The organism is Mesorhizobium sp. 1M-11 (genome assembly GCF_001303895.1).
Classification (GTDB): domain Bacteria; phylum Pseudomonadota; class Alphaproteobacteria; order Rhizobiales; family Rhizobiaceae; genus Mesorhizobium.
The window spans coordinates 54,278-110,528 of the sequence record NZ_LJSD01000043.1; the positions used below are offsets into that span (position 1 = coordinate 54,278).

Annotated in this window: 56 protein-coding genes and 1 tRNA gene (2 of these 57 cut by a window edge); 33 read left to right on the top strand and 24 right to left on the bottom strand. The window is 61.3% G+C overall.

The window, feature by feature from the left end; all coding sequences use genetic code 11:
- The 3 genes from AO692_RS18525 to AO692_RS18535 form a co-directional block, all read left to right on the top strand.
- Positions 1-1,159, top strand: partial view of an outer membrane protein transport protein gene (locus AO692_RS18525; RefSeq protein ID WP_054311531.1) — the 3' portion only. The gene continues 53 nt to the left of window position 1, outside the view; 1,159 of the gene's 1,212 nt are visible here — the last part of the coding sequence; its start codon lies beyond the left edge, outside the window; it ends in the stop codon at positions 1,157-1,159.
- A 309-nt stretch (positions 1,160-1,468) separates the two neighbouring features.
- Complete coding sequence (locus AO692_RS32840; RefSeq protein WP_152979880.1) at positions 1,469-1,699, top strand: hypothetical protein; 231 nt, start codon at positions 1,469-1,471, stop codon at positions 1,697-1,699.
- The gene (locus AO692_RS18535; protein ID WP_054311533.1) at positions 1,686-2,519 is read left to right on the top strand and encodes a tetratricopeptide repeat protein; all 834 of its coding nucleotides are present in this window, start codon (positions 1,686-1,688) and stop codon (positions 2,517-2,519) included. Before AO692_RS32840 ends, AO692_RS18535 begins: the two co-directional genes overlap by 14 nt.
- A 57-nt stretch (positions 2,520-2,576) precedes the next feature.
- Here the strand turns inward: AO692_RS18535 and xth are convergent, their stop codons facing one another.
- Together xth and AO692_RS18545 are read right to left on the bottom strand one after the other, a co-directional pair.
- Positions 2,577-3,371: an exodeoxyribonuclease III gene (gene xth, locus AO692_RS18540; RefSeq protein ID WP_054311534.1), complete on the bottom strand. Its 795-nt coding sequence runs from the start codon at positions 3,369-3,371 to the stop codon at positions 2,577-2,579.
- A gap of 168 nt (positions 3,372-3,539) precedes the next feature.
- Positions 3,540-4,514, bottom strand: coding sequence for a helix-turn-helix domain-containing protein (locus AO692_RS18545; RefSeq protein ID WP_054311535.1), 975 nt, complete (start codon positions 4,512-4,514; stop codon positions 3,540-3,542).
- 123 nt (positions 4,515-4,637) lie between these two features.
- Between AO692_RS18545 and AO692_RS18550 the strand changes: the two genes are divergently transcribed.
- The gene (locus AO692_RS18550) at positions 4,638-5,258 is read left to right on the top strand and encodes a cysteine hydrolase (RefSeq protein ID WP_054311536.1); all 621 of its coding nucleotides are present in this window, start codon (positions 4,638-4,640) and stop codon (positions 5,256-5,258) included.
- 75 nt (positions 5,259-5,333) lie between these two features.
- On the opposite strand, the gene AO692_RS18555 is transcribed toward AO692_RS18550, so the two are convergent.
- Positions 5,334-7,037 (bottom strand): amidohydrolase, encoded by a 1,704-nt coding sequence (locus AO692_RS18555; RefSeq protein ID WP_054311537.1) that lies wholly within the window; start codon positions 7,035-7,037, stop codon positions 5,334-5,336.
- Between the two features lie 216 nt (positions 7,038-7,253).
- On the opposite strand from AO692_RS18555, the gene AO692_RS18560 reads away from it, so the two are divergent.
- Positions 7,254-8,144 (top strand): LuxR C-terminal-related transcriptional regulator, encoded by an 891-nt coding sequence (locus AO692_RS18560; protein ID WP_054311538.1) that lies wholly within the window; start codon positions 7,254-7,256, stop codon positions 8,142-8,144.
- A 38-nt stretch (positions 8,145-8,182) separates the two neighbouring features.
- Here the strand turns inward: AO692_RS18560 and AO692_RS18565 are convergent, their stop codons facing one another.
- The 3 genes from AO692_RS18565 to erpA form a co-directional block, all read right to left on the bottom strand.
- Complete coding sequence (locus tag AO692_RS18565; RefSeq protein WP_054311539.1) at positions 8,183-9,082, bottom strand: EamA family transporter; 900 nt, start codon at positions 9,080-9,082, stop codon at positions 8,183-8,185.
- A 230-nt stretch (positions 9,083-9,312) separates the two neighbouring features.
- Positions 9,313-9,696, bottom strand: coding sequence for a VOC family protein (locus tag AO692_RS18570; protein WP_054311540.1), 384 nt, complete (start codon positions 9,694-9,696; stop codon positions 9,313-9,315).
- A 1-nt stretch (position 9,697) separates the two neighbouring features.
- On the bottom strand, positions 9,698-10,045 hold the full coding sequence (gene erpA / locus AO692_RS18575; RefSeq protein ID WP_054311541.1) for an iron-sulfur cluster insertion protein ErpA: 348 nt from the start codon (positions 10,043-10,045) through the stop codon (positions 9,698-9,700).
- Between the two features lie 73 nt (positions 10,046-10,118).
- Here erpA and AO692_RS18580 point away from each other — a divergent pair, with 73 nt between their 5' ends.
- The 3 genes from AO692_RS18580 to AO692_RS18590 all read left to right on the top strand — a co-directional run bounded on the left by AO692_RS18580 (position 10,119) and on the right by AO692_RS18590 (position 16,321).
- A complete protein-coding gene (locus tag AO692_RS18580; protein WP_054311542.1) occupies positions 10,119-11,333 on the top strand; it encodes a deoxyguanosinetriphosphate triphosphohydrolase in 1,215 nt (404 codons plus the stop codon).
- Between the two features lie 62 nt (positions 11,334-11,395).
- Complete coding sequence (gene argS, locus AO692_RS18585; RefSeq protein ID WP_054311543.1) at positions 11,396-13,153, top strand: arginine--tRNA ligase; 1,758 nt, start codon at positions 11,396-11,398, stop codon at positions 13,151-13,153.
- A 102-nt stretch (positions 13,154-13,255) separates the two neighbouring features.
- Positions 13,256-16,321, top strand: a complete 3,066-nt coding sequence (locus AO692_RS18590) for an SPOR domain-containing protein (protein WP_054311544.1) — start codon at positions 13,256-13,258, stop codon at positions 16,319-16,321.
- Between the two features lie 124 nt (positions 16,322-16,445).
- Here the strand turns inward: AO692_RS18590 and AO692_RS18595 are convergent, their stop codons facing one another.
- Positions 16,446-17,087, bottom strand: coding sequence for a CGNR zinc finger domain-containing protein (locus AO692_RS18595; protein ID WP_054311545.1), 642 nt, complete (start codon positions 17,085-17,087; stop codon positions 16,446-16,448).
- 19 nt (positions 17,088-17,106) lie between these two features.
- Between AO692_RS18595 and AO692_RS33710 the strand changes: the two genes are divergently transcribed.
- Entirely contained in the window at positions 17,107-17,610 is a 504-nt protein-coding gene (locus AO692_RS33710) for a hypothetical protein (protein ID WP_244483401.1), read from the top strand.
- Positions 17,610-18,209 carry a YdeI/OmpD-associated family protein gene (locus tag AO692_RS18605; protein ID WP_054311546.1) on the top strand — a complete coding sequence of 200 codons (600 nt, stop codon included), beginning with the start codon at positions 17,610-17,612 and terminating at the stop codon, positions 18,207-18,209. The genes AO692_RS33710 and AO692_RS18605 overlap by 1 nt, the downstream gene beginning before the upstream one ends.
- Positions 18,210-18,248: 39 nt before the next feature.
- Here the strand turns inward: AO692_RS18605 and cml are convergent, their stop codons facing one another.
- Positions 18,249-19,439, bottom strand: a complete 1,191-nt coding sequence (gene cml, locus AO692_RS18610) for a CmlA/FloR family chloramphenicol efflux MFS transporter (RefSeq protein WP_054311547.1) — start codon at positions 19,437-19,439, stop codon at positions 18,249-18,251.
- 343 nt (positions 19,440-19,782) lie between these two features.
- On the opposite strand from cml, the gene AO692_RS18615 reads away from it, so the two are divergent.
- The 3 genes from AO692_RS18615 to AO692_RS18625 all read left to right on the top strand — a co-directional run bounded on the left by AO692_RS18615 (position 19,783) and on the right by AO692_RS18625 (position 21,948).
- The gene (locus AO692_RS18615) at positions 19,783-20,103 is read left to right on the top strand and encodes a multidrug efflux SMR transporter (protein WP_054311548.1); all 321 of its coding nucleotides are present in this window, start codon (positions 19,783-19,785) and stop codon (positions 20,101-20,103) included.
- Between the two features lie 168 nt (positions 20,104-20,271).
- Positions 20,272-21,471, top strand: coding sequence for an MFS transporter (locus AO692_RS18620; RefSeq protein WP_054311597.1), 1,200 nt, complete (start codon positions 20,272-20,274; stop codon positions 21,469-21,471).
- 9 nt (positions 21,472-21,480) lie between these two features.
- Positions 21,481-21,948 (top strand): DUF1801 domain-containing protein, encoded by a 468-nt coding sequence (locus tag AO692_RS18625; RefSeq protein ID WP_054311549.1) that lies wholly within the window; start codon positions 21,481-21,483, stop codon positions 21,946-21,948.
- 12 nt (positions 21,949-21,960) lie between these two features.
- Here AO692_RS18625 and AO692_RS18630 read toward each other — a convergent pair whose 3' ends face one another.
- Both AO692_RS18630 and AO692_RS18635 read right to left on the bottom strand, forming a co-directional pair.
- A complete protein-coding gene (locus AO692_RS18630; protein ID WP_054311550.1) occupies positions 21,961-22,863 on the bottom strand; it encodes a DMT family transporter in 903 nt (300 codons plus the stop codon).
- Positions 22,864-22,961: 98 nt separating this feature from the next.
- Positions 22,962-23,261, bottom strand: a complete 300-nt coding sequence (locus AO692_RS18635; RefSeq protein WP_054311551.1) for a putative quinol monooxygenase — start codon at positions 23,259-23,261, stop codon at positions 22,962-22,964.
- 131 nt (positions 23,262-23,392) lie between these two features.
- Here AO692_RS18635 and nagZ point away from each other — a divergent pair, with 131 nt between their 5' ends.
- From nagZ to AO692_RS18685, 10 genes are all read left to right on the top strand, one after another.
- Positions 23,393-24,412, top strand: coding sequence for a beta-N-acetylhexosaminidase (gene nagZ, locus AO692_RS18640; protein ID WP_054311552.1), 1,020 nt, complete (start codon positions 23,393-23,395; stop codon positions 24,410-24,412).
- A gap of 68 nt (positions 24,413-24,480) precedes the next feature.
- Positions 24,481-25,278, top strand: coding sequence for a ScpA family protein (locus tag AO692_RS18645; RefSeq protein WP_054311598.1), 798 nt, complete (start codon positions 24,481-24,483; stop codon positions 25,276-25,278).
- Entirely contained in the window at positions 25,275-26,015 is a 741-nt protein-coding gene (gene scpB / locus AO692_RS18650) for an SMC-Scp complex subunit ScpB (RefSeq protein WP_054311553.1), read from the top strand. The genes AO692_RS18645 and scpB overlap by 4 nt, the downstream gene beginning before the upstream one ends.
- A gap of 178 nt (positions 26,016-26,193) precedes the next feature.
- Positions 26,194-26,412, top strand: coding sequence for a twin-arginine translocase TatA/TatE family subunit (locus AO692_RS18655; protein ID WP_054311554.1), 219 nt, complete (start codon positions 26,194-26,196; stop codon positions 26,410-26,412).
- Positions 26,413-26,462: 50 nt separating this feature from the next.
- Positions 26,463-27,188, top strand: a complete 726-nt coding sequence (gene tatB / locus AO692_RS18660) for a Sec-independent protein translocase protein TatB (RefSeq protein WP_054311555.1) — start codon at positions 26,463-26,465, stop codon at positions 27,186-27,188.
- Positions 27,185-28,057 (top strand): twin-arginine translocase subunit TatC, encoded by an 873-nt coding sequence (tatC, locus tag AO692_RS18665; RefSeq protein ID WP_054311556.1) that lies wholly within the window; start codon positions 27,185-27,187, stop codon positions 28,055-28,057. Before tatB ends, tatC begins: the two co-directional genes overlap by 4 nt.
- A 214-nt stretch (positions 28,058-28,271) precedes the next feature.
- On the top strand, positions 28,272-29,576 hold the full coding sequence (gene serS, locus AO692_RS18670; RefSeq protein WP_054311599.1) for a serine--tRNA ligase: 1,305 nt from the start codon (positions 28,272-28,274) through the stop codon (positions 29,574-29,576).
- Entirely contained in the window at positions 29,576-30,334 is a 759-nt protein-coding gene (gene surE, locus AO692_RS18675; RefSeq protein ID WP_054311557.1) for a 5'/3'-nucleotidase SurE, read from the top strand. The genes serS and surE overlap by 1 nt, the downstream gene beginning before the upstream one ends.
- On the top strand, positions 30,331-30,984 hold the full coding sequence (locus tag AO692_RS18680) for a protein-L-isoaspartate(D-aspartate) O-methyltransferase (protein ID WP_054311558.1): 654 nt from the start codon (positions 30,331-30,333) through the stop codon (positions 30,982-30,984). The genes surE and AO692_RS18680 overlap by 4 nt, the downstream gene beginning before the upstream one ends.
- A gap of 138 nt (positions 30,985-31,122) precedes the next feature.
- The gene (locus tag AO692_RS18685; protein ID WP_054311559.1) at positions 31,123-32,721 is read left to right on the top strand and encodes a LysM peptidoglycan-binding domain-containing M23 family metallopeptidase; all 1,599 of its coding nucleotides are present in this window, start codon (positions 31,123-31,125) and stop codon (positions 32,719-32,721) included.
- Positions 32,722-32,840: 119 nt separating this feature from the next.
- On the opposite strand, the gene AO692_RS18690 is transcribed toward AO692_RS18685, so the two are convergent.
- Complete coding sequence (locus AO692_RS18690; protein WP_054311560.1) at positions 32,841-33,710, bottom strand: ATP-binding protein; 870 nt, start codon at positions 33,708-33,710, stop codon at positions 32,841-32,843.
- Positions 33,711-33,940: 230 nt separating this feature from the next.
- On the opposite strand from AO692_RS18690, the gene yajC reads away from it, so the two are divergent.
- The 6 genes from yajC (at position 33,941) to AO692_RS18720 (ending at position 39,675) form a co-directional block, all read left to right on the top strand.
- The gene (gene yajC, locus AO692_RS18695) at positions 33,941-34,279 is read left to right on the top strand and encodes a preprotein translocase subunit YajC (RefSeq protein WP_054311561.1); all 339 of its coding nucleotides are present in this window, start codon (positions 33,941-33,943) and stop codon (positions 34,277-34,279) included.
- Positions 34,280-34,328: 49 nt separating this feature from the next.
- The gene (gene secDF / locus AO692_RS18700) at positions 34,329-36,875 is read left to right on the top strand and encodes a protein translocase subunit SecDF (protein WP_054311562.1); all 2,547 of its coding nucleotides are present in this window, start codon (positions 34,329-34,331) and stop codon (positions 36,873-36,875) included.
- Positions 36,876-36,888: 13 nt separating this feature from the next.
- The gene (locus AO692_RS18705) at positions 36,889-37,296 is read left to right on the top strand and encodes an Mth938-like domain-containing protein (RefSeq protein ID WP_054311563.1); all 408 of its coding nucleotides are present in this window, start codon (positions 36,889-36,891) and stop codon (positions 37,294-37,296) included.
- A gap of 26 nt (positions 37,297-37,322) precedes the next feature.
- On the top strand, positions 37,323-38,147 hold the full coding sequence (locus tag AO692_RS18710; RefSeq protein ID WP_054311600.1) for a phytoene/squalene synthase family protein: 825 nt from the start codon (positions 37,323-37,325) through the stop codon (positions 38,145-38,147).
- A 140-nt stretch (positions 38,148-38,287) separates the two neighbouring features.
- The gene (locus AO692_RS18715) at positions 38,288-38,725 is read left to right on the top strand and encodes a hypothetical protein (protein WP_244483402.1); all 438 of its coding nucleotides are present in this window, start codon (positions 38,288-38,290) and stop codon (positions 38,723-38,725) included.
- The gene (locus AO692_RS18720) at positions 38,725-39,675 is read left to right on the top strand and encodes a sterol desaturase family protein (RefSeq protein WP_200911757.1); all 951 of its coding nucleotides are present in this window, start codon (positions 38,725-38,727) and stop codon (positions 39,673-39,675) included. The genes AO692_RS18715 and AO692_RS18720 overlap by 1 nt, the downstream gene beginning before the upstream one ends.
- 26 nt (positions 39,676-39,701) lie before the next feature.
- Here AO692_RS18720 and AO692_RS18725 read toward each other — a convergent pair whose 3' ends face one another.
- The 4 genes from AO692_RS18725 to AO692_RS32340 form a co-directional block, all read right to left on the bottom strand.
- Positions 39,702-40,292 carry a hypothetical protein gene (locus AO692_RS18725; RefSeq protein ID WP_054311565.1) on the bottom strand — a complete coding sequence of 197 codons (591 nt, stop codon included), beginning with the start codon at positions 40,290-40,292 and terminating at the stop codon, positions 39,702-39,704.
- A 59-nt stretch (positions 40,293-40,351) separates the two neighbouring features.
- Positions 40,352-41,776 carry a methylenetetrahydrofolate--tRNA-(uracil(54)-C(5))-methyltransferase (FADH(2)-oxidizing) TrmFO gene (trmFO, locus tag AO692_RS18730; RefSeq protein WP_054311566.1) on the bottom strand — a complete coding sequence of 475 codons (1,425 nt, stop codon included), beginning with the start codon at positions 41,774-41,776 and terminating at the stop codon, positions 40,352-40,354.
- Positions 41,777-42,300: 524 nt separating this feature from the next.
- Complete coding sequence (locus tag AO692_RS32335; protein ID WP_082407436.1) at positions 42,301-42,441, bottom strand: DUF1127 domain-containing protein; 141 nt, start codon at positions 42,439-42,441, stop codon at positions 42,301-42,303.
- A 45-nt stretch (positions 42,442-42,486) separates the two neighbouring features.
- On the bottom strand, positions 42,487-42,627 hold the full coding sequence (locus AO692_RS32340) for a DUF1127 domain-containing protein (RefSeq protein WP_082407437.1): 141 nt from the start codon (positions 42,625-42,627) through the stop codon (positions 42,487-42,489).
- Between the two features lie 239 nt (positions 42,628-42,866).
- Here AO692_RS32340 and AO692_RS18740 point away from each other — a divergent pair, with 239 nt between their 5' ends.
- Together AO692_RS18740 and AO692_RS18745 are read left to right on the top strand one after the other, a co-directional pair.
- Positions 42,867-43,985, top strand: a complete 1,119-nt coding sequence (locus AO692_RS18740) for a DUF2157 domain-containing protein (RefSeq protein ID WP_054311568.1) — start codon at positions 42,867-42,869, stop codon at positions 43,983-43,985.
- Complete coding sequence (locus tag AO692_RS18745; RefSeq protein ID WP_054311569.1) at positions 43,982-44,560, top strand: GDYXXLXY domain-containing protein; 579 nt, start codon at positions 43,982-43,984, stop codon at positions 44,558-44,560. Before AO692_RS18740 ends, AO692_RS18745 begins: the two co-directional genes overlap by 4 nt.
- Positions 44,561-44,579: 19 nt before the next feature.
- Here the strand turns inward: AO692_RS18745 and AO692_RS18750 are convergent.
- Positions 44,580-44,664, bottom strand: a tRNA-Leu gene (locus tag AO692_RS18750).
- Positions 44,665-45,002: 338 nt separating this feature from the next.
- Here AO692_RS18750 and tig point away from each other — a divergent pair.
- Together tig and AO692_RS18760 are read left to right on the top strand one after the other, a co-directional pair.
- Positions 45,003-46,469: a trigger factor gene (gene tig, locus AO692_RS18755; protein WP_054311602.1), complete on the top strand. Its 1,467-nt coding sequence runs from the start codon at positions 45,003-45,005 to the stop codon at positions 46,467-46,469.
- A 235-nt stretch (positions 46,470-46,704) separates the two neighbouring features.
- Positions 46,705-47,229 (top strand): hypothetical protein, encoded by a 525-nt coding sequence (locus tag AO692_RS18760; protein ID WP_244483403.1) that lies wholly within the window; start codon positions 46,705-46,707, stop codon positions 47,227-47,229.
- Between the two features lie 5 nt (positions 47,230-47,234).
- Here the strand turns inward: AO692_RS18760 and radC are convergent, their stop codons facing one another.
- From radC to AO692_RS18800, 8 genes are all read right to left on the bottom strand, one after another.
- Positions 47,235-47,987 carry a DNA repair protein RadC gene (gene radC / locus AO692_RS18765; protein ID WP_054311571.1) on the bottom strand — a complete coding sequence of 251 codons (753 nt, stop codon included), beginning with the start codon at positions 47,985-47,987 and terminating at the stop codon, positions 47,235-47,237.
- Positions 47,988-48,150: 163 nt separating this feature from the next.
- Entirely contained in the window at positions 48,151-49,299 is a 1,149-nt protein-coding gene (locus AO692_RS18770) for a porin (protein WP_054311572.1), read from the bottom strand.
- A 103-nt stretch (positions 49,300-49,402) separates the two neighbouring features.
- Positions 49,403-50,401, bottom strand: a complete 999-nt coding sequence (locus AO692_RS18775) for an oligopeptide/dipeptide ABC transporter ATP-binding protein (protein WP_054311573.1) — start codon at positions 50,399-50,401, stop codon at positions 49,403-49,405.
- On the bottom strand, positions 50,373-51,347 hold the full coding sequence (locus tag AO692_RS18780; RefSeq protein ID WP_054311574.1) for an ABC transporter ATP-binding protein: 975 nt from the start codon (positions 51,345-51,347) through the stop codon (positions 50,373-50,375). Before AO692_RS18780 ends, AO692_RS18775 begins: the two co-directional genes overlap by 29 nt.
- Positions 51,344-52,258: an ABC transporter permease gene (locus AO692_RS18785; RefSeq protein WP_082407438.1), complete on the bottom strand. Its 915-nt coding sequence runs from the start codon at positions 52,256-52,258 to the stop codon at positions 51,344-51,346. The genes AO692_RS18780 and AO692_RS18785 overlap by 4 nt, the downstream gene beginning before the upstream one ends.
- Positions 52,251-53,240, bottom strand: a complete 990-nt coding sequence (locus AO692_RS18790) for an ABC transporter permease (RefSeq protein ID WP_054311575.1) — start codon at positions 53,238-53,240, stop codon at positions 52,251-52,253. The genes AO692_RS18785 and AO692_RS18790 overlap by 8 nt, the downstream gene beginning before the upstream one ends.
- A gap of 10 nt (positions 53,241-53,250) precedes the next feature.
- Positions 53,251-54,849, bottom strand: a complete 1,599-nt coding sequence (locus AO692_RS18795) for an ABC transporter substrate-binding protein (RefSeq protein ID WP_054311576.1) — start codon at positions 54,847-54,849, stop codon at positions 53,251-53,253.
- Positions 54,850-54,934: 85 nt separating this feature from the next.
- Positions 54,935-56,251 carry the 3' portion of a prolyl oligopeptidase family serine peptidase gene (locus AO692_RS18800; RefSeq protein ID WP_054311577.1) on the bottom strand. 723 nt of this gene lie beyond the right edge of the window, so the window shows 1,317 of its 2,040 coding nt (coding positions 724-2,040); its start codon lies off the right edge, out of view — the gene reads right to left on this strand; it ends in the stop codon at positions 54,935-54,937.

Here is a 56,251-nt window from a genome sequence, read left to right on the forward strand (position 1 = left end):
GATGATCGGCACGGCAAATGCCGGTGGCTTCTCGCGCGGCTCGGCCGACACCGACATCCTTTTTGAGCAAGGCAACTTCAACATGCGCTCGAGCGTCACCTATGTGACGCCGAAGCGTAAGTTCAATAAGAACGGCAATCCTCAGCTGATCGGCACCGACTATGCCGAGGATTACGTAATCCCGTCGGCGGCAGTGAAGTTCAACCTGACTGAAAACCTTCGTTGCGCTGGTACGCTGGTGAACAACAACGGCGGTAATGCGAAATACGACTTTCCGACTCTTAGCGGCAAGATTTCCGAAGAATTCACCACTTACGAATCGGCACTGACCTGCGGCGTGGGCTTCGATGTCGGGCAGGGCAAGTTCTGGCTGCTCGGCGGCGGCTTCATGGAGAAGTTCGATTACAATCGCGTGAATTCTTATGCTGCGTTAGGTATGGGTAATGCTACCCTGAGGCTTGACGGTCAGGAGTACGGTTATCGTATCGGCGCAGCCTATGAGATTCCGGACATCGCCTTGCGCGGCCAGGTTATGTATCGCTCGGGTACAAAGTATGGTGCGGATGGTGGTTTGACTGCACCTGCTGGCGTCTTGTTCGCCGCAACCGCAGGCTCGCCGTTGCAGGCTCAGTTCGCACGAATTATCGCAGGTTCGCCCTTGGGCAAGAATACCCCTGTGCCGGTTGACGCGATCGGGGTCGGCAACTTGCCGCAGAGTGTTGAGTTCAAGCTGCAAAGCGGTATCGCACCAGGCTGGCTTGCGTTCGGTAGCGTCAAATGGACTGATTGGAGCCAGCTGACGACACTCGATGTTCGCTCCAAAATCGGTGGTGTGACCATTTCCTCGGACAAGTACTTCTGGAAGGACGGCTGGACCGTCACTGGCGGTGTTGGTCATGCCTTCAACGACCAGGTTTCCGGTTTCGCCAGCCTGACCTGGGATCAAGGTGTCGGTACCGGCTGGGATGTCATCGGCGACACCTATACGCTGGCAGTGGGTGGTTCCTTCAAGGATGGTATCGGCGGAGAGTTCCGCGGTGGCGTCGGCTTCAGCTATCTCGGCTCCGGTGAGGAAACCCAATATGCCCCCGGTACCAACCAGGGCGTCGAGTCGGGCTATGCTTTTGCACTCAACGGTGGCTATAGCATCAAGTGGTAAGCCGCTCATCGTGAACGAAAAAAGCCGGGCCAGAGCCCGGCTTTTTTGTTGTATCGAATACATTTTTAGTTGTGTGTGCTGCGCAGGAAAGCCCTCTATCAAGGGGCGCGTGCCGTAAATGCAACATCAACATCCCCATTCATAATTGTGACGTTTCGGCAACAGTTTCGAAACAAGCCATCGGCTAAGAAGTCGAGGCGGGCGCGATGCCCATTTCCCGCCATAAACCCGGAGCACCTCAATAAGGCCCGGCGAGACCGAAGACGGTTGGCGCGAGAGGTGGGCCGCAAGGCCGCGGCAGGAATAGCAATGAACGCTCACGTGTTTGTCAGTGCCAGCCAGTTGAAACGCAGCGCGATTGCCATATCGCCGCGCGGTTTCAACCGCAGTTTGGCCGGAAATGCGTGGCAAAACTCGATGAAATGTGAGTCCCAGCGCAACGTGCCGCGCAAAAGCGTGGCTGCGAGGTCGCTGGCTTGTACGGATTCGATCGTCCGCATGGGCGACGCGAAAGAAATGCGCAGTCATGCGGGTTGGTGAGTTGGCGAGATCTTCTGTCCTGACGGTGCTGGTCGCGATGGCGACCCTCGGCGCCGCCGGCCAGGCTTTTGCCTTTGATGACAAGATTTTCGACGACAAGAGCGGCGTGAAGCCGAAGTCCAGCCCCTGGGAAGTCTTTCAGTTCGGCTTTTCGGCCTACAAGAACGGCCACAAGGAACAGGCTGTCGAAGCCTACAAATATGCCGCCGAGAACGGCCAGATCGGCGCGACCTGGAAGCTGGCGCGCATGTATGCCGAAGGTGATGGCGTTGCGCAGGACGATTACGCGGCCTTCAAGTTCTTCTCCGAAATCGCCGATCAGGACGTCGAGCCCGGTTCACCGGAAGAAAGCTATGTTTCTGACGCGCTGGTGGCGCTGGGCGATTACCTGAAGCAAGGCATCCCTGGCAGCCCGGTGAACGCAGATCCGATCACCGCGCAGGAATATTTCACGCGCGCCGCCGCCAATTACCGCAACCCGAATGCCCAGTACGAATTGGGCAAGATGTTCCTGAAGGGCGAAGGCGGGGCAAAGGCCAGTGTCAGGCAAGCCGGCCGCTGGTTGCAGCTTGCTGCCGAAAAGGGGCATGCCGGCGCACAGGCAACGCTCGGCAACCTGTTGTTCCAGAGCGGAAAGGTGGTGCGGGGGCTGGCCATGATGACGGCCGCTCTTTCGCGCGCGACACCGACCGATCAGCCGTGGATTCGCTCCATGCAGGAAGAAGCTTTCGCCGTTTCCGGTGAAGCTGACCGTCGCACTGCCATCTCGTTGGCTGATGATATGCTGGCCAAGGGCGTTACCGGCGCCGAACAGCAGTAACCGCAGGCGGCTTTTCTCTCCAGGCTACCGTGTCGAAATTACCTGCTTTCTGGCCGCTTACGCTGCCGTCAGCGTCAGATCCACCGCTACCGGCACATGGTCGGAAGGCTTTTCCCACGCCCGCACATGCTTTTCGATCGACGCCGACGTGAAACGGTTTGCCGCTTCAGGCGACAGGAGCAGGTGGTCGATACGAATGCCATTGTTTTTCTGCCAGGCTCCAGCCTGATAATCCCAGAAAGTATAGACGCCGGGCGCATCGGTGACGGAGCGCACTGCTTCGGTGAAGCCGAGATTCTGCAGCCGGCGGAATGCCTGCCGGGTTTCTGGCTGGAACAGAGCGTCACCCAGCCATGCTTCCGGTGTCCTGGCGTCGATCGCTTCGGGGATGACGTTGTAGTCGCCGGCGAGGATCAGCGCCTCCTCCAGCGCCAGCCGCTCCGCCGCCCACCGCTCCAGCCGCGCCATCCAGGAGAGTTTGTAGGGAAACTTCACCGGATCGCTGATCGGATTGCCGTTCGGCAGATAGAGTGACACGACACGCAGCGCACCTCTGTCGGTCGAAAACACGCCTTCGATGAAACGTGCCTGTTCGTCGGCATCATCGCCGGGCAGGCCGCGATTGACCTCGTCGAAGCGCAGCTTCGACAGGATGGCAACTCCGTTGAAACCCTTCTGGCCGTGCGTCTCGACATGGTAGCCGAGCGCTTCCACCTCAAAGCGTGGAAACTGGTCGTCGACAGTCTTGATCTCCTGCAGGCAGACGATGTCTGGCTGGCTCTCGTTCAGCCAATGGACAAGGTTCTCGATACGAGCGCGCACGCCGTTGATGTTCCAGGTGACGATTTTCATGAAAATCTCGCGACTAGTTCAGGCAGATCAAGGATGGCGCGATCCGCGTTCCGATTCGATCCTGCAATATCCTTCACAGGAAAGGAACCCGGCACGGAACGACAGGCGCGATAATGGGAACCTCGTCATACCATCAACCGTCAAAAGGCTGCCAGAGGAGGCGGCTTTTTATTGCTGGGCACCTTCCAGGGTAGGTTTCTTTTGGAACTGGCGGCGATAGCTGGCTGGCGAGATCGAGAAGGTTCGCGTGAAATGCTGGCGCAGCGACACGGTCGAGCCAAAGCCGGCCATCTCGGCCACATGGTCGATTGAACAGGATCCTGTTTCCAGCAGGCGCTGTGCCGCAGCAAGGCGGTGGTTCAGCAGCCATTGCGTGAAGGTCGTGCCGGTCTTGTTGCGGAAATGCCGGGTGAAGCTGCGAAGGCTCATGCCAGCTCGCCTCGCAAGTTGATCGAGGCTCAGCGGTTCGTCGAGATGCTCTATCGCCCAGCTGATCGCAGCCCCGATCTGGTCCTCACTGCCGCTCGTTGGCAGCGGTTTTTCGATATACTGCGCCTGGCCACCATGGCGGTGTGGCGCGACCACCAGACGCCGTGCGACGCGATTGGCGATCTCCGCGCCATGATCGCGGCGCACGATATGCAGACAGCAGTCGAGGGCGGCTGCTGTCCCCGCCGAAGTCAGGATATCGCCATCGTCGATGTAAAGCGCGTTCTGGTTCAAGGCGACATGTGGATGGCTCCGCTCGAACTCGCCGGCCCAGGCCCAATGTGTGGACACCGTGCGCCCATCGAGCAGGCCGGCTTCGGCCAGCACGAAAGTGCCCAGGCACAGGCCGACCACGCGCGCGCCGCGCGCATGTGCCGCCTTGAGAGCTTGCAGAAGGGCTTCGGGCGGGCGCTCGTCGGGATCGCGCCAGGCGGGTACGATCACTGTGTCTGCCGTCGCCAAGCTGGTGAGGTCGTGCTCCACCTCGATCCGGAAACCCGACATGGTGGCCACCGAACCTATGTTCTCGCCGCAGATCTGCAGACGGTAGCGTGGTGCGCCCAGCTTCAGCAGATCATCCCCGAATACGATGCAAGGCACCGAGAGATGGAAAGGGCTGATGCCTTCGAAAGCGATGATGGCGATTGTGTGCATGCGTGATGACTTCAAGCGATGGGTTGGCCAGAACCTATCACATATTGTCATTCAGGCCACTTTCGCAGATCCGCGGATTTTGTGACCAAGCGCCAACGGAAACGGCAAAGAAAGGAAGTTCCCATGGCACAGCACCCAACCATTCGCACCATCGCCGGTGCTCAGGCGCCTCAGCATCTTGATCCGGCCAGGACGGCTCTGCTGGTGATCGATTTCCAGAATGAGTATTTCAACGGCAGGATGCCGATCCCGAATGGAGAAAAGGCGTTGGCGAATGCCCGGCGCTTGATCGAACGCGCGGACGCCGAGGGCACCACAGTCTATCACGTCCAGCATGTCGCACCGGCAGGCAGCCCGGTTTTTGCTGAAGACAGCGAGACCTCTGCATTCCATCGTGACAGCCAGCCTGCAGCCAATCATGCGATCTTGCGCAAATCGTCGGTCAGCGTGTTCCCGACAACGGATATCGATCAGCGCCTGAAGCAGTCCGGGATAGAGACGCTGATCATCACCGGCCTGATGACGCATGCCTGCGTTGCCGGTGCCGCGCGCGATGCCGTGCCGTTGGGTTACAATGTGATTGTGGCCGGGGATGCCTGCGCGACGCGTGATCTCGATACCGACAATGACCAGACCATCGCTCACGATACGTTGCATCGCGCAGCGCTTGCCTCGATCGACGACACGTTCGGCGACATTCTGACGACCGAACAGATCCTGAAACTGCCACGTATGGCGAAGTAGCGCCTGCCGCTTCTTCGCTGCGGACGCGAGCGAGGAGGTCCTCCCGATACCCTGCTTCGGGAGGACCTCCTGTTGTCACGGTTTGCGATAGACCTCATTGCCGGCAAGGTAGGTCGCCTCGACCTTGCGCTGGCGGATCGACCGGTCGAGCGGGTCCGGGAGCGTGCCGTCAATGAGGACAAAATCAGCCCATTTGCCGACACTGATCGAGCCGATCTGGTCGCCCCATGGCGTCATGTTGGCTCCGGCCTGCGTGTAGGAAAACAGAGCCTGGTCGAAACTCACCGCCTGCTCGGGATGCCATGGTCCGTTGCCGAGCCCGAATGGGCTCTCGCGGAAGACGGCATCGTTGATCTGGGTAAGGGGGCTCAGCGGTGAGGTTGGCCAGTCCGAGCCGAACACCAGTGGCACGCCGGCTTCCAGCATGGAATGCCAGACATAGGCTCTGGGCTCGCGGTTTTCGCCGATGCGTTCGGTGATGTATTTGCCGATCGTGCCGGTGGCATGGTTCGGCTGCATGGAGGCGACAACACCGAGGTCCTTGAAACGCTTGATGTCCGGGGTTTCGACGACTTCGATATGTTCGATCCGGTTCGGCTGCGCGCGCGGAACGGAGGCTTCGGCAAAGGCATCGAGCACCAGGCCGACGCTGCCGTCTCCGATGGCGTGCACAGCGGTGGGGAAGCCGTTCTCGTTCGAAGCGCGGATGGCGGCGGCAAGTTGCTCCTTGGTCTCGAACGGCTTGCCCTTCCAACCCTTCTGGTCCGAATAGTCCTCGTGCAGATAGGCCGTGCGGGTGGACAGAACGCCATCCATCACCGACTTGGTGTAGCCAAGTTTCAGCAGCGGTCCCTTTTTCTCCTGCTCGCCTGAATCGGTGGAGATCTTGTCTACCGCTTGCCGGTCCACGACTGCCGCGGCGATCTTTTTCGGATCGCCTTCGAAGAAGCCGTACCAGACGCGCAGCGGCATTTTCTTGTCTGCAACGAGTGCAGCATAATCGTGCACGGCCGCCAGATCGGACATGTCGTTGACGGTGGTGATACCAAGGCTGTTCGCGAATTTCAGTGTTTCCAGCAAGCCCTCGCGCCGTTCGGTGTCGGTGGCAACCGGCCGATGCTTTTCCACCAGTTCTCCGGCCGCTTCCAGCAGGATGCCGCTCGGCTCACCCTTGTCGTTGAGCAGGACCTGGCCGCCTTCCTTGACTTCCGACTTGGCGGTGACAGCGCCCACTTCGATCGCTTTGGAGTTGACCCAGACAGAATGGAAGTCGATGTCCCGCAGGATCACCACGCGGTCCGGAACGACCGCGTCGATATCCTCTTTCGTCGGCAGCTTGCCTTCGCCCAGCGTGTAGTCCCAGCCGCCGCCGGTCAGCCATGCGCCTTTCGGCAAGCGCGCATCGGCTTCCTTGATCTTGTCGAGCCAGGTCTTCTTGTCGGGAATGTAGGAAAGATCGACCCCGACGACCATGTCGGTGCCAGAGGTTAAATGCGTATGCCCATCGATGAAACCTGGCGTCACGGTTTTGCCGCCGGCATCGACGATCTCGGTGTTGCCGTCGGCCTGCGCCTTGATCTCGTCATTGGTGCCGGTGGCGGTGAATTTTCCGCTCTCGATCGCGAATGCCTGGACCTTTGGCTTGCCAGGATCGACCGTACGCACATCCGCGTTGACGACGATGAGGTCGGCGGCTGCCGTAGCCTGACCCGCGCTTGAGAAAAGCGCCACCAGGCAGGATGTCAGAAGCAGGCCCTTCCTTGGATCTCTGTTTTTCATGTTTCCCTCGATTTGCAGCCCCTCGGGCGCAACTCCTGACGAGGCGCGGGGCTTGCGCATCGGGCATTGTGGAGCGCTGTTGGGAAATGAAAAATACGCCTTCGGGCTAGGGTGCTGTCGCGGGTGGGTTCAAGCAATGTCGGGCTCGGATGTTCGCCGTTGCTTGCCGCTATTTGGGCATTGTCATACGCTGCGCATGGGAGAGGAGATTTCAAAATGAACGGCGATGATTTCGCCCAACGACCCGCTGGTGGCGCATCGGCGACAACAAACCTGGCGCTGTCATTGCTGGCCGGGGTCGGTTCGCTGGATTTTCAGGAGCGGCTTGCACAGTCGCTCAAACAGCATGTCAAGGTCGACGCGGGCCTGATCCTGCTTTACCGCCGCGATACGGCACCGAAGATACTCTTCAACGACTGGTGCACCGACAGGGGACTTTCGGACATTCGCGCCTACCTGCACGGTTCCTATCGGCTGGACCCATTCTACCGTCTTGCCCTCGACAATGGGGACGACGGACTTTATCGGCTCAACCAGATCGCGCCGTCGCTCGACCGCTCACAATATTATCGCGACTATTATCGGCATTCCGGGCTGCACGACGAGTTCAACATCTTCGTCAGCCTCGACACGGATACCAAGGTTGCGATCTCGCTGGCCCGGCGCAGGTCACATGAAATCTTCAGCGGCGAGGATGCCGAGTTCCTGCAAACCGTTGCGCCGCTGCTGAGCCAGGCTGTGCTCAAGCACTATCGCGACTTGCGGCCTGAAGTCCTTGAAGATCAAGGATCATTGCTGCAGAGCGTGCTGGCGCAAGCGTTGAGAAATTTCGGGCGCAGTGTGCTGACCCCACGTGAATGCGAAGTCGCCCAATTGATCCTGCGAGGCTTTTCCGTGAAGGGCGCTGCTTCGCGGCTCGGCATTTCGCCAGCGACGGTGAAGCTGCATCGCCGCAATCTCTATGCAAAACTCGATATCGCTTCCCAGACCGCGCTGTTTTCGCTGTTCATCGATGCCGCCGCATCGGCAGGCAATGCGTCGGAAGATCCCCTGATCGCTTATCTCGGCCGGCGCGGCCAACTGACGGGGCAACTGGCGCCTCATTGAGGGATCGGCAGGACCGTCCCGATCGCTACGTCACATGTTCACGCCTCTGCCGTTGCCTTGCTGCGGCTGGGTAAGGTCATCGCAACAACTCCGGCAATGACCGTCACCAATCCGATTGCAGCTGTTGTGGTAACAGTCTCTCCGAGGAAGATGACGCCGATCGCCACGCCGATGGGAACCCTAAGATAGGCCTGTGCGGTGGCGCCGACCGAGCCCAGCGTTTGCAGCAGCCGGAAGTAGATCGCGAAGGCAAGCGCGGTTGAAAAGACGGAAAGGCCGAGCAGCGCGAGTAAAGAGTGCGTCGAAGGCGCCAGTGACCAGGGGTGATCGACGACCAGGCTGAGCGGTATGAGCATCATCGCTCCCGCAATCAGCGAGCCAGCGGCGGGGATCATCGGGTCCGTCCCCTTGAAGCTTTTGCCCGTAATCGCTGCGGCGCCGTAGCAGATGGTTGCAGCCACCATCGCAAGCTGCGCCCACAATTGCGTGCCCAGCCTGTCCAGCGCCTGTATCCCGATGATCAGGCATGCGCCGGCAAGCCCGGCAACGACACCGAACAGCTTGCGGCTCGTTACCGGTTCATGCCTTGTGATGAGTGCGGTGAGCAGGAAGGCGAAGATCGGCGTCAGCGAATTGAGGATGACGGCGAGTCCCGCATCGATCGAGCGTTCGGCCCAGGCGATCAGCGTGAAGGGCACCGCGCTGTTCAACACCGCCTGCAGCACGAACCGGCCCCACATCGTCGCTTGCGTCGGCAATCGCAGGCCACGCCAGTGCAAGACCCCAAGCAGGATCAGTCCAGCGATCAGGGTTCGCGCTGCGATCAGCGTCACCGGTGGGATGGTCTCCACGCCGACCTTGATGAAGGTATAGGAGGCGCCCCACAGCGTCGACAGAAGGACGAGCAAGGCAAGTTCGGGAGCGGTCTTGGCGGGCATGGCGGGTCGTGCTGTCCTTGTGACGTTTCATCGTCCTCTAGCGTGTTGCCGTCATGCAATGTTTCGATTTGGATCGAACTGTTGGGCCACGCTTTTCGCAAGGAGCCGCGATCTGGAGGCAGCAGCCGGTGGTACTTAGAGCATTTTCCGTTTTTTACGAAAACGCTCTAAGTCTCTGTTTTTACGCAATGTCGAACGGAAAACCGTTGCGCACTTTTCCTGGAATTGCTCTAGCCCGCTTTGCGTTCCACCAGCCCGATGGTGTTGCCGGCAGGATCTTTCAGGAAAGCCATCCACTCACTTTCGCCGGCCGGGCCGAACAGGCCATCGATGTCGTGGTGCACCATTGCTGGCGCAGCAGTGAACGGTACGCCGGCGGCTTTGGCTTCAGCGTGGAAGGTCTCGATGTCGGTGATGTCGAGGTAAACGGTGCCTGCCGGCACGCCGTCGGCGAAATAGAGCCGCACGCCACCTGCCATGATGAAGGCCATGCCGGGTGGATCGAAACGCGAATGCAGGGACAGACCCAGCACCTCGTGCCAGAAGGCCAGCGTGGTATCGAGATTTCGCCCGGCCGACAGCGCGACCTGACGGACCGCGCCGATCGAAGGCATGTTAGATCGAGAAACTGGTCCCGCAGCCACAGGAGGCAACGGCGTTGGGATTCCTGATCTGGAAGGACTGGCCCATTAGATCGTCGACGAAGTCGATGACCGAGCCGCCCATATAGATCAGTGAGATGTCGTCGATGAGGATAGTGGCGCCGTCGCGCTCGATGGCGACGTCGTCGTCATTGCGGGTGTCGACCAGGTCAAATTTGTACGAGAAGCCCGAACAGCCGCCACCTTCGACGGCAACGCGCAATGCCGTTTTGCCGGGTTCGTCGCCAACGATCTTGGAAATCCGCTTCGCGGCGGATTCCGTCATCTCGACCTTCATGGCGGTTTTGGCGTCGGCACCCATGGGCGTCACCTTGCGTTCGGTTCTGCATGATAGGTATGAAGCGGGGCGGGGCAAGTCAACAGCGACAGGGGCGATGACCAGCGAGCTTGGCGATATCGGCTTCGGCTACCGGCCACGCGCAGCCTATGCGTGCGACCCGGCGCGTTCGCGCGGCCGCCTGTTCGACGAGGCGGAAAGCCCGACGCGCACGCCTTTCCAGCGCGACCGGGACCGCATCATCCATTCTACTGCGTTTCGCCGGCTGAAGCACAAGACGCAGGTCTTCGTTGCGCATGAGGGCGATCACTACCGCACCCGACTCACCCACACGATCGAGGTGGCGCAGATCGCGCGGGCGCTGGCCCGTGCTCTCTGCGTCGACGAGGATCTGGCCGAAGCGGTGGCGCTGGTTCACGATTTCGGCCATACGCCCTTTGGCCATACCGGTGAGGATGCGCTGAACGAGAAGATGACGCTCTGGGGCGGTTTCGACCACAACGCGCAGTCGCTGCGTGTCGTGACGCGGCTGGAGCGCCGCTATGCCGAATTCGACGGGCTGAACCTGACCTGGGAGACGCTGGAGGGGCTGGTCAAGCACAATGGTCCGTTGACGGATGCCGCGGGCAGAGGGTTGAAAGGGCCGGTACCAAGGGCGATCCTTGACTATTCGGAACTGCACGACCTCGAACTGTCGCGCTACGCCAGCATCGAGGCGCAATGCGCGGCCATCGCCGACGACATCGCCTACAACACCCATGACATCGACGACGGTATTCGCTCGGGTCTCATCAGCCTCGACATGCTGGAGGCCGTCGGTCTGCCGGGGTCGATCCTCAAGGGCGTCCGCGAGCGCTATCCGGCGCTTGATGCGGTCCGCACCGGTCACGAACTGATGCGGCGCCAGATCACCATGATGGTCGAGGATGTCATCGTCACCGCCAAAACCAATCTCGCCCGTCTTTCTCCCGGCAGCCCGGACGCTGTGCGGGGTGCCGGTGAGACCGTCGTGCGTTTCTCCGACGAGATGGCGCTGGCGGAGAAGGAGTTGAAGACCTTTCTCTATGCGCGGCTTTACCGTCATCCCGAAGTGATGCGCGTTCGCGCCGATGCCGAGCAGATCGTGAAGGACCTGTTCGACGCCTATTTCGCCGATCCGCGCGCAATGCCGGATGGCTGGCGTGAAGGGCTCGATCGCGCCGAGGCCCGCATCAAGGCGCGCGACGTGGCGGATTTCATTGCTGGCATGACCGACACCTATGCGTTGAAGGAGCACCGACGTTTGTTTGACCGAACGCCTGATTTGAGCTAGGCCGGGCACGATTTTCGCCGGCCAAAGACCGGTTCTTCTCGCATAAACGCAGAGCAGTTTTCATGAATATCTTCGCCGACTTCACAGCGCGGGTCATCAAGGCCGTGAAAAGCCTTGATCTGAAAGACAAAGATGGTGGTACGCTCGATCTTGGCCGCATCGCTGTCGAGCCACCGCGTGACGCCAGCCACGGCGATCTCGCAACCAACGCCGCGATGGTGCTGGCCAAGCCCGCAGGTCAGAATCCGCGCGCATTGGCCGAGCGCATCGTTGAAGCCTTGCGCGGTGATGCCGACGTCTCCGGCGCAGAGGTGGCTGGACCGGGTTTCGTCAACCTCAGGCTTACGGACGCGTTCTGGCACCGGCATCTCACCGGTCTGATCGACGAAGGCCAGGATTATGGCCGCTCGAAGATCGGCGAGGGTCTCGCGGTCAATGTCGAATATGTCTCGGCCAATCCAACCGGGCCGATGCATGTCGGCCATACGCGCGGTGCCGTCGTCGGCGACACGCTGGCCAACCTGCTCGCCTTCGCCGGCTACAAGGTGACGAAGGAATATGTGATCAACGACGCCGGCGTGCAGATCGACGTGCTCGGCCGCTCCGCTTTCCTGCGTTACCGCGAGGCGCTGGGCGACGAGATCGGCGAAATCCCGCCAGGCCTCTACCCCGGCGATTATCTGGTGCCGGTAGGGCAGGCGCTGGCCAAGGAGTTTGGCCGTAACCTGCTGCAGATGCCGGAAGATGAAGCGCTGGCCATCGTCAAGGATCGCACGATCGATGCCATGATGGTGATGATCAAGGAAGACCTCGCGCTGCTCAACGTCCATCACGACGTTTTCTTCTCCGAGCGCACGCTGCATGCCGACAACGCCAAGGCGATCCGCGCGGCGATCGCCGATCTGACGCTCAAGGGGCACATCTACAAAGGCAAGCTGCCGCCCCCCAAAGGCGAGAAGCCTGACGACTGGGAAGACCGCGAGCAGACGCTGTTCCGTTCGACGGCGGTCGGCGACGACATGGATCGTGCGCTGGTCAAGTCCGATGGCTCCTTCACCTATTTCGCCGCCGATGTCGCCTATCTGAAGGATAAGGTGGAGCGCGGCTTCGACGAACTGATCTATGTGCTCGGCGCCGACCACGGTGGGTACGTCAAGCGGCTGGAGGCGCTCGCCAAGGCGGTTACCGACGGTCGCGTGAAGCTCACGGTGCTGCTGTGCCAGCTGGTGAAGCTGTTTCGTGATGGCGAACCCGTGCGCATGTCGAAGCGCTCCGGCGATTTCGTCACGCTGCGCGAAGTGGTCGAGGAAGTCGGCCGCGATCCGGTGCGTTTCATGATGCTCTATCGCAAAAGCGACGCTCCGCTCGACTTCGACTTCGCCAAGGTCACCGAGCAGTCGAAAGACAATCCTGTCTTCTATGTGCAGTATGCATCCGCGCGCTGCCATTCGGTATTCCGGCAGGCGAGGGAGCAGCTCAACATCGTCGATCCGTCGCGCAAGCAACTGTCGGCCGGGCTTGATCTGCTGAAAGACGAGGGTGAGCTTGCGCTGATCAGGAAGCTCGCTGAATATCCACGTTTGATCGAGCAGGCGGCGCAGTCGCAGGAGCCGCACAGATTGGCTTTTTACCTGTATGATCTGGCCAGTGGCTTCCATGCACAGTGGAACCGTGGCAACGATCATGTAGGCTTACGTTTTGTTAAGGTTAACGACCCACAATTGACCTATGCCAGACTCGGGCTGGTGCAGGCTGTTCTGGACGTATTGTCGTCTGGCCTGGCGTTGATCGGAGCGGATGCCCCGACCGAAATGCGCTAGGTTCGACCGAAAAGCCTGTCACCATTTGCCCACATTGCGCTGGTAGGGGCCAACCTTCCGCGACGTCCATGGCGTCCGATGAGTGCGAGTTCGGGAACGACAATGGCAGACAGAACCCAGGCGCGTGTAGCCAACCACAACGACATCGCAAGTGACGATCCGTTCGCGGAACTGACCCGCATCATGGGCTTTGATCCGCGTGAGCCGGTGCAGCGCCAGGCGGCGCCGCAGCCGACTGCCGGGCAGGCCGAAGATTTCGACATCGACCTCGAAAAGGAATTGATGGGCGAATTCGAGGCTTACGATGAAGAGCCGGTCGCTGCGGCGCAGCCGCTCGCCGCCCTTCCGCCGCAGGCCACCGAGCCGCATGCCGATGAAACGGTCGACGACGATTTCGTCGCTTCGATGGAGCAGGAGTTCCGTGCTGCCGAACCTGCGGTTTCAGCCGTAGCTGCTCCGGTCGAGGATGATGCTCCAGACTTCGATTTCGCTGCCGCCGCTGAAAGCCTGGACGAACAGGCCTTTGACGAGGCTGTCGCGATCGATGATGAGGTTCAGCCGCAAGCCACGCCGACCGGACAGCAGTTCGAAGATTACGAAGCCGCGATGAGCGACGTTGATTTCGGCGATCTCGACTTCGCGGACGAAACGGCCGGGGATCCTGTCGCGACGGTAGAACCCGTCGTTGCCGAGCAAGTTTCTGCCGAGCCTGTTGCCGAGGAGTCGGCATCATTTGCCGTCGAGCCGAGCGCTGTCGTTGCTGGCGATGATTTCGATGCGCATTTCGACACAGCCATGGCCGATGTCGATATGGATTTCAGCGCACACGATGAGGCGCCGGTTGTTGCGGCGGAGGCGACTGAAGTCGAGGCTGTCGAAGTCGAGCCGGCGCAGTCCGAGCAGACATTCATGCCAACCTTTGGCCATCATGCGCAGCCGGCGGATGTCGTTGCCGAGGATGAGCCTGCTTTCGACGTCGATCTGGAGGACGCCTTCAACGACGAGAGCGAGGCCGTGGCGATTGCCGCCGCCGAACCCGTTGCCGCAGTGGCCGCTGAAACCCCGTCCCTCGCTGCGCAGGACCGCAGCCTGGAAGACGAGCTCAACGCGCTGCTTGGACGCATGACCGCACGCCCTGCTGCCGCCCCATCTGCTGAAGCCGAAGCTTGGCGCCCGCAGTTTGCCGCGGCTCCAGCCACGGTTGAACTGCCGGCTCAGCACGAGGTCGAAGCCGATCTTGACGCTTCGTTGGTCGAGGAATTCGCCGCTGCCGATATCGAAGCGGTCGACGAGATCCCGCATGCTGAAGACGACATCGATTTCGACACCGACGCCTTTGATGCGGCGATGGCCGGCGGTATGGATACACTCGACGAGGAACCGGTCGAGCAGGTCGAAGAAGATCCGGTCGAAGCACTGAAATGGGCGGCTCCAGCCGCGGCTGCCGCTACCGCTACCTTCGCGCAGCCCATGCGGGCTTGGAGCCGCGGCAATCCGGTGGCGCCTTCGTCGCAGCCATACTCCGCGCCTGCGCAGCAATACTCTGCATCCGTCCAGCAGTTCTCGACGCCGGCGCAACTGCCCCCGGTTCAGCCGGCCATGCAAGTCGAACCACGCGCGGAGGCCGCGCCGCAGCCGGTTGTTCAACCTGCCGCCGCGTCCTGGCAAAAGCCCGCACAGCCGGTTCGCGAAGACGTGCCGGATATCGAGACCATGGATGTGCCGGAGCGTGTCGTTGCGCTTGCGGACGATCTTGATATCCCGGAAGTTCCCTTCGAACAGGACAAGCCCGAAACCTCGAACTTCGACGAACTCGATGCCGAATTCTCGACGCTTCTCAACGAGATGCTACCGGGTGAATCGGCGGCGCCTGCGAAGACGGCTCAATATGACGACGACGCCAACAACTACAAGCGCGACCGTGTCGAGATGCCGGCTTACGCTGACACGCCGCAGGCCGCTGCCGCGGCTGCCGCTTACGCTGATCTCGGTTACCAGGGCTACGATTCCCGCAATCCGGGGCATGCCATGCCAGCCGAGGGCGGCCAGATTGCCGACGACGGTTTCGACTATGATCCGGACCTTGAAGAGGGCATGACCATCCCGGACGCGGCTGCTGCCGAAGCGAATGAAGCGCCGCGTCGTCGCGGTCTGCTGATCGCCGCTCTGGTCGGTGCGGTCGCCGTAGTCGGCGGCGTTGGTGCCTTCGCTTTCTCGTTCGGCGGTGGTTCGAGCTCGGATGCGCCGGCTATCGTCAAGGCCGACAGCCAGCCGATGAAGGTGAAGCCGGAAAATCCGGGCGGAACCGTCATTCCCAACCAGGACAACAAGGTTTATGACGCCGTCGCCAAGGGCGCCCGTCCGGCTACACCGACCCAGCCGAAGCTGGTCGCGAACGCCGAGGAGCCGGTGGATGTCGTCGCCAAGGAGCAAGCCGACCGGGCTGAGCGCAATGCCGCCTTCTCGGGCACGGACGACAGCGAAGGTGATGCGCAGGGGCAGAATACCGCGCAACAGCCGGTGAAGTCGGAAGACCGCGTTGCTCAGATTGCACAGGAAAACGCCGTCACGCCGGAAGGCGCGCTGGTAACGCCGCGCAAGGTTCGCACCATGGTGGTCAAGCCAGACGGTACACTTGCCCCGCGCGAGGAGCCGGCTGCAGCTCCTGTTGCGGCTTCCGAACCGACCGACCCGACGCCACAGCGTGTCGCGCCGGATCAGACAGGCACCGTTCCGCAGGCCGGCGCCGATCAGCCCGCACTGAAGCCGGCGAAGCCGAGCACCGTCGCTGCAACCCCGTCCGCTGCCCCGCTGGCGCCGCAGCGCCCGTCTGACCAGCCGGTCGACATAGCCGGCGAGATCAAACCGCAGGCACAGCAGCAGCAGGTCGCTTCGGCACAGCCCCAGGCTCCGGCGCCTGCAACTGCTGGCTGGTCCATGCAGATCGCCTCGCAGCCGACTGTCGAGGGTGCTCAGTCGACCTATCAGGATCTGGCTCGCCGCTATTCGAATGTGCTGGCAGGCCGCAGCGCCAACATCGTCAAGGCCGACGTTGCCGGCAAGGGCACCTTCTACCGGGTGCGCGTGATGGCGCAGTCCCGCGAAGACGCCATCAAGCTGTGCACCAGCTACAAGGCGGCTGGTGGCAACTGCTTCGTCTCGAAGTAAACCGGACGAAACCTTCCGAACACAAACGGCGCGGCTTTGGCTGCGCCGTTTTCTTTTGGGAGCCCGGCTTGTTCGTTTATGCGACATGCCGACAAGCAGACCGCGTGGCTAACAGTGGCAAGCCTCAGTTGCTCTTGAGTGACGTTCCTCTCACTTGCCTTGCGCGGTAGGCGCGGCGCACGCGCTCGCGGTTGCCGCACAGATCGCTGGCGCACCAGATGCGCGAGCGGTTGTTGGTGTGGTCGATGAAAATGGCCCGGCAATCCTGCGCGTGACAGGTGCCCAGCTTCCTGAGGTCTTCGGAGATGAGCAGCGTAGAAAGTGTCCACAAAATCGGCCAGAGCGGTTCTGCCAGGTTCCGGCCGGGGAGGTCGTAGGCAGCGCCTTGGCCGCGCGCCGTTGGCAGCAAACGGGGCGGGGAGACGAGGCGTGCGAGATGGGCATTTATCCCAGGCAACAATGGAGAAAAATCACCGCCTGTCTGAACTGCCTCGGCAAGCTGGCGGACAGCGCTGCGCAATTCAAGCGCATCGGCCAGCGCATGGCTGGCATCGGCTGGTGCTGCATTCGCCAACCTCAGGAGTTTTTTTCCTGTCGCCGGCATCATCGTGGCTCGCGCCACACTCCAGGCAATCAGCGCGCCGTAATCGGCAACCAGATCGCGTTCTTTCGGTGTGCCCGGCAGATCGATCGTATTGATGAAGTCGAGGCACAAGCTGCCTGCGATAAAGCGATGCGGCCAGCCTGTCTTGGTGTCGGCAAGCAAATGAGCCTCCTTTGTCAGGATGGTTGCGTCGGTTGGCGATCTTTCCTTGCTAATGCATGTAGCCATTAGTATCTTGGAAATACAGCTCAGGCAACAGGCCGTTGCGCGCCGGAAAACGCTGGCGCCGGGGCATGGGGCGCAAGCGACGGAGGAAACGATGACGCAGGAAAACCAGACGGCACGGATCGTACGCGTGTGGCGCGGCAGCACTACAGCCAGCCGGGCCGATGACTATGAGGCTTATCTTTATGCCGAAGGCCTGCCGGATCTGAAGAAATATGCCGTCGGGGTGCAGATGTTGCGGCAGGATCGTTCAGGCGAAAGCGATTTCGTGGTCATGTCCTTCTGGAAGGACATCCCGTCCATGTCGAATTTTGCCGGCAGCGATCCAAAGAAAATCCGGCATCTGGAGCGAGACGAGGAGTTTTTGACCGTCTTGCCCGAAGCTGTCGAGATATTCGACGTGAAGGCCAGTACCTTGCCCGCGCCGTTGACACTCGCTTATTCGGCCAAGGCGCACTGATGGCACCCGTCGTGGTCGATCCTGCCAAGGTCAGAGAATTTCCAGATGCTGACAGCTTCTATGGTTGGCTGTCGCTGAACCATGCCAACGAGACGGAAATCTGGATCAAGATCCACAAGGTCGGCTCGGGATTGCCCTCGATCACGCCGCTTGAAGCCATCGACGCCGTTTTATGCTGGGGCTGGATCGATGCCATCCGCAAGGGGTTGGACAAGACCAGCTATCTGCAGCGTTACACGCCGCGCGGCAGGAAAAGCATCTGGAGCCAGATCAATGTCGATAATGTCGCCCGACTGATCGAGGAAGGCCGCATGACTGAGCACGGGTTGCGGCAAGTGGATGCCGCCAAGGCCGACGGACGATGGGCCAAGGCTTACAAGGGCAGCAAGGATATGACGGTTCCGGATGACCTCCGGGCTGCCATCGATGCCGAGCCGGCGGCGCGCGCGATGTTCGCCAGGCTGAGTTCGCAGAACCGCTTCGCACTTGTCCTCCGCACTCACAATATGAAGACGGAAGCCGGCCGAACGAAAAAGATCGCGGATTTCGTCGCGATGCTGAAGCGCGGCGAAACGATCTATCCGCAAGGCAGGAAATGACAACTCTCCCGCGCGGCGGCGCCGCGCGGGAGAGGGCCGTCAGCGTGAATGCTGCCGATCCAACGTCAGCGCCGCCAGCACGACGGTCGCCATGACAGCCATGTACGCGACCAATGGCCAGGCAGTGTCGCCGTTGAATGCTAACACCGCCAATGTGCCGGCAACGCCGACGATCAGGCTTTCTATGCAGAAATAGAGAGCCACGGCTGTGCCTGCGCGATCGCCAAAATCGGCCAACGCGCCATTTGCCGTAACCGCGCCGGTGAACACGATACCGGCAGCCGCCACCCACATCGGCAGGATGAAGGTGACGAAGGACGGTTCTCCGAGTGTTTGCCCGAGGCTAAGGAGCGCCGCCGCCAGCAGCAACAGCACCATGCCACGTTTCGCGCAGCCGCGGATACCCCATCGGGCCACGAAGCGCTTGGCGAAGCGTGTCGTCACAATCATGACCCCGGCCACGGTACCGAATGCGAGGCTGAAGACCAGTTCCGAATAGCCAGCCTGGCCGATCAGCGCACGTGGTGCCGTCGAGAAGAACACGAAGAAGCTTCCCATCGCCGCACTGAACGCCAGCGTATAGGTCCAGAATGCTCTGCTGAGCAGTATGGGCAAGATGGCCGGATGGTTTGCCCTGGCAGCTGCCGGTCGGGTTTCATGCCACCGCATCGAGGCGTTGATGAGTGCCGGCATCGTCAGCAAGCCCAGTGCCGCGAAGACGGCACGCCAACCGCCCTGGTCGGCGATCAACGCGCCCAGGATCGGCCCAAGTGCCGGCACGAAGGCCAGCATGGCGCTGAACAGGCTGTAGATGACGGCGCCCTCTGGCCGCTCTGCATAGACATCGCGCACCGTGGCGAAGGTGGCGACAAGCGCCGCCGATGCCCCCACGGCCTGCAGCAGGCGCAAGCCGAGGAAAATCGGCCCGTTCGTTGATACGGCGAGGCCGAAGGAGGCGACCGCGAACAGCATGGCGCCACCAAGCAAGATTGGGCGGCGGCCGATGCGGTCGGACAGCGGCCCGAATACGATCTGGCCGGCGCCCAGCAGGATCATGTAGAGGCTGAGCGTGAGCTGGATGAGGGCAGGGCTGGTGCCGAGCTTTTCGGGCATCGCCGGCACAACGGGCAGATAGATGTCCATCGCCAGCGAGGCGAGAAGGTCGAAAGGGGCCATCAGCAGCAATGCCGCCGGCAGGCCTTGGGCCCATACGGGATTTTTTCTAGACATGACAAAGGGTCCACTCAAAAAGAATTCGAGCGGCGTCTGTCGGTCAGTCCAGCCGGTTGGATGGGAGTGGACAGCGCGCCGCAACAACGAAAGCGTCGTTGCGGCCTATCTGTCTGACTGCGGTAAGGCTCCCATGCCGATGCTCCAATGGAGGGTCGCGAAGAGCGGCGTTTAACACCCCGTACATCCTGGGGCAACACACTTTGGCTTGGTGCGCATGGCAGCCATGCGCACCAAGCCCTTGCTTCCATGCGTAAAAAACCTAAATTGCCGGACAGAGGACGACCTCCCCATATCGGGAAAGAATGTCCGGGACGGCCCGGCTCTCCAAAGGAGGGTCGTCATGGCCTGGGTTTATCTCGTTATCGCTGGATTGTTGGAAGTCGTCTGGGCCTTCTCGATGAAGAAGTCGGAAGGTTTCACTTTGCTCACGCCCACAATCATCACCATCGTCATGATGATCGCCAGCTTCGGGCTGCTGTCGGTTGCCATGAAGACGTTGCCGCTCGGCACGGCCTATACGATCTGGACCGGCATTGGGGCGGTAGGAGCCTTTGCCGTTGGCGTGATGGTGCTCGGCGAAGCGATGACGCCGATGCGCGTGCTGGCCGCAGTCCTCATCGTCAGCGGCCTCGTCATGATGAAGCTGTCGAGCAGCCACTAGCGCTGCAGCGGGCAATCCGCTGTCAGGTCATGGCAGTTGTCTTTGCTTTCGAAAAGAAAACCGCATCCAATAATGTCGGTGGCCATCGTCTCGAAACGTCATTTTGATGACGGCGGGCCGGTGGTCGGCACGCCTTCGGCAGTTTCCTGCTTTGGGAGGCGGACGGATATGGCTACTTCTTATCGTTGGGTGATCGTCGCTGCGGGTGCGTTGATGACCTGTGTTGCGCTGGGCGCGATGTTTTCCCTCGCAATTTTCCTCGAACCGATCTCGGCCGACACCAATTGGTCGCGGGCCGGCATTTCCAGCGCGATGACGCTGAATTTCCTGGTCATGGGCGTGGGCGGCTTCATGTGGGGGGCGGCCACCGACCGCTTCGGCCCGCGCATCGTGGTTCTGATCGGCGCGGTGCTGCTCGGGCTGGCGCTGGTGTTGGCAAGCCAGGTCCATTCGTTGCTGATCTTCCAGGCTATCTACGGCGTACTGGTCGGATTGGCGGCGAGCGCCTTCTTTGCGCCGATGATCGTCGCCACCACGGCCTGGTTCGACAAGCATCGCAGCCTGGCGGTTTCGCTGGTCTCCGCCGGCATGGGCGTGGCGCCGATGACGATTTCGCCCTTCGCGCGCTGGCTGATAACCGCCTATGATTGGCGCACGGCCATGTTCTATATCGGCGTGATGTCCTGGGTGCTGCTCATCCCGGCGGCCCTTCTGGTACGGCGCGCGCCGGAAGGCCTTGTCTCCGATGGCGAGGGCGCGAACATCGCTGGCGACGGCATGACCGTTGGCCAGGCCTTCAAGTCCATGCAGTTCCTGGTCTTGGGGCTGACCTTTTTTGCTTGCTGCATGGCTCACTCCGGCCCGATCTTCCACATGGTCAGCTATGCCATGGCTTGCGGCGTCGCCCCGATGGCAGCCGTATCCATCTACAGCGTCGAAGGTTTGGCCGGTCTCGGCGGTCGCGTCGTGTTCGGCATCCTTGGCGACCGGCTGGGTGTGAAGCCGGTCCTGATCGCCGGCTTGCTCATCCAGTCGGTTGTGATCGCTGCTTATCTGATGGTCAGCAAGTTGGGTGAGTTTTACGCCCTTGCGGTGATCTTCGGTGGCACTTACGGCGGCGTCATGCCGCTTTATGCCGTGCTGGCGCGCGACTATTTCGGCCCGCGTATCCTTGGCACCGTCTTCGGCGCAGCGACCATGCTCTCCTGCATCGGCATGGCCTTCGGTCCGCTGGCCGGCGGCTGGGTATATGACGCCTATGCGAGTTACACATGGCTGTTCATCGGCTCGGCGATCGTCGGCCTGGGTGCCGTGGCCATTGCACTGGCATTCCCACCGCAGCCGAGGCAGCAACTGCAGCCGGCATGAGACCGGATCATGTTTCAGGTTCGCGCGGATAGTCTGGACAGCTACTTCGAGTTCGACCCTCAACGCAGGGACGAACTCGAAGCGATTGATGGCTTGATCCGTCGTGCAGCTCCAGGCCTTCGCCGATATTTTCATGAAGGCACGCCGGCCGGTCAGGCCGGCATGCGCATGAAGATGATCGGCTACGGCCAGTTCCTCTATGCGATCAGGAGTGGAAAACAGACGCCTTGGCCGGTGATCGGGCTGGCGCTGCAGAAGAACTACATCAGTCTCTACTGCGCGGTCACCGTCGACGGACACCCGATCACCGCGCTTTATGCCAATAGGCTCGGCGCGTTTCGCGTCGGACGCAACAATTTCAGCTTCGAACGGTTTTCAGACCTCAACGCCGACGCGTTGGAGGCACTTGTTTCCGGCAGCGCTGAAATCTTCGAAGCTGAGCCCGATAACCCTGTTCGCTACAAGCAGGGTGCATGACAGCGGAAATTGTCAGTTTCGGCTCCGTGCCATGGAACCAGACAGCAGTGGCCAGCCGAGATTGATCGCCAATCCGGCCAGCAGGATGAGGACCAGCCCGGCGCCTTGGGTGAGTGTGATCGAGCGCCCGAACACGACGAGATCCGTGATCAACGCGGCGGCCGGGTTGAAGAAGGCGCCAGCCGCGATAACCGGGGTCGGTAGCTTCGGATACGAGGAATAGAGCAGAACGTACACGATGCCTGTATGGACGAGGCCGAGGCCTGCTAGCCATCCCCACATCGGCAGGCCGCCGGTCAGCGTTGCGGTCCCCACAAACGGGGCAAAGGCGACGAGGCCGATCGTGCAATGCAGCGTGCTCAGCACATCCGGCTTTACCGATTTGACGGCGCGGGTGGTCAAAGTCGTCGCCGCGTAGAACAGGGAAGCGACAACCGCCAGGCCGACGCCAATCAGCCAGTTCCGGTCCGTCTGCATGGCACCGATCTTGGGCAGGATGGTCAGCACGAGGCCCGTGAAGGCAACCGCGATCCAGCCAAGCTTGTCGCGCGACAGTCTTTCCCCAAGAAACAGACCCGCGATCAGCACGATCCAGAAGGGTTGCAGGTGATAGATGATCGTCGCAAAGCCGATCGAGGTGCGATTGAAGGCTTCAAACAGAGCCAGCCAGTTGACGACGAGGCACAATCCGCTGATGAGGATAAGCGGCCATTGGCGCCTGGCGATGCGGAGATAATCGCCGTAACCGCCGCGCAGGCACACCCAGGCAAACAACACGAGCACGCCGAACAGGCAGCGGAAGAAAACGACGTTGAACGTCGGCTGGCCGGACATGATCGAGAACAGCCCTGCCGTGCCGGACAATGCCATGCCGGCCGACAGCATGATGGTGGGGCGGGCGAGATCGTTTTTCATCGTCGTCTGGTTCTGGACTGGCACCAACTACGTGGCACAAGACCAGTATGCCAATCGGGCTCGGCGCGTCTTCTATCGGGCCAGACGATCGTCTGTGGTTACGTCGCCCGTGCTTCGCCGATCTCGTAGACGCGAAGATCACGGTCGGTGATGCCGAGTTCCGGCCAGGTAGCGCGCCAGGCCATGATGTGGTCGGAAGCGAAATGCGCGTCGAGCGAGGGCTGGTCGCGCCAGATCTCCTTGACGTGGATACGCCCGGCGATCAGCACGTCCTCCGCGTAGGAATATTCAAGGCAGCCGGTTTCGACGCGGCTGGCGACGATCATGCGCTCCATTGCCGGGCGCGCTTCGGCCAATTTTTCAGGCGGCAAGCGAACGGTGCCGATGATCAGAAGCATTTTTCAGACCCTGGATGTTGGTGTGGCAGCATCCTATGTCAGACCGAGTATCGCCTGGATTGCAACCGGAGACGTTCGCCTCTGTTCGCTCCCAGATTCCCTTGAGCTTGCGAAAGCTCTAGACTCGGGCCATGACCGAATCACAGACCCTCATCCTCGGCTGCGCCGGAACATCGCTCTCTCGCGAGGAGAAAAGCTTCTACCGGGGCGAATGCCCGTGGGGTTTCATCCTCTTTGCCCGCAACATTTCCGAGCCGGAGCAGATACGCGATCTCGTCGCCGAGATGCGCGATTGCATCGGCCGCCCGGAAGCGCCGGTCTTCATCGACCAGGAAGGCGGGCGTGTGCAGCGGCTGCGGCCTCCTCTGGCGCCGAACTATCCGGCTGGAGCGGCATTTGGCGCGCTTTACCGCGACGACGAAGAGATCGGCTTGCGCGCCGCCTGGCTGCTCGCCCGTCTGCACGCCTTCGACCTGCTGCGCTATGGCATCACCGCCGACTGCCTGCCGGTTCTCGATGTTCCGGTGGAAGGTGCCAATGACGTTATCGGCGCGCGCGCCTATGCTAAGGACCCGTCAATCGTCACCGCACTCGGCCGTGCCGCTGCTGAAGGTCTGATGTCAGGCGGCGTCATCCCGGTCATGAAGCACATTCCCGGCCATGGCCGGGCCTTCGCCGACACGCATTTCGAGCTGCCGACGGTGACGACGTCGTTGAAAGAACTGCGCAAGCATGATTTTGCCCCATTCCAGGCGCTCAACCACCTGCCGATCGCGATGACCGCGCATGTCATCTTCAGCGCAGTCGATCCGGATAATCCGGCGACCACCTCCGGCAAGGTCGTGGAGGAGATTATCCGCGGCGAGATCGGTTTCGACGGGCTTCTCGTGTCCGACGACACGTCAATGAAGGCACTTTCTGGGGATTTCCAGACAAAGGCGGCCTCGATCCTTGCGGCGGGCGTCGATCTGGTCCTTCACTGCAATGGCGTCATGGAGGAAATGGTCGCCATTGCCTCGCGGGCAAAACCGCTGGAAGGCAAGGCACTGGAGCGGGCCAACCGGGCACTCGCTTCGGTCAAGGGGCATGACGACAAGGAAGAGGCTGAACTGCGGGCCGAATTCGCGGATTATTTCGAGGCGGTCGCGTAACCGCATGGTGTGAGAGAAGAGGCAAGGTGGCGGAATTAGCGGAGAAAAAAGCCGGCAAGGCCGCGCCGATGGACCGCCTCTGGGCCGAGGGTGACGACGATCGTGTCACTGGCGATCCCGAGCTGGTCGTCGATGTCGCCGGTTTCGAGGGACCGCTCGATCTTCTCCTTCATCTCGCCCGCAACCAGAAGGTCGATCTCGCCCGCATCTCGATCCTGGCGCTGGCGGAGCAATATCTGGCCTTCGTCGAGAAGGTGAGGGCGCTGCGGCTCGAACTCGCCGCTGACTATCTGGTGATGGCGGCATGGCTGGCCTTCCTGAAATCCAAGCTGCTCATCCCCAAGCAACCCGGCGAAGAAGGCGAGAGCGGCGAGGAAATGGCGGCGGTGCTGCAATTCCGGCTGCGTCGCCTGGAAGCCATGCGCGACGCGGCCGCACGCCTGGTCAACCGCAACCGGCTTGGCCGCGACGTTTTCCAACGTGGCTTGCCCGAAATGGTCATCGTTGAGAAGCGCAACGAATTTTCGGCGACACTCTACGACCTGCTCACCGCCTACGCCGGACAGCGCCAGCGGCAGGCGATCTCCACTGTGCGCATCGCCAAGCGCGGGGTGTGGTCGCTCAAAGAGGCGCGTACCATTCTTGCCCGGCTGATCGGCGTGTCGGGGGATTGGACTGCATTGGATTCCTTCCTGATCGAATATCTGGCGAGCCCCGAGGAAAAGCGCACCGCCATGGCGTCCTCCTTCGCGGCGACATTGGAGCTTGTGCGCGAAGGCAGCATGGAAATGCGCCAGGATGAGGTATTCGCGCCGCTCTACTTGCGAGGGCGTCAACGTGTGAAGGCAGTCGAGGTCGTGCAATGAGCGAAAGCAGCAACGCTTCGGTCATCCCCTTCAAGGTGGAAGACGAGGACGAGGAAGCCCAGGTCCAGAACCCGGCGGAGCGCCTGCATCAGGCCGAGGCCGTGCGCATGGCCGAGGCAATCGTCTTTGCCAGTGCCGAGCCTGTGACCGAGAAGCAACTTGCCCAGCGCCTGCCTGACGGCGTCAACGTCGCGGCGGCCATGGCGGAGCTGCAGGACATCTATTCGCGCCGGGGCGTGAACCTTGTGCGTGTTGGCGATAGTTGGGCCTTCCGGACCGCCGGTGACCTCGCCTTCCTGATGAGCCGGGATTCGGTTCAGCAGAAGAAGCTGTCGCGTGCTGCCCTCGAAGTGCTAGCCATCATTGCTTACCATCAGCCGGTCACGCGCGCGGAGATCGAGGATATTCGCGGCGTCGAGACCTCGAAAGGCACGCTGGACACGCTGCTGGAAACCGAGTGGATCAGGATGCGTGGCCGTCGCAAGACACCGGGTCGCCCGGTCACTTACGGCACCACTGACAAGTTCCTCGATCATTTTGCGCTGGAGGAGATCCGCGATCTGCCCGGTATCGAGGAGCTGAAGGGGGCAGGGCTGCTTTCCACCCGCATGCCGGCCAACTTCTCGGTGCCGCAGCCCCCTGCCGATCCGGACGAGTTGACCGAGGACGAGGATCCGTTGACCGACATCGATCTCGAAGAGCTTGGCCTTTTGACGCCGCGCGTCACGGAAGAGTGATTGGCCAGCTTACCGAAAGCCGTTCATGCGCTGTTTGGTAGCGGCGTATTTTCGGGTGCGCTCAACAAATCCGGCTGACAATTGGCCGCACGTGATAGAAGCTGTCGCGGTTCCGTTTGAATCCGGATGCGAAAACGCATAGATCAGCGGCAGGGAAACAGTTCAAGAGAGATAAACAATGGGTTCGTTTTCGATTTGGCACTGGCTGATCGTGCTGGTCATCGTGCTCCTGGTGTTCGGCCGGGGCAAGATTCCGGAACTGATGGGTGACATGGCCAAGGGCATCAAGAGCTTCAAGAAGGGCATGGCTGACGACGAAGCCGACGATTCCCGCACTGTCGAGCACCGCTCCGACGAAACCGTCTCGAAGATGAAGGAAAAGGCCGGCAAGAGCTGAGCCGCTGCTTTTCCGGAGACATCGTCAGGCATTAGTCGGAACTCAGAGCCATGTTTGAAGTCGGCTGGACCGAGATGCTGGTGATTGCGATCGTCATGATCGTGGTCGTCGGCCCTAAGGATTTGCCGAACATGCTGCGTACCTTTGGCCGCACGGTGGCCAAGCTGCGTTCCATGGCCGGTGACTTCCAGAAGCAGTTCAACGATGCGCTGAAGGAAGCCGAGCTCGACGACGTCAAGAAATCGGTCGACGAATTGCGCGGTCTCAATCCGGCGGCTCAAATCCGCAAGCAGCTCAATCCGTTCGAGCAGGCCGCCGCCGATGTGCGCGCTGGTGTCGACAACATGATGAAGCCGAAGCCGGCGGAGGATCCGACGGCTCCAGCCGCAGGCGAACCGCAGGCGACGGAGCCACTGAAGAACGGCGCCACCGTCCTGCCCGGCGTGAACGGCCCGGAAAGCATGCCTGCAGCGCCAGCCGTTCCGGCAGTGGAGCCTGTTGCGTCCGCAGCGCCGGCAAGGCGCAAGCCAGCCGCCAAAGCGTCTGGTGCTTCGCCGAAAACTGCTTCCAAGCCTGCTGCGGTAAAAGCGGCACCCAAGGCAGCCGACAAAAAGGTATCGGCCAAGCCGAGTGCGGCCAGGTCCGGTCCCGACGCCAAAACCTCAGCTGCAGCCAAGGTCGTAGCGAAGGCGACGCCAGCTCCGAAGGCGGCGGCCAAGCCGGCAGCTGCAAAGGCGCCCGCTCCCATAAAGAAGACGGCGAGGACCGCCAAGTGAGCCTTTCTGAAAAGGACGAGATCGACAAGTCGTCGGCCCCGCTCATCGAGCATCTGATCGAGCTGCGCCGTCGACTCATCTGGTCGATCGGCGGTTTCTTTGTTGCGTTCCTGGTCTGCTTCTTCTTTGCCAAGAAGCTGTTCAACCTGCTGGTCGTCCCATTCAAATGGGCGACGCAATGGGCCGGGCTCGATCCGCACAAGGTCGAGCTGATCTATACCGCACCGCAGGAGTTTTTCTTCACGCAGGTCAAGCTCGCCATGTTCGGCGGCATGGTCATCGCTTTTCCGCTGATTGCGACGCAGATCTACAAATTCATCGCTCCCGGCCTCTACAAGAACGAACGTGCTGCCTTCCTTCCGTTCCTGATCGCTTCGCCGATCTTGTTCCTGATGGGCGCAGCCCTTGTCTATTTCTTCTTCACGCCGATGGTGATGTGGTTCTTCCTCGCCATGCAGCAGGCCGGAACGGACAGCGAGGTGCAGATTTCCCTGCTGCCCAAGGTGTCGGAATATCTCAGCCTCATCATGACGCTGATCTTCTCGTTCGGCCTGGTATTCCAGTTGCCGGTGGTGACCAGCCTGATGACGCGTGTCGGCCTGCTGTCCTCGCAAGCGCTGGTCGACAAGCGGCGCTGGGCGATCGTCATCGCCTTCGTCGTCGCAGCCGTGCTCACGCCGCCCGATCCGCTCAGCCAGATCGGTTTGGCGCTGCCCACCATCATCCTGTACGAAGTCGCAATCTGGACCGCGCGTATGATCGAGAAAAGCCAGCAGCGCGAAAAACTGGCACGGGAGAAGCAGGAAGCAGACGACTCCACTGGGGAGCAGTCTTCCGAGTCTCCTGCGGATCCCGCGCAACAATCCTGATCCAGCTCTCCGGTCGCCACCTTCTTCTGGTTCATGGTCGCGAGTCGTATCTCGTTGGCGAAATTTCGGCATCCTGCGGCGGACCGAATGATGGTGCCGCCTAGGTCACGAAGTCTCGATTTTGATTTTCCGTTCCGGGCGCCCAGGCCGTCCCACCCTTGCATCCTGCGCTGAGGAGAGTTACCCCACGGCTCCCTCTTCAGGATGGATGGACATGCTCGATATCAGATGGATTCGCGAAAACCCGCAGGCCCTTGTTGAAGCGCTGGTGAAGCGCTCGTGGTCGCAGGCCGATGCGCAGTCCACCGTCGAGGACATCATTGCTAGGGATGAAGCCCGTCGTGCGCATCTCGGGCGGCTGCAGGAGGCGCAGGAGCGCCGCAATACCGTGTCCAAGGAGATCGGCAAGGCGCTCAGCATGAAGGATGCCGAGCTGGCTGAAAAGCTGAAAGCTGAAGTCGCCGAGATCAAAAGCTTCATCCAGGGTGGTGAAGCCGAGGAGCGCCGGCTTGATGAGGCGCTCGAAGGTCTCCTGGCCGTCATACCCAACGTGCCGCTGGATGACGTTCCGGTCGGCAAGGACGAGCACGACAATGTCGAGGTACACAAGGTCGGCAAGGTCGCCACGCGGCCGAACTGGGTCAAGGAGCACTTCGAGATTGGCGAGGCGCTGGGCCTGATGGATTTCGAGCGCGCTGCCAAGCTGTCGGGCTCGCGCTTCACCATTCTCCAGGGGCAATTGGCAAGGCTCGAGCGCGCGCTCGGCCAGTTCATGCTCGACCTGCATACGACCGAGCATGGCTACACGGAAGTGCAGCCGCCGCTTCTGGTGCGCGACGAAGTGCTCTTCGGCACCAACCAGTTGCCAAAATTCGAAGAGGATCTTTTCTTCACCCCGCATGGCGAGAGCCGGCTGGGCCTGATCCCGACGGCTGAAGTGCCGCTTACCAATCTGGTGCGTGAAGAGATCGTCGCGCATGACAGGCTACCGTTGCGCCTCACCGCACTCACGCCATGCTTCCGCTCGGAAGCTGGTTCGGCCGGCCGTGACACGCGTGGAATGCTGCGCCAGCACCAGTTCTACAAGGTCGAACTGGTCTCCATCACCGATCAGGAGGTGTCGGTCACCGAACACCAGCGCATGACGCAGTGCGCCGAGGAGGTGTTGAAGCGGCTTGAATTGCCGTTCCGCACCGTGGCGCTGTGCACCGGCGACATGGGCTTCGGCGCGCGCAAGACCTACGACATCGAGGTCTGGCTACCCGGGCAGAACGCCTATCGCGAGATCTCGTCCTGCTCGGTCTGCGGCGATTTCCAGGCCAGGCGCATGAACGCCCGCTACAAGGACCGCGAAGGCAAGGGCAACCTCTTCGTGCACACGTTGAACGGGTCGGGTGTTGCCGTCGGGCGCGCGCTCATCGCCGTCATCGAAAATTATCAGAACGAGGATGGCAGCGTAACCATTCCTGAAGCGCTCAAGCCTTACATGGGCGGCTTGGAAAGAATCGAATCGAAATAATGCGTATTCTTCTGACCAACGACGACGGCATCCATGCCGAGGGACTGGCTTCGCTGGAACGCATCGCCCGAACGCTTTCGGACGATGTCTGGGTCGTGGCCCCCGAAACCGATCAGTCCGGCTATGCGCATTCGCTGTCTATCTCCGAGCCGTTGCGCCTGCGCAAGATCGGTGATCGCCATTATGCGGTGCGCGGCACCCCGACCGACTGCGTCATCATGGGCGCACGCAAGATCCTGCCCGGACTGCCGGACCTCGTTCTGTCCGGCATCAATTCCGGTGCCAACATTGCCGACGATGTCACCTATTCGGGCACGGTGGCAGGGGCCATGGAGGGCACGCTGCTCGGTGTGCGTTCCATCGCCATCAGTCAGGCATATTCATATGTCGGCGAGGATCGCGTCGTCCCTTATGAAACGACCGAGGCACTGGCACCGGCATTGTTGAAGAAGCTGGTTGCTACACCCTTGCCGGAAGGCGTGCTACTCAACGTCAATTTTCCGAACTGCGCGCCCGAGGAAGTCTCCGGCACGGTGGTGACGTCGCAAGGCAAGCTGGTGCATTCGCTGTGGGTTGATGAACGCCGCGACGGGCGAGGTCTGCCTTATTTCTGGCTGCGCTTCGGCCGTGAGCCGGCGGAAGGCAAGACCGGCACCGATCTTCATGCCATGCGCAACAAGCTGGTCTCGGTAACGCCGCTCCACCTTGATCTGACCGCATACGAAATCCGCGACCAACTGACGAAGGCGCTTGCATGACCGGTGGTTTCGACGAACGCGAGGGGTTTGCCGCCTTTTTGCTTCGCCTGCGCGGCAAGGGTGCCGTTCCGAAACCGCTGATCGCTGCGTTTGAAGCGACGCCACGCCAGGCTTTCATCTCCGGCCAGTTCCATTCCATCGCCTGGACCGATCGCATGTTGCCGATCGAGTGCGGCGAGGCGATGGAAGGAGCTGACCTGCAGGCCGCCGTCATTACCGCGCTGAACATCGAGCCCGGCAATCGCGTGCTGGAGATCGGCACCGGTTCAGGCTTTACCGCGGCCGTCATGGCGCGGTTGGCTGCGCGTGTTGTCACCGTCGATCGCTACAAGTCGCTTATCGAACTTGCCAAGCAGCGCTTCGAAGCACTCGGCATTACCAATGTGTTCGCGCGTCATGCCGATGGTTCGAACGGACTCGTCAATGAAGGGCCATTCGATCGAATCATCGTCTGGGCAGCCTTTGACACTTTGCCGCGTTTTCTGCTCGACCAACTCTCCAGTGGCGGTACGGTGATCGCTCCGATCGGCCCGGAAGAGGGGGAACAGGTGCTGGCCAAGTTGATCAAGGTGGGCAGCCGTTTCGAACGCGAGGATATCGGCACGGTGCGTTTCCAGCCGATCTTGCCGGGGGCGGCAGCTTTCATTTGATCTCCGGTGCAACGTACCGCCCCGATCCGGACAAACATTTTAAGAAAAATTTCGACGGATTCTAACGGCTTAACCGACCAGTAACATTAACGCGCTTTAATCAGGTCAGTGAGTACCGGGTAAGTGCGGGTTGTTGCGATGCAGTTCAAATCCTTGAAGGCAAACAAACGCAATTTGACGCGTGGCTGCGCCATGTTGCTGGTCATCGGAGCTGTTTCTGGGTGTAGTTCCCAGGTTGCCCGCTTCGGTGGCGTCGATACGATGGCGACGGCCTCGACCGACAATCAGCGTTCAATCATAACCAAGCCGGCTGCTTCCCAGCCTTATCCGGGCGACGCGCAGTATCAGGCCTCCAATGTCAATTATTCGCGCTCGTCGGTCACCCGTTCTAGCCTGTCTCCGGTTTCGTCGCAGCCGCTGCCGACGGTAGCGCAAGCGACTGCACCGGCTGTCAACAAGGCCCGTTCTGTCGCTGAACCGATCATGGCGCAGGGCGCGGCGAAGGTCGCCAAGGTCGATCAGACCGTAACTGGCGGCGTCAATCAGCTGCAGGCGCCGGTGAATTCCACGATTGCCAGCACGCAGATCGTGGCAGAGGAAGTGAAGGGCTGGTCGCGGGCCGGCGGTACGCAGATCACCGCACGTGAAGGCGAAACCGTCTACAACCTCTCGCGCCGCTACGGTGTGCCAGCTGACGTCCTGATGAAGACGAATGGTCTCGCCTCGGCCGACGGACTCAAGAGCGGTCAGAAGCTGGTCATCCCGACCTATGTCTATACCAACAAGGCGCCGGTTTCCGCGCCGGATAATGATCCGAACGTTGCCGATGCCAAGTCGTCGCGCGGCACCAAATACGACGTGCCGGCCAACAAGGTGCCTCTGCCGGGCAACGCGCCGGTGGAAAAGGTAGCTGTTCTGCCGCAGCAGCCGAAGGTCAAGGAAGGCAAGGCTGCAGCTCAGGTCGATACCTCGGCTGCCGCCAGCGATCCGAAGGCGAAGCTGGCCAAGGAGGCCCAGGTCGCTGCCGTGCAGCCGAAGGGTGGGGCAGGCGGCTACACCGTCCAGCAGGGCGACACACTGTCTTCGATTGCTCGCAAGACCGGTGTTTCGACCACTGCGCTGAAGCAGGCCAACGGCATGCAGGACGGCCTGCTGCGCATCGGCCAGACCTTGAAGGTTCCCGCTGCGGGTAGCGCGCCTGCGGCGGCAGTGGCTGCCGCCAAGCCCGCGGCCGCGGTCGATGCCGTCAATACGGCTTCAATCCCGGCACCGGAGAAGCCGAGTGCCACGCTGGCCACCTATACACCGCCGAAGAAGGACCAGAAGGTCATTCAGCAGGCAGAGAGCGACGCCGCCGAGGCTCCCGATGCCACCGGTATCGGCAAGATGCGCTGGCCGGTGCGCGGTCGCGTCATTTCCGGCTACAAGTCGGGAACGGGTGGTATCGACATCGCGGTTCCGGAAGGCACGCCGGTCAAGGCTGCCGAGAATGGCGTCGTCATCTATGCCGGCGACGGGCTGAAGGAATTCGGCAACACCGTGCTGGTGCGGCATGAAGATGGCCTGGTTACGGTCTACGGTCACGCCTCCTCGCTGGAGGTGCAGCGCGGCCAGAAGGTCAAGCGTGGCCAGGAAATCGCACGATCGGGCATGAGCGGCACCACCGAGTCGCCGAAGCTGCATTTCGAGGTGCGCAAGAATTCGTCGCCGGTCGATCCGCAAACCTTCCTCGAGTAGGCTGGGCCTCGAATAGAAGAACAAGAAGATCGCGGGTCGTCGACCTCCAGTCCGGCCCGGCAGCTTGGCCCGCTCCTCGAGGAGCGGGCTTTTTCGGTTTATGTCGATGAATCAGCTTGTTAGAGCGGCTTGCCGAGGCGGCCGGCCAGATCCTGCGTGAACTGCCAAGCGACACGGCCGGAACGGCTGCCGCGCGTCGTTGCCCATTCCAGCGCCTCCGCGCGCAGCGTGTCGGCATCGATGTCCAATCCGAAATGGGTGACATAGCCGTTGACCATGTCGAGATAGTCGTCCTGCGAGCATTTATGGAAGCCGAGCCACAGGCCGAAACGGTCTGACAGCGACACTTTTTCTTCCACCGCCTCTGACGGATTGATCGCTGTCGAGCGCTCATTGTCGATCATGTCGCGCGGCAACAGGTGACGGCGGTTCGAGGTGGCATAGAAGATGACGTTGTGCGGCCTGCCTTCGACGCCACCTTCCAGCGCTGCCTTGAGCGACTTGTAGGAAGTGTCGTCATGGTCGAAGGAAAGGTCGTCGCAGAACAGGATGAAACGATGGGGGGCGACCTTCAGCATCGCCATCAGCTTCGGCAAGGTGTCGATGTCCTCGCGATGGATCTCGATCAGCTTGAGCGGGCCGCCTGGTTTGCCGGATACGTTGATCGCAGCATGGACAGCCTTGACCAGCGAAGACTTGCCCATGCCGCGCGCGCCCCACAGCAGCACATTGTTTGCAGCATAGCCGGAGGCAAAACGCTCCGTGTTGTCGAACAGGATGTCGCGCACGTGGTCGACGCCACGGATAAGGGAGATGTCGACCCTGTTCACCTTGGCGATCGGCTCGAGATAGCCGGGATCGGCCTGCCAGACGAAGCAGTCGGCCGCGGCAATGTCGGTCCTCGGCGGCGGTGGCGGTGCCAGCCGGGCAACGGCCTCGATCAGGCGATCGAGTTTTTCGGATAGCGCTTCGATGTTTTCCTGGGGCAAGGGACGTCCTCGGCATCGTTATGATGTACGCATCTGCATGCGTACCGTACCGTACGGTTCTCTCACGGGCTTCCACTTTTTGCAAGCATTGGTGCGACCAAAGCGACACGCTGGCACAACAGTGGTGGGAGCAGGGTGGGGAATGGTTGCAATAGTGGCTTTACCGACTATATTCCGCGCAAATTTCGTGGGCCGGATAACGGCTTTCCTCTACGTCTCAGGAGTTTTCGATGTTCGTGACACCGGCATACGCCCAGGGCGTTGGCGCTACCCCTGATGTCTTCATCAGCATTTTGCCGTTTGTCCTCATTTTCGTGATCATGTATTTTCTGATCATCCGCCCGCAGCGTACGCAGATGAAGAAGCGCGGCGAGATGCTGTCCGCGATCCGCCGCGGCGACACGGTCGTCACCGGCGGCGGTTTTGTCGGCAAGGTCACCAAGGTGGTGGACGACAACGAACTCGAGGTTGATCTCGGCAACGGCCTGAAGGTCACCGCTCTGCGCAGCACCATCGCCGATGTTCGGGTCAAGGGCGAGCCGGTTGCCAACCAGAACGCCAAGAACTAAGCGCTGCGGCGTGCCCGGCACGCCGGATCGGCCCACTGGATCGTAGAACATGCTCTATTTTTCGCGCTGGAAGGCAATCCTGATCTGGCTGGCTGTTGCCGTCACGTTCGTCCTTGCCGCGCCCAATCTTATTCCGGCCGACACTTTGGCCAAGCTGCCGAGTTGGGTGCCGAAGAAGCAGATGACCCTGGGGCTTGACCTGCAGGGCGGTTCTCACATTCTTCTCCAGATCGATCAGAACGATCTGATCAAGGATCGGCTCGAAGCCAGCCGTGACGAAATCCGGACGCTGCTGCGCGATGCCAAGATCGGTTACACCGGCCTGTCCGGTTCCGGCCGCGTCGTACAGGTGCGCATCCGCGATGTGGCCCAGGTGGATGCCGCCAAGAACGCGTTGAAGGGGCTGACGGCACCGATAACGTCAGGCCTGTTCGGCGGTGGCACCATCACCGAGTGGACGGACGACCAGCCGGAACCCGGTCTGCTGCGCTTCACCATGACGGATGCGGGCATTAAATACCGTTCTTCGACAGCGCTGACGCAGTCGATCGAGGTCGTTAACCGCCGTGTCAACGAGCTCGGCACCACCGAACCGATCGTGCAGCGCCAGGGCGACGACCGCATCGTGGTGCAGGTGCCAGGCCTGCAGGACCCTCAACGGCTGAAGGAAATCCTCGGCCAGACCGCCAAGCTGACCTTCCAGATGGTTGATCAGACGATGCCGGTGCAGGAGGCCATCAATGGCCGTCCGCCGGCAGGCTCGAGCGTGCTCTATTCGAAGGATGATCCGCCGGTTCCGTATCTGATCGAGAACCGCGTCATCGTCTCCGGCGAAAACCTCGTCGACGCTCAGGCGACGTTCAACTCGCAGAACAACGAACCGGTCGTCTCGTTCCGTTTCGATTCCAAGGGCGCTACCCGCTTCGGCCAGGCGACCCAGCAGAATGTCGGCAAGCTCTTTGCCATCATCCTCGACAACCAGGTAATTTCGGCACCGCAGATTCGAGAGCCGATCCTTGGTGGCACGGGCCAGATTTCCGGCAATTTCACCGCCCAGAGCGCCAATGACCTCGCGGTTCTGCTGCGCGCCGGCGCGCTGCCGGCAACGCTGACCGTCGTCGAAGAACGCACCGTCGGTCCAGGCCTTGGGCAGGACTCGATCCAGGCCGGCAAGATCGCCGGTATCATCGGCTCGATCCTGGTCGTCGGCTTCATGTTCGTGGCCTATGGTTTCCTCGGCTTCCTCGCCAATATCGCGCTCGTTGTGCATGTCGCCATGATCGTCGGGTTGCTGTCGCTGCTCGGCGCCACGCTGACGATGCCGGGTATCGCCGGTATCGTGCTCACCATCGGCATGGCGGTCGACTCCAACGTGCTGATTTATGAACGTATCCGCGAAGAGCGTCGGCAAGGGCGTTCGGTCATACAGGCGATCGATACCGGATTCGCCAAGGCGTTGGCGACCATCGTCGATTCCAACGTCACCTCTTTCATCGCCACCATCGTGCTGTTCTGGCTCGGTTCTGGGCCGGTGAAGGGCTTCGCCGTGACCTTCGCGATCGGTATCCTGACGACGGTCTTTACCGCCTTCACCTTTACGCGCCTGCTGGTCTCGATCTGGCTGCGCCGTGCCAAGCCGAAGGAACTCCCGCGCGCGCCGGTGACCTTTGTTCCGCCCGGCACCAACATCCCGTTCATGGGCGTCCGCCGCTGGACTTTCGCACTGTCCACGCTGCTGTCGATCATGTCTGTGGTGCTGTTCATGACAGTGGACATCAATTACGGCGTCGACTTCAAGGGCGGTTCGACGATCGAAGTGCAGTCGAAGAGCGGGCCGGCGGACATCGCCGATATCCGCGGCAAGCTGTCGGAACTCAACATTGGCGACGTACAGGTCCAGCAGTTCGGCAGTCCGACCGATGTCCTGATCCGTGTGGCGGCACAGGAAGAAGGCGACAATGCCGAACAGAGCGTCATCGACAAGGTGCGCGCGGAGCTGCAGGACAAATATGATTTCCGCCGTGTCGAAGTCGTCGGTCCGACTGTGTCGAGCGAACTCGCCACGCAGGGCACGATCGGCATGCTGGTCGCGCTGGTTGGTATCCTGATCTATGTCTGGTTCCGCTTTGAATGGCAGTTCGCCGTCGGTGCCATCGTCGCGACCGTACACGATATCGTCATGACGATCGGATTCTTCTGTGTAACAGGCATTGAGTTCAACCAGTCGTCGATCGCCGCGATTCTGACCATCATCGGCTATTCACTGAACGATACGATTGTCGTCTATGACCGCGTCCGCGAGGATCTGCGAAAATACAAGAAGACGCCGATGCCGCAGATTCTGAACACCGCGATCAATGAGACGCTGTCCAGAACGACGTTGACGGCGGTAACCACCATTCTGGCCTTGCTGGCGCTTGTGCTGTTCGGTGGCGAGGTGATCCGGTCGTTCACGTTGGCAATGCTGTTCGGCGTCGTGTTCGGCACCTATTCGTCGATCTTCATCGCCGCGCCGTTGCTCATCCTCTTCAAGTTGCGTCAGGCTCCTGATGCTTCCGGAGAGAAGCCGGTGAACGGCAAAGCGATCACGACCTGACGGATTAGGACCTGTGGCGAAAGGCCTCTTCGGTGGCAAAGGCATCATCATCCGCGAGGCGCATTTTCCGGGCCGCGCGGCGATCGAGGCCTACGGCAATGGCGGTTTCCGCTTCGCCGACATGTCGCATCGCGGCTCGCTGCTTTGTCTGCCCTCCGGCATCCACGGCTGGCAGCCGGCCAATCCCGCCGCCTTGACGTCGGCGGATTTCGACAAGGTGTTGGCCGAAGCCGCCAATATCGAAATCCTGTTGGTTGGCATGGGCAAGGATTTGCGGCCGCTGCCGGTGGCGCTGAAAGCTGCGCTCAGGGAGGCCGGTATTTCGGCCGACCCGATGTCAACCGGGGCCGCCGTCCGCACTTATAATGTGCTGCTTGCCGAAGACCGCGCCGTCGCCGCTGCCTTCATAGCGGTCGACTGACCGTGACCGACACCCACGGGACCGTCATGGACACGGTGCGAGCCGCCGACCATGACCGCTATCTTTCAGCACTCTACGCGCCCGCCGACAAACGCGATGCGCTTCTGGCGCTCTACGCCTTCAACGCTGAAATCGCCAGCGTGCGCGATCGCATCCGCGAGGCATTGCCGGGCGAGGTCCGCCTGCAATGGTGGCGGGACGTCATTGCCTCGGATGCATCGGATGCGGGTGCGGGCAATCCACTTGCGGAGGCGCTGACGGCGGCGATCCGGCAATACGACCTGCCCAGGCAAGCCTTCGACAACTATCTCGAAGCACGCATCTTCGATCTCTATGACGACCCCATGCCGTCTCGCACCGATCTCGAAGGCTATTGCGGCGAGACGGCGTCAGCATTGATCCAACTGGCCGCTCTCGTGCTCGATCCGGCGCAGGCGCCGCGCTTTGCCGAACTTGCCGGCCATGCGGGTTGTGCGCAGGCGATCACCGGTTTGCTGCTTCTGCTTCCGCTGCACCGGGCGAGGGGACAGTGCTATGTACCCGCAGATATTCTGACTGCGGTGGGTACCTCGCCGTCGGAATTCTTGGCCGGCGACGGTGGTCCGGCGGCCGGACGAGCCGCAACGGCGATGATTGCCCTGGCGCAGGAACACCTTGCTGTCTTCGAACGTGGGGCAGCGGTATTGCCGGCCTCCTTACGTCCGGCTTTTCTGCCGCTGGCACTGACGAAAGCCTATCTGGCTTCGATGAGCCGCCGCGATGCGGCAGCACTGCTTTCCGGGAACGTGCGGCTTTCGGTCCTGAAGCGGCATTGGCTGTTATTGCGTCGGGCCGGGCGAGGCTGGATCTGAGCGCGCTTTCTCGGGCCCACAGCAGCGAAAGCACATGGTGCTGCCGGTCGCCGCGTTGATTTTCTTTGACGTAAACGTCAATCATGATAGTTTTCAAGCCGGGGTCTGGGCGCGGGAGGCGTTCGCCCGGAGGAGCGCCTTTGATCAGCTTGCCGGTTCTCGTGGTGATGGTCGTCGTTGGCATTTCGATGGCGGTTGCGGCCGTGCATTTCACCGGCGGCAGCCGCACCACGCGGCTGGCTGATGCCAGGCAGGCCCTGGACCGCTTTGCAGTGGATTTTCCCGATCTCAGGCCGGGCACGGTTCAGCTCACTGGAAATGGCGATACGGCTTTCATCGAACTCGCCGACGGGCATACGGGTATCGTCCACGCCATCGGCGACCGCTTTTTGACGCGTGTTGTCACGCCGGCCGAGATCGAGTTCGTCAAGCTCGACAGCAACAATGTGCTCACGCTGCGCTTCAGGGATTTCACCTGGCGGGGCGGGCGCTTCGCCTTCACTGACGCCGTTACGGCGCATGCGGTTTTCCAGCCGCTCGATCCAAACAAGCAGTCGGTTAGGCAGGAGGCCGCCTGATGGAGACTTATCAGTTTCCCGATGTCACCAAGCTCGCCATCCCGTTCTTCGTCGTCGCCATTCTGCTGGAAGTCTGGCTGGTGCGCACGGGCCGGGCCAAAGGGGAATTCGAAACCCGCGATACCCTCACCAGCCTGATGATGGGGACCGGCAATGTCGCAGCCGGAATCCTGCTCGGCATTGTTTCCTTTTCAGCGCTGATGTGGGTCTGGCAATTCCGTTTCTTCGATCTCGGCGTGTCGGTTTGGACCTGCATCGCCGCTTTCCTGATCGATGATCTGCGCTATTACATCTATCACCGCATCGCGCATCGGTGCCGCTGGGTGTGGGCCGAGCACGTCAACCACCATTCCAGCCAGCACTACAATCTCTCGACGGCGCTGAGGCAGAGCTGGACAGGCCTATTCACCGGCATGTTCGTGCTGCAGGTGCCACTGGTGCTGCTTGGTTTCCATCCGGCCGTCATTGCCTTCGTCTACGGATTCAACCTCGTCTATCAGTTCTGGATCCACACCGAGACCATCGGCAAAATGTGGAACTGGGTGGAATTCATCTTCAACACGCCGTCGCACCACCGTGTGCATCATGCCACCAATCCGCGCTATCTCGACGCCAACTATGCCGGCACGCTGATCATCTGGGACCGCATGTTCGGCACCTTCGTCGAGGAACTGGAAGAGGATCGGCCGCGCTACGGCATCGTCAAGAACATCGGCACCTTCAATCCATTCAAGGTGGCGTTCCATGAATGGATCGGCATGTTCAAGGACGCGTTTTCTCCTGGTCTGACACCCGGTCAGCGGCTGCGGTATCTGTTCATGCCGCCTGGCTGGAGCCATGATGGTTCGCGCGACACCTCCGAAACGCTGAAGGCGGCCTATGTCCGCCGCAATCCTGCCGAAGCAGGCAAGCCAGGACTGCCTGGTCAGAAGATCGGGGCTGCCGAATAGGAAGCTCGAGCGCAGAAAGCCGCCATCTAGGGCCGGTTTTTCAGCAGGTTCTGGTCAGCCGGCTTTGGCTGTTGCGCGCCGGCGATCGGAGTGCCCCATGAAGGCAAAGGCATGTCGCTGGACGTCCGTACCAGCGAATCGTAGACGGCAAGGCTTTGCAGGCGCTGTGTTTCGCTGCTGCATTGCTGGACGAAACCGCCTGCATACCAGGTGCAGCCCAGCCGCTCGCCTGGTAAGGCGCCTGTCGCCCAATCCTTGACGACACCGTCGGGACCCACACGGAAATAAGCGAGCCGGTAGCGCGTGCCGACGCTTTCGCGCTGCATCAAGAGCCCTGCGTTCACACCCGTTCGCGTGGATTCGACATTGTCGATGTGCCGGTAAACCGTATCGCCGTCGACCAGACGGTATTCGCCGATCATCGGCCCGTAGATGGTCGCGCCTGCCAGGCCTTCGACGGACATTTGGCTTTGCGACGCAATCTGTGCATAGGGCTTGCCCGTCGCATAGCGCATGTAGTTTCGGTCGCCGAGCGACTGCAATGCCTCGGGTGCTGTGGTGCAGCCGGTGAAAGCCGCCAGAAGGACGGCAGCAAGGACAGTTCTTTTCCGAAGCATGATGGTCCCCCGACCACGAGGGACGCAGACTAGTCTGCCGGGGCCTGAAGGTAAATCCGCTACTCTGCCGCCTGCGCCTGCGCTGGCAGGCCGAGCCATGCACGGCAGTCGGCCAGCGCGCGCGCTGTCGTTGCCTTCTTCTTGGCAATCGATTTGTCTTTTCCCCGGAAACGGCCTTCGAAACCGTCGGGGCGCAGTTTTGTGCCAGCCTCTAGCGCCGGAAACAGGCCGAAATTGACGTTCATCGGCTGGAAGGAACGCTTGCCGGGTTCGTCGTCGGATGTGATGTGGCCGCCGGTGATGTGGTTGAGCAGCGCGCCGAAGGCCGTGGTGGCCGGTGGCAGTGAGATCGGCAAGCCGAGCCACTCGGCGGCAGCGAAGCGGCCGGCGAGCAGGCCGATCGCGGCACTTTCGACATAACCTTCGCAGCCCGTGATCTGGCCGGCAAAACGCAGGCCGGGCCGGCTTTTCAGCTGCAGCGAGTCATCGAGCAAGGTAGGCGAGTTGATGTAGGTGTTGCGATGCAGTCCGCCGAGCCGTGCGAATTCGGCATTCTCAAGCCCAGGGATGGTCTTGAAGACGCGTACCTGCTCGCCATGTTTCAGCTTGGTCTGGAAGCCGACCATGTTGTAGAGCGTGCCCAAAGCATTATCCTGCCGCAACTGCACCACGGCATAGGCCTTGACCGTCGGGTTATGCGCGTTGGTCAGGCCCATTGGCTTCATCGGCCCATGCCGCAGCGTTTCGGCGCCGCGCTCGGCCATCACCTCGATCGGCAGGCAGCCATCGAAATAGGGAGTGCCTTCCCACTGCTTGAATTCTGTCTTGCCGCCTTCGATCAGGGCCTGCACGAAAGCGTCGTATTGCGCCTTGTCCATCGGGCAGTTGATGTAGTCCTTGCCGGTGCCGCCAGGGCCGACCTTGTCGTAGCGAGACTGGAACCACGCAACATCCATGTTGATCGTGTCGAAATGCACGATCGGCGCGATGGCATCGAAGAAGGCCAGCGCATCTGCACCGGTTTCGGCGGCGATCGCCTCCGCGAGCGATGGTGCCGTCAACGGTCCCGTTGCGACAATGGCCTGACCCCATTCCACTGGCGGCAGGCCGGTCACTTCCTCGCGCTGGATTGTGATGAGCGGATGCGCCACGAGCCTGGCGGTCACCGCAGCCGAAAAACCATCGCGGTCGACGGCAAGCGCACCGCCGGCCGGAACCTGGTTGGCGTCGCCCGAAGCCATGATCAGTGAGCCGGCCAGCCGCATTTCGGCATGCAGCAGTCCTACGGCATTGGATTCCGCGTCATCGGATCGGAAGGAGTTCGAACACACCAGTTCGGCGAGATCCTGGGTCTTGTGTGCATCGGTGCCGCGTACCGGACGCATTTCGTGCAGGATCACCGGCACGCCTGCCTCGGCAGCCTGCCAGGCGGCTTCCGAACCGGCGAGACCACCGCCAATGATGTGAATGGGGTTCTTGCTCATGCGGCCCGCAATAATCCTTCAGCCGTGCGAATGCAATTCTCGCAATGGCGCTTGGGTCTCATAGGCTTTGATGGAGTTTAAAAACACAACACCCGCCGGGGGAGGAGGTCCGGCGGGTGTCGTTTTGGTGACCGACCTCAGGGAGGAGGAGGAGGCCGGTCGTATTCGTCGTTGCCCGGGAGGAGGTGGGCTTCGACGAAATTCCTTTCGCCAGATTGGAGAGGGCGAAACTCTTTTCGGAAACAATGCCCGCCGCTGGGAGGAGGAGTGCGGCGGGCACCGTTTCGGTGGTCGGCCTCAGGGAGGAGGAGAGGGCCGACCTATTCGTCATCGCCGGGGAGGAGGTCGGCTCTGACAAAATTCCTTTCGCCAAATTGAAGAGGGCGAAACTCTTTTCGGAAACAACGCCCGCCGCTGGGAGGAGGAGTGCGGCGGGCGCCGTTTCGGTGGTCAACCCTTGGGAGGAGGTAAGGGGTGACCGTATCCGTCAGGGTCTGGGAGGAGGTAGACCCTGGCGAAATTACTTAGCTCGCCTTGCGAGCAGCCTGCTTGATCTCCATGCGGAACAGGCCAATGTCTTCCAACTGGCGGTTCGACAGGCGACCCAGCTGTTCAACCGTGTCGCGATAAGCGCGCCAGTTACGGTAGTTGCGGATCAGGTTCATTGTCTTGTCTCTCAATTCGGTTCGGGCCGGGCTCGGCCCGATTGGTTACGCAGCCTTGCGGGCTACGTAGGCGATGTCGCTGCGGCTGATGCCGATATCGCTCAGCTCACGGTTGCTCAGGCGGCTCAGCTCGGAGACGGTGTCCCGGTAGCGGCGCCAGTTGCGGTAGTTGCGGATCAGGTTCATGATATTTGCTCGTTTACGTCTTTGTTCGTTCGTTCATCTTTTCTGTACGGTGCTAAAATAGGTGGACCCATATCGATTTAAAAGTGCGATTGACGCATGGCAGCAATGCGTTTTGTGCAATGCAACATGGCAACCATTTCACACCGTCGTCATAAAGAAACCAGAATCGGAAAATGACGCCCTGCCAATGATTTGCCCTGGCTGGCTGGTAATCCGACTAAAATAGTGGAGTGACACCCTTGGCAAGCTATGCGAGCAAGGTCAGGCAGGATATCGCGCGTTGGGTCGAAAATGGGCTGATCGATGCCGGAACCGGCGAAAAGCTTAGCCGCGACGTCGATGCGAATGTCCGTCGCTCATTCTCCTTCGGAACGATCCTGGCCATGCTGGCGGCTATCCTGCTCGGCGCCGCGATCCTCATTTTCATTGCCGCCAACTGGGAAACCATTCCACGCATAGCGCGGGTGCTGGCCGTCTTCGCGGTCATTGCAGCGGGCTATGTCGGTGGCGCATGGCTGAAGCTGCGAGAACACCCTGCCTTCGCGGAGGCGGCGTGGGTGGTCGCTGCGGCTGCCTTTGGTGGAGCGATCGCGTTGATCGGCCAGATGTATCATTTCTCCGGCGACGAATCCGGTGCGATCCTCACCTGGTGCGCGGGCACCGCGCTTGCCGCCATGGCACTGCGCTCGAATCCGCTCACTGTCATGGCTGTTGCCATCGCCGACGGTTGGCTGGTTATGAGCCTGCTCAACGGTTTCGATTTCCGGAGCGGATTCGACTTCCCCTATCTTTATGTCTTGATGGCGATAGCGCTGTTCCTGATCTCTTATTGGACGCGCAGCCAACCCGCGCGCCATCTGATCATTCTGTCGCTTATCATCTATGCGGGCTTCGTCGCCTTGGACGACGACTGGGATGCGATGGCGATCCAACTGGCGATCGGCTCGGCTGTGGTCTTCGCGGCGGCGGTCTATGCATCCGAGCCACTGGATGGCTTGCTGCAGCTTGGCGGGCGGCTACCGCTTCATGCCTTTCTTGGTTTCCTAGTCGGCATGGCAATCTTGCAATTCAAATATGACGAGGGCGGCGGCCTGGTTCTCACCTCGGCGCTGATGCTCGCCGGTATCGTTGCTGCCATCGTGTTGGCCGGGCGCGACAGTCGAGGCTTGCGCTGGCTCGCCTATATCGGTTTCGCCTATGAACTGGTCTGGATCTATCTCGTCATGATGGGGACAATGCTGGACACCGCCAGCTTCTTTCTGGCGGCGGCTGTGATCCTTGGCCTTCTCGCCTTCGTCATCATCCGCGTCGAAAAGAGCATGCGTGGGCGCGCCGCGGCGGGAGGGACTGCGCAATGACCGGTAAGAAGCTCATTATCTCTGCTGTCGTCCTGGCGCTTGTCCAGATCGGCTTTCTGAGCTGGATCATTGCCGGCCGTGCCGCCATCCTGCGCAACGGCACGGAGGTTTTGCTGAAGGTCGAGCCGGTCGATCCGCGCGACCTGCTGCGTGGCGATTATGTGCGGTTGGGTTACGAGATCTCCACCATTCCGGCAAAGCTGGTTGCCGATCTGGCGCCCGGCCAGACAACGACGCCCGGTGGCCGCATGCTGGTTCGGCTGAAGAAGGATGCCGATGGCTACTGGCGTCCGGTTTCAGCCTTCTTCGCCACGCCGGCCACTGCGCCAGGTTCGGATGAGGCTGATATCGCCGGCACGATTTCCGGCGGCTGGTCGCTCGAGGCCGACGCTACGCTGTCGCCGGATTATGGTATCGAGCGCTTTTATCTGCCGGAAGGCGAGGGGCGGGCTATCGAGACCGATATGCGGGTTCGCCCGTTTGGCGTGCGCGTTGCGCTGGCCAAGGATGGTACGCCGCAGATCAAGGCGCTGGTCGATGGCGACAAGACGCTGTTCGAGGAGCCACTTTATTAGGAGTCTTGTCAGGAAAAAGTGGTGCGGATGAAGGGACTCGAACCCCCACGCCTTTCGGCACCGGAACCTAAATCCGGGGCGTCTACCAGTTCCGCCACATCCGCATACCGGGCCAAATCCCACGTAGCCATCATTCTGTCAATGTCGCCGGTCAAGACACAGCTTGTTGCCGGGCGCGAAGATAGTTGAAAATCGGCCTCGCCTGTGACAAAAGGCGTGTCGAATGTGACGGGATGCGACGATCCGCTTCTGCTAAATGTGATATGAAGTAGGAAAAACAAAGACTTAATCACATTTTGGGGCGTCGTTGGGAGAATTGAGCCGCCGAAGCGGTCAAGGGCTCCAGCTTCCGTACCAAAGCCACTCCCGGCAAGACTATTCCGGCAGGCTGCGAACGGCGTGTCCGTTTGCCAGTCTCATTGGTGAAGATAAAGGTTTGATGATGCAGGTCACCGAAACGCTCAATTCCGGCCTCAAGCGCGAGATCAAAGTCGTCGTGCCCGCCGGCGACATGGAGGCCAAGCTCCTGGCCCGTCTGTCGGATGCCAAGGACAAGGTCCGCATCAATGGCTTCCGCCCGGGCAAGGTGCCGGTCCAGCACCTGCGCAAGGTATACGGCAAGTCCTTCATGGCCGAAGTGGTCAACGAGATCCTGAACGAGTCGCGCACCATCATCACCGGCCGCGGCGAAAAGGCCGCCATGCAGCCCGAAGTCATCATGACCGAGGACGAGAAGGAAGCTGAAAAGATTCTGGCCGGCGGCAGTGATTTCGAGTTCAAGCTGAACTACGAAGTCATCCCGGCGATCGAGATCAAGGATTTCACCGACATCAAGGTGACCCGTCCGGTCTATGACGTGCCGGAATCGGAAATCGACGAGCAGGTCCAGCGTGTCGCTGAATCGTCCCGCTCCTACGAGACCAAGTCGGGCAAGGCTGCCGAAGGCGACCGTGTCACCATCGACTATCTCGGCAAGATCGACGGGGAGGCCTTTGCTGGCGGCGCCGGCACCGACCAGCCGCTGGTGCTGGGTTCCAAGGAATTCATCCCGGGCTTCGAGGATCAGCTGATCGGCGCCAAGGCTGGCGATGAAAAGCTGGTCACCGTCACCTTCCCGGAAAATTACCAGGCGCCGCACCTGGCCGGCAAGGAAGCCACTTTCGACGTTACCGTCAAGGAAGTCGCCGCTCCCGGCAAGCTGGAGGTCAACGACGAGACCGCCAAGAACCTTGGCCTGGAATCGCTCGAGCGCCTGCGTGAAGTCGTGAAGGGCCAGATCGAGAGCCAGTTCGGTTCGATGACGCGCCAGAAGGTCAAGCGCCAGCTACTCGACCAGCTCGACGCTTCCTACTCCTTCGAAGCGCCGTCCAAGCTCGTCGAGGCCGAGTTCACCAATATCTGGAACCAGGTCAACCGCGATCTCGAAGCCGCCGGTCGCACCTTCGCCGACGAAGAGACGACCGAGGAAGAGGCCCGCGCCGAATACACTCGCCTTGCCGAGCGTCGCGTCCGTCTCGGCCTTGTGCTTGCCGAAATCGGTGAGAAGGCTGGCGTCACAGTCTCCGATGACGAGCTGCAGCGCGGCCTGTTCGAGCAGATCCGTCGCTTCCCGGGCAACCAGCAGCAGGAAGTCTACGAGTTCTACCGCTCCAATCCGGATGCGCTGAACACGCTGCGCGCGCCGATGTTCGAGGAGAAGGTCGTCGACCATCTGCTCGGCCAGATCTCTGTCACCGACAAGAAGGTGAGCAAGGAAGAGTTGATGGCCGAGGACGAGGAAGCTGAGACCAAGGCCAAGCCCGTCAAGAAGGCCACTGCCAAGAAGGCGGAAAAGGCTGAAGAGGCCGGCGCCGAAGAGCCGAAGAAAAAGGCTGCTCCGAAGAAGAAAGCCGCCAAGGACGCCGAATAAGCGTCAGAGGTTCAAGAATGAAGGCCGCCGCGAGGCGGCCTTTTTCTTTGAACGATTGTGCTCGATACGGTCTGCCGGCATGAGGAATTGCTCTGCGGCTCTTGTTTCCGCGACCGGTATGTACATGCAGACTACTGGCGGTAGTCCGAAGTGCCACTAAATCACCACTAATCACTTGGTAAGCTGCCGTAGCGTAGCTTACCGCAGAGTCGCGGCTGTTTTCGCGGAGGGCAAATTGGCAAGGTCGGTCGTCGGACTTCGTCCGGTGCTGGGTATGGTGTTGCTGGCGTTGGGCGGTGGCGCCGCGCGGGCGGACGATATCGCCGACCGATGGCGGTTTGGCTCTGCTCCCGACGGCTCGATCACCGCCTCGGTCTCTGCCGACAGCATTATCGCCATCGGCAGTGGCGCGCTTGGGTACCGTCCGGTCCTGACCATTGCTTGCCGTCCGGACGGCGAGCCGCAATGGAGCGAATGGCTGCAGCTGAATGACGGCGTCGCTGCGGGGGACACCATCACTGTTGTCGTGTCGGTCGACGGTGGCCAGAATTTCAAGGAAGACTGGTCGGTGTCCAACGGGTCGCGAACATTGATGCGGCCTGGCACCGATGCGGTCAGCAGGTTGGCGTCCGCCAAGCACCTCAGGCTTTCATGGCGTTTCGGCGTGATCACCGGCCGTGCCAAGGCCGATTTCTTCCTGGGCGGCGCAGCCGCCGCCATCGATCGGCTGGCAGCCGAATGCAAGATCGCCACGCCCTGATCGCTTTAGATCAGCAGCAGCCCCTTCATCGAGGCATGACCTTTCTTGCCGATGACGATGTGGTCGTGGACTGCAATTCCCAGCCGCTTGCCCGCCTCGATGATCTCCTTGGTCATTTCGATATCTGCCCGGGACGGGGTAGGATCCCCGGATGGATGGTTGTGGACGAGTATGATCGCAGTGGCTGAAAGCTCCAGCGCCCGCTTCACGACTTCGCGCGGGTAGACAGGCGTATGATCTACCGTTCCAGTCTGTTGGACTTCGTCGGCGATCAGCATGTTCTTCTTGTCGAGGAAGAGGATGCGAAACTGCTCGCGGGCCTCGAATGCCATGGCTGCACGGCAATAATCGAGCAGCTGCTGCCAGGAGGACAATGATTCGCGACCGGTAACTTCGCTGCGCAGCGAACGATGCGTGACGGCGGCGATCACCTTGAGGTCGAGCGCTACTGCGGGGCCGACGCCCTTGACCTCTTGTAGCAGCGCGATCGGCGCACCCAGGACCTCGGCCAGGCTGCCAAAGCGGGCGAGCAGCGCTTTGGCCATGGGCTTGGTGTCTGCGCGTGGAATGAGACGAAAGAGCAGAAGTTCCAGCAGCTCATAGTCGGGCAGAGCACCATGCCCCGCACTGGCAAACCGCTCGCGCAGCCTTTCACGGTGTCCGAGATAATGCGGCTTGTCGTCAGCGGTTTTCCGCTTCTCAAGCGCCAGCACCGGCTGTTCGGCCAGGAACCGGCGCTCATCGTCCCCGTTGCTCATCAAGCCCCCGCTTCGAGCTCATCTGCCTTCGGGCAATGTAGAGGGAGTTTTGGGGGCGGTACAGGGGACTACGGTCGGGGAGGGTCTCTTTCAGCGAACGGATCGAGGTTGGCCAGAAAGGAGAACCCGTCGTTGCCGACGGGTTCTGAAGAAAGCGAGGAGACTAGAAGTCGCGCTGGAAGCGAAGCAAGCCACCGAGATTGCTCTTTTTGTTCGCATTGGTCCAACTGCCGGTGTACTCGGCCGTGCCGAAGTTGCCTTCATTGACATAGTCAACTTCGGCCGTGACGGTGAAACCTTGAACCAGTGCGTGCGCCACATTGACGGCAACGCCGAGGTTTTTGGCGCCATCATAGGAAACCTGAGCGTTGAACGAGGTCTTTTCGTTGAACTTGTAGGTGCCGCCGCCCCAGATGGCCCAGTTGCCGCCCCACAGTTTATAGAAGTTGCGGTCTATATTATCGTCCGTGCCGTAGCCGGCCATGACAAAAAGATCGATCTGTTCGGTTGCCTTCACGTCCAGCCGAACCTTGCCGGCCCACTCCTCGAAATTGCTGTTATAGGCAACAACGCCGGTGATACCGCCCCAGCTCTGGGCATATTTCACACCGCCGACGACATGGGGGACATAGCTGTCGATCGTGTTGTCATCGCTGGTCCAGGTATCGCCGGCCCGCTTCGATTTCGAAAACTTTCCCGCACCCTGTTCCAGCGAGACGACCGCCGAGAAACCGTCGCCGGCGTCGAAGGTGTAGCTGATCAGATTGGTATCCAGGGCGCTGTAAGGAACCAGCGTATCGTTGATGACGTTGCCGGCATAGTCGATGAAGCTGGCGAAAGCCGTCTCCCCCTTGCCGATACGCAGGCCACCGAGCTGGACCCATGCGAAGGTCAGTGCGTAGCCATTGCTTGTTGAGTTCGAACCGTAGTCCTGGGGGTTGCCGAAGTCGAAGCGGGTCGAGGTATAGGTCTTCAGGGTGCCGAGCTCGGTCTCCTGACCGGTCCAGGTCCTGATGGCGAAGCGGGCAAGTTTCCACCAGGTGCCTTGCTCTTTGTTGTCGAGCCGGTCGTTGGCACGAGCGCCGTTATACGATCCGACATCGCCCATACCTATGTCATAGCGGATGTAGCCTCCGACGCGCAGACAGGTCTCTGTGCCTGGGATGTAGAAGTAGCCGGCGCCGTAGACGTCGCAGATCTTGACGTATTCGGCGGGTTCCGGCTCGGCGACCACGACTGTGTCGGCGGCGCGCGCACCGGAAACTGCGATCAGAGCCGCAGCCGATCCAAGGAAAATACTCCTGGTATTCATTGTCTCCTCCAATGAAAGGTTTGAAAAATGGGCGCGTTTTTCCCGAGGACGGCGTTCCCAGCGCTGTCCCCCTCCTGAAAAAGATGCGCTTAGCGCTGCTTCTTCAGATTTCTCCCACGCGATGGCAGGCTATTAGTGCGCCGGACCCCGATGGCCGCAGGGCCGGGACGATTGTGCGGCATGGTTCGCGGGCATGCGGACACCGGCTGGCATAGGCGCAGCCGGTTTCGGAAACCGCGGCACTGGATGGGGCAGACGCCTCGCAACGCTGGCCCGATCCTGGAATCGCGGCCAGAAGCGCGCGGGTATAGGGGTGGCCTGGCGCATGAAACAGGCTTCGCGTCCCCGCCAGTTCCACGAGACGCCCGCGATAGAGCACGCCGACCCGGTCGCACAAATAAGCCACGACCGACAGATCATGCGAAATGAACAGCATCGACAGTCGACCTCGAGCCTTGATGTCCTGCAGCAAGGCCAGGATTTGTGCCTGGACAGAGACGTCGAGGGCGGACACCGGCTCATCCGCTACCAGAAGGTCTGGTTCCAGCGCGATGGCTCGGGCGATCCCGATGCGTTGACGTTGGCCACCCGAAAACTGGTGTGGATGCCGGTCGGCTACAGACGGGTCCAGGCCGACCGCCTGCAGCAAGCCGGCCACTCGATCACGCAGTTCCGCCGCCGGCAGGCTCTGATGCGTGCGCAAGGGTTCAGCCACGATGTCGGCAATGCGCCAACGCGGATCCAGCGAGGCGTAAGGGCTCTGGAACACCATCTGTACCCGTCGCCGGGCTCGCCGAAATTCCTCGCCGGAGGAGGCAAGCCAATCCTGCCCGTCGAAGAGGATATTGCCGGCAGTCGGACGTATCAGCCGCATAATCATACGGCCTATGGTGGATTTCCCGCTGCCGCTTTCGCCGACGAGGCCAAGGGTCTCCCGCGACCCGATGCTGAAGCTGACGTCGTCGACCGCAGGTATTACCCCTGCACGTCCGAACCAGCGGCCGGGCAGCGCGTAGTGCTTCACGAGGCCCTTGACCGAGAGAAGGTCGGGAGGCGACTCGGTTCGAGCCTGGTCAGGCAGCGAGGGGACAGGCGACAGCATGGCGCGGTTCCTCACGAGTTGGGGAAAGAGCAGGGATGCCCTCACGGCAGCCCGCGACTGCTCGGACGCAGCGCGGATGGAACGGACAGCCGACTGGCGGATTGGCCAGATCGGGCACGGTGCCTGGGATCGGCCGCACCACCTGGTCCGGCGCGGTGATCGACGGGCGCGACGCGATCAGGCCGGCAGTGTAGGGGTGCCGCGGCCGGGCCAGCACCTCGGCTGTCGGGCCGCTCTCCACGATCCGCCCGGCATACATCACGGCAACGTCGTCGCAGGTCTCGGCAATGACGCCCAGGTCGTGGCTGACGAGAATAACCGCGGTGCCATGCTCGGCCTGCAAGCCGCGGATCAGGTCGAGGATCTGGGCCTGGACGGTGACGTCCAGGGCTGTCGTTGGTTCGTCGGCTACGATCAGTGCTGGGTCCAGCGCCAGGGCGCAGGCAATGACGACGCGTTGACGCATGCCGCCCGACAACTCGTGCGGATAGGCTCGGCTCCGCCGATCTGCATCAACGATGCCGACGCGCTCGAGAAGCTCCGTGACGCGGGTCTGCACCTCTTTCCGCCGCATCCTTGGTCGATGCCAGCGGAACAACTCGGCGATCTGGTCGCCGATAGTCATGACCGGGTTCAGGGTGGCGGTCGGATCCTGGAAGATCATCGACAGTCGGTTACCGCGCAACCGACGCATCTCGCGTTCAGGCAGGCCGACGAGGCTTCTGTTCTCGAACCGGATGTCCCCGCCCGCTATCCGGCCCGGTGGCTGGATCAGTCCCAGCAGGGCTTGGCCAACAGTCGACTTGCCGCAGCCGCTCTCACCCACGAGGCCTAGGATGCGGTTGCGGTCGAGCGATAGCGATACTCCGGCCACGGCCCGAACCAGACCCCGAGGCGAGGCGTATTCTACGCGCAGGTCGTGGACCTGCAGCAGCGGCGTGCTCATCGCTCGGCCCTCGGATCGACGAAGTCGCGCAGGAAATCGCCGAACAGGTTGATACCCACCGACGTCATCAGGATCACCAGCCCGGGCCCCAGCACCATCCATGGCGCGTCATACAGGAAGTCGCGACCCTCGCTGATCATCTTGCCCCAGGAGGGGGTCGGCGGCTGGACGCCGAGGCCGAGGAAGCTGAGCGCCGCTTCGGCAATGATCACCAGCGCTACTTCCAAAGTGGCGAGGACCAGAACCGATGGGATCACATTTGGCAGCACGTGTCCCAGCACGATGCGCCAGCCGGGCACTCCTATCGATCGCGCCGCCTCTACGAATTCCATCTGTTCGATGCGCAGCGCTTCGCCTCTCACGACACGGGCGTAATTGACCCATAGTGCGATCGACAGCGCCAGCACCATGGTCCAGAAGCCGGGTCCCAGGATCGCCATGATCATCAGGGCCAGAAGCAGGAAGGGGAACGCCAGAAGGAAGTCGACCAATCGCATGATGAGATTGTCGACGATACCGCCGGCATAGCCGGCCACCGCGCCGAGAAGGGAGCCGATGGTGGCGGCCAGCGCGACGACGATGATTGCGACCGCCAGCGAGGTCCGGGCGCCGACGACGATCCGGCTGAAGATGTCCCGGCCCAGATTGTCACCGCCCAGAATATGATCCCAGCCGCCACCTGTTGCCCAGACGGGCGGCAGGAAACGCCATCCCAACACCTGCTGGGCGGGATCGTACGGCGCCAGGGCGGGCGCTGCAGCGGCGCCGATCAGGATCATGCCGATCAGAAGCAGCCCGGCCAGCCCTTTTGGGCTGCGGCGAAGCGCCTTGAGGAACTGGTTCCTCGCCACGTTGTGCACAGACTCTGTCGGTGCGGTTGCCGCGATTTGAGACAGTGTGCTGTCAGCCATGACGCATCCGCGGATCTATGATCTGGTAGAGCAGATCGATGATCAGGTTCATTCCCACGAACAGCACCGCGGTGATGAGCACCGTGGCCTGCACGAGGGGGTAATCGCGGGTAGTGATGGCTTGTACCGACAGCCGACCGATACCGGGCCAGGCGAACACGGTTTCGGCAACGATGGCGCCAGACAGAAGGTTACCCAGCTGCAGCCCAACCATCGTGATGACCGGAATGATGGCATTGCGAAAAGCGTGCTTTAGCACGACCGTGCGAGGAGGCACTCCTTTGGCCCGGGCGAACTGGACGTAGTCCTGCCGGATCGTTTCGATCATCGCCGACCGGATCAGTCGGGCATTGACCGCCATCAGACCGAAGGCCAGCGATACCGAGGGTAAAAGGAAGTAACGAACCTTCTGCCACAGGAGATCGAAGCGACCGTCGACAATCGCCTTCGGTATCGCAGCGATCACCGATCCCTTGTAGCCCGAGGCCGGCAGCCAGCCGAGTTGCACGGAAAACAGAAGGATCAACAGGACACCGAGCAGGAAGGAGGGGGTGGAGACTCCGACGACTGCGACCACGGTGCCCGCTGTGTCGATCGGGCTATCCCGGCGCAGCGCCGTCACGATGCCGATCGGGGTTGCTACCGATAGCGCCAGCACCATTGACCACAGCGTTAGTTCCGCCGTCGCCGGCAGTCGTTCCAGGATGAGCTGCGCGGCTGGGACGCGCTGGCGCAGCGAAGTGCCGAGATCACCCCGTAACGCATTGCCGAGATAGGAAACGTATTGATCCAGCATCGGACGATCGAGGCCGAGCTGAGTGCGTAGCCGAGCCTTGTCGGCCTCCGTCATGCCGGGGTTACCCGCGGCCATGACATCCACCGGATCACCGGGAACCAGCTTGGTCATCGCCGACACCACGAAGGCGATGCCGGCGATGATGACAAGCGCATAGGCGATCCGCTTGATGATCAAGGGCAGCATCGGCCGCTCCTCAATTCTCGATCCAGGCGCTGTCGACGGAAATATCGCCGTCGGTGCGCAGGGCCGCATCCCGGACCGAGGACGACAGCGCCGCAAAGTTCAGTGGCTCAAACAGCGGAGCCCAATAAGCCTGGCGCATGATGAGTGCCTGCGCGTCATCCAAAAGGGACTGCCGCGCCGCCGGATCGAACGCAACCCGTTGCGCCTCGAGCATCTTGTCCAGCGCCGCGTCCTTGCGGAAGCTGCGGTTGTAGGAACCCTGGCTGTGCAGAGCGGCGTACAGGATGTCGGCATCGTTGTATTCATATGCCATGAAGAAGATGTGGTGCTCGCCCTTGCTGGATAGCGACGCCCATTCCCCCACCGGCAGCGACTGGATTTCAAGTTCGATCCCGATGCCGCGCAACTCGGTCTGCACGATTTCGGCTGTCCGTCGGATCGGCGGCATGTCCGAGGTGATCATGCTTAGTTTCAGCCCTGCCGACTGGCCGGCTTCAGCCAAGAGTGCCTTGGCCTTGGCCGGATCGTAGGCGTAGTCCAGCGCCTCCACCGCCTTCGAATAGCCAGGGATGGTCGTGGGCAGGGGACCGTGCGCGATTTGGCCGTTGCCGTCGAGGGCGAAAGCCAGGACCTTCTCGCGATCGATGGCGTGGCAAACGGCCTGACGGACGCGAATGTCGTCGAACGGTGCCTTGTTCAAATTGAAGACAAGGGCCCGCAACCCCTGTCTTGCCCGGGACAGAAGCTGGATATCGCTGTTCTGGCGCAACCGGCGAACAGCGTCGACCGGCACTGCCTGCCCGGTAGCGAGCACGTCGATCTCGTCCGTCTCCAGTGCCGCGATCCGCGTCGAATCCTCGGGGAAGTACAAGAACTGCACTTCGTCCGCTGCCGCCACCGGGCCGCATTTATAATCGTCGAACCGCACCAGCTTGATGCCTGTGTCGGGTGCCCAGCCTGCGAAGCGAAAGGGTCCGCAGCCGACTGGATTGCGGCCGAACTGGTCACCCAGCGCTTCAACCGACTTGCGGGGCAAGATGGCTGTCGAGGGACTGGATAGGCCGATCCATAGCGGTACGAAGGGTTCCTTGAACCGATAGATGACAGTCAGCCGGTCCACGACCTCGGCCTTGTCGAACGGACCCAGCAGATAGGAGGATGGCGATGCCGTGGCCGGATCCATGATCCGTTGCGTGGTCCATACGCAGGCTTCGGCATCGGCCGGGCTGCCGTCGTGGAAGGTCACGCCGTCGCGCAGGTGGAACACGATGGTCTTGTTATTGTCTGTGGCCTCCCACCGTTCAGCCAGGCCCGGCACAACCTTGCCATCGACGTCGAGACGCACCAGCGGCTCATAAATCCAGTTGTTGGTTTGATCGGAGACCGCGATAAGGGTCTTCTGAGGGTCCAGACTGTCAGGTTCCTGGTCGCGGCCGATGCGCAAGGTTCCACCGCGTCCCTCGGCAAAGGCAGCACGACCCGGCAGGGCCATTGCGCCTGCGAGGGCTACGAAGCCACCAAGGACGCTTCGGCGGCTCAGAACGTTCTGCCGCGCATGGGCATAGGTCAGGGCCAGGAATTCCTGTGGGTCCATACGATCGAGCGACATAGTTTATTCCCCTCTTTTTCTATGGCCTTGTCTGGAACCTGCGATGCCTCGCAGGCTTGTCTCCACTCGGCTGGGTCATCAGTGGTCACGGCAGTTCGCCGGCATCCGCGTGTCGCGTGAACCACTCTCCGATGCGTTCGGAGAAATCGAGAAACTGGCTGGGATGACGTTCCAATCCATGATTGTTGTCGGGGTAGCTGACCAGGGCTGCTTCGACACCGCACATCTTCAAAGCGGTGAAGTACATCTCCGATTGCGTGACCGGCGTTCGCCAATCGCGCTCGCCGCACAAGACAATCGTCGGTGTCTGGACGTTGCCGACCAAGGCGAGCGGAGAATGGCGCCAGTAGACTTCATGTTTGCCGGCTTCCCAGGGAGGGCCGGACCGCCACCGGTAGGCAAAGTAGTCCGGCCTGTCTTGAAGCAACGTCTGACTGATCCAGTCGACGACGCCATAGACGACGGCAGCCGCCGCGAAGCGACGCGTGTGTCCGATGAGCCAGGCCGTCAGCACCCCGCCGGCGGATTCTCCCGCGATATAGACACGGTCAGGGTCGATGCCGCCGCGCTTGACCACAAGATCGACCGCGTCGGCGATCATCAGGTCGTCGGCTCCTGGGAAATCGTGCTCCAGATAGTCGGTGAAGGCTTCACCATAACCGAGTGATCCGCGAGGGTTCATCATCAGCACCGCATAGCCGCGTGCCGCCCAGAGCTGTGGGACGACGGCAAAATGTGGACCCCAGCACAGATAGGGGCCGCCATGGAGCCATAGGATCAGCGGCAGCGGCTTGTCGGCGGGAGCATCAGCGGGCCGGATCAGCCAGGCCTGCATGGGCAGCTTGGTCGCCAGCCACATCGGCTCGATCGGTGCAACCGTTATGTTCGACATCCAGTCGCTTTCATGCGTCACCTGCTGGCAGTGAGTGCCGTCGACTGACAGGATTGCGACTTCGTCGGTTCGCGTCGAGCTGCCGTGCAGTATGGCGATTTCGCCATCGCGCGAGACCGAAACGAACTTGCTCCACAGCACATAACCGGAAACGGCCGAGCCGCCGACCTCTCGCGACAACACCGTCCATCGCCCTTCGAGGTCGACCTTTTGCAAACATCCGGCACCTTCATGCGGAACGAGTGCGAGCAATCCCGAGCTGTCGGGCAGCCAGAGCAGTTCCTGATGGACTTCGAGTCCATCGGGGTGCGTCAACGTGCGAAGATTCCCTCCCGATCGGCTCATGACGTGGACGACATTCGTACGGAAGCTCTTCTGCGAACCACGGGAGCCCACAAATGCGATCCATTCGCCATCGGGGGAGACTGTGGCATGGGCAATTGTTCCGCCGAAGCGGGTGAGACGGGTGACAGCCCCGTCTGCAATCGAAAAACTGTATACGTCTGCCGC

Bases quoted from the DNA above. Each gene is read 5' to 3' on its own strand.
- AO692_RS32335 (WP_082407436.1), bottom strand. From the start codon at position 42,441: ATGAACCTGATCCGCAACTACCGTAACTGGCGCGCTTATCGCGACACG.
- AO692_RS18635 (WP_054311551.1), bottom strand. From the start codon at position 23,261: ATGCTTCTGATCATCGGCACCGTTCGCTTGCCGCCTGAAAAATTGGCC.
- AO692_RS18565 (WP_054311539.1), bottom strand. From the start codon at position 9,082: ATGCCCGCCAAGACCGCTCCCGAACTTGCCTTGCTCGTCCTTCTGTCG.
- tig (WP_054311602.1), top strand. From the start codon at position 45,003: ATGCAGGTCACCGAAACGCTCAATTCCGGCCTCAAGCGCGAGATCAAA.
- AO692_RS18725 (WP_054311565.1), bottom strand. From the start codon at position 40,292: ATGCTTCGGAAAAGAACTGTCCTTGCTGCCGTCCTTCTGGCGGCTTTC.
- serS (WP_054311599.1), top strand. From the start codon at position 28,272: ATGCTCGATATCAGATGGATTCGCGAAAACCCGCAGGCCCTTGTTGAA.
- yajC (WP_054311561.1), top strand. From the start codon at position 33,941: ATGTTCGTGACACCGGCATACGCCCAGGGCGTTGGCGCTACCCCTGAT.
- surE (WP_054311557.1), top strand. From the start codon at position 29,576: ATGCGTATTCTTCTGACCAACGACGACGGCATCCATGCCGAGGGACTG.
- AO692_RS18775 (WP_054311573.1), bottom strand. From the start codon at position 50,401: ATGCTGTCGCCTGTCCCCTCGCTGCCTGACCAGGCTCGAACCGAGTCG.
- erpA (WP_054311541.1), bottom strand. From the start codon at position 10,045: ATGGGTGCCGACGCCAAAACCGCCATGAAGGTCGAGATGACGGAATCC.
- AO692_RS18720 (WP_200911757.1), top strand. From the start codon at position 38,725: ATGGAGACTTATCAGTTTCCCGATGTCACCAAGCTCGCCATCCCGTTC.
- AO692_RS18785 (WP_082407438.1), bottom strand. From the start codon at position 52,258: ATGGCTGACAGCACACTGTCTCAAATCGCGGCAACCGCACCGACAGAG.
- AO692_RS32840 (WP_152979880.1), top strand. From the start codon at position 1,469: ATGAACGCTCACGTGTTTGTCAGTGCCAGCCAGTTGAAACGCAGCGCG.
- AO692_RS18780 (WP_054311574.1), bottom strand. From the start codon at position 51,347: ATGAGCACGCCGCTGCTGCAGGTCCACGACCTGCGCGTAGAATACGCC.
- AO692_RS18580 (WP_054311542.1), top strand. From the start codon at position 10,119: ATGACCAGCGAGCTTGGCGATATCGGCTTCGGCTACCGGCCACGCGCA.
- AO692_RS18570 (WP_054311540.1), bottom strand. From the start codon at position 9,696: ATGCCTTCGATCGGCGCGGTCCGTCAGGTCGCGCTGTCGGCCGGGCGA.
- AO692_RS18795 (WP_054311576.1), bottom strand. From the start codon at position 54,849: ATGTCGCTCGATCGTATGGACCCACAGGAATTCCTGGCCCTGACCTAT.
- AO692_RS32340 (WP_082407437.1), bottom strand. From the start codon at position 42,627: ATGAACCTGATCCGCAACTACCGCAACTGGCGCCGCTACCGGGACACC.
- AO692_RS18590 (WP_054311544.1), top strand. From the start codon at position 13,256: ATGGCAGACAGAACCCAGGCGCGTGTAGCCAACCACAACGACATCGCA.
- AO692_RS18790 (WP_054311575.1), bottom strand. From the start codon at position 53,240: ATGCTGCCCTTGATCATCAAGCGGATCGCCTATGCGCTTGTCATCATC.
- xth (WP_054311534.1), bottom strand. From the start codon at position 3,371: ATGAAAATCGTCACCTGGAACATCAACGGCGTGCGCGCTCGTATCGAG.
- AO692_RS18535 (WP_054311533.1), top strand. From the start codon at position 1,686: ATGCGGGTTGGTGAGTTGGCGAGATCTTCTGTCCTGACGGTGCTGGTC.
- AO692_RS18680 (WP_054311558.1), top strand. From the start codon at position 30,331: ATGACCGGTGGTTTCGACGAACGCGAGGGGTTTGCCGCCTTTTTGCTT.
- AO692_RS18645 (WP_054311598.1), top strand. From the start codon at position 24,481: ATGGACCGCCTCTGGGCCGAGGGTGACGACGATCGTGTCACTGGCGAT.
- tatB (WP_054311555.1), top strand. From the start codon at position 26,463: ATGTTTGAAGTCGGCTGGACCGAGATGCTGGTGATTGCGATCGTCATG.
- AO692_RS18555 (WP_054311537.1), bottom strand. From the start codon at position 7,037: ATGAAAAACAGAGATCCAAGGAAGGGCCTGCTTCTGACATCCTGCCTG.
- AO692_RS18615 (WP_054311548.1), top strand. From the start codon at position 19,783: ATGGCCTGGGTTTATCTCGTTATCGCTGGATTGTTGGAAGTCGTCTGG.
- AO692_RS33710 (WP_244483401.1), top strand. From the start codon at position 17,107: ATGGTTGCGTCGGTTGGCGATCTTTCCTTGCTAATGCATGTAGCCATT.
- AO692_RS18710 (WP_054311600.1), top strand. From the start codon at position 37,323: ATGGACACGGTGCGAGCCGCCGACCATGACCGCTATCTTTCAGCACTC.
- AO692_RS18620 (WP_054311597.1), top strand. From the start codon at position 20,272: ATGGCTACTTCTTATCGTTGGGTGATCGTCGCTGCGGGTGCGTTGATG.
- AO692_RS18560 (WP_054311538.1), top strand. From the start codon at position 7,254: ATGAACGGCGATGATTTCGCCCAACGACCCGCTGGTGGCGCATCGGCG.
- AO692_RS18630 (WP_054311550.1), bottom strand. From the start codon at position 22,863: ATGAAAAACGATCTCGCCCGCCCCACCATCATGCTGTCGGCCGGCATG.
- AO692_RS18770 (WP_054311572.1), bottom strand. From the start codon at position 49,299: ATGAATACCAGGAGTATTTTCCTTGGATCGGCTGCGGCTCTGATCGCA.
- cml (WP_054311547.1), bottom strand. From the start codon at position 19,439: ATGTCTAGAAAAAATCCCGTATGGGCCCAAGGCCTGCCGGCGGCATTG.
- AO692_RS18745 (WP_054311569.1), top strand. From the start codon at position 43,982: ATGACCGGTAAGAAGCTCATTATCTCTGCTGTCGTCCTGGCGCTTGTC.
- AO692_RS18655 (WP_054311554.1), top strand. From the start codon at position 26,194: ATGGGTTCGTTTTCGATTTGGCACTGGCTGATCGTGCTGGTCATCGTG.
- secDF (WP_054311562.1), top strand. From the start codon at position 34,329: ATGCTCTATTTTTCGCGCTGGAAGGCAATCCTGATCTGGCTGGCTGTT.
- AO692_RS18685 (WP_054311559.1), top strand. From the start codon at position 31,123: ATGCAGTTCAAATCCTTGAAGGCAAACAAACGCAATTTGACGCGTGGC.
- argS (WP_054311543.1), top strand. From the start codon at position 11,396: ATGAATATCTTCGCCGACTTCACAGCGCGGGTCATCAAGGCCGTGAAA.
- AO692_RS18605 (WP_054311546.1), top strand. From the start codon at position 17,610: ATGGCACCCGTCGTGGTCGATCCTGCCAAGGTCAGAGAATTTCCAGAT.
- AO692_RS18625 (WP_054311549.1), top strand. From the start codon at position 21,481: ATGTTTCAGGTTCGCGCGGATAGTCTGGACAGCTACTTCGAGTTCGAC.
- radC (WP_054311571.1), bottom strand. From the start codon at position 47,987: ATGAGCAACGGGGACGATGAGCGCCGGTTCCTGGCCGAACAGCCGGTG.
- AO692_RS18545 (WP_054311535.1), bottom strand. From the start codon at position 4,514: ATGCACACAATCGCCATCATCGCTTTCGAAGGCATCAGCCCTTTCCAT.
- nagZ (WP_054311552.1), top strand. From the start codon at position 23,393: ATGACCGAATCACAGACCCTCATCCTCGGCTGCGCCGGAACATCGCTC.
- scpB (WP_054311553.1), top strand. From the start codon at position 25,275: ATGAGCGAAAGCAGCAACGCTTCGGTCATCCCCTTCAAGGTGGAAGAC.
- trmFO (WP_054311566.1), bottom strand. From the start codon at position 41,776: ATGAGCAAGAACCCCATTCACATCATTGGCGGTGGTCTCGCCGGTTCG.
- AO692_RS18550 (WP_054311536.1), top strand. From the start codon at position 4,638: ATGGCACAGCACCCAACCATTCGCACCATCGCCGGTGCTCAGGCGCCT.